Origin of the sequence: Streptomyces termitum, assembly GCF_014650175.1 — a bacterium.
In the GTDB taxonomy this organism is placed as follows: Bacteria; Actinomycetota; Actinomycetes; order Streptomycetales; family Streptomycetaceae; genus Streptomyces; species Streptomyces termitum.
The window spans coordinates 1-57,671 of sequence record NZ_BMUL01000021.1 but is presented as its reverse complement, the minus strand read 5'-3'; the positions used below and the strand labels follow the sequence as shown (position 1 = coordinate 57,671).

The 57,671-nt window shown below is 74.1% G+C and carries 44 protein-coding genes, 1 pseudogene and 1 CRISPR repeat array (1 of these 46 running past the window's edge); of the genes and pseudogenes, 25 read left to right on the top strand and 20 right to left on the bottom strand.

The features are described from left to right. The 10 genes from IE219_RS28590 to IE219_RS28545 all read right to left on the bottom strand — a co-directional run. Nucleotides 1-1,309, bottom strand: the 5' end (the start) of a protein-coding gene (locus IE219_RS28590; protein ID WP_189982721.1) for a WXG100-like domain-containing protein. Its footprint begins 18,908 nt before the window's first position; only the first 1,309 of its 20,217 coding nucleotides appear in the window; its start codon is at nt 1,307-1,309; its stop codon lies off the left edge, out of view. Between the two features lie 129 nt (nt 1,310-1,438). Further along, the gene (locus tag IE219_RS28585; RefSeq protein ID WP_189982719.1) at nt 1,439-1,747 is read right to left on the bottom strand and encodes a hypothetical protein; all 309 of its coding nucleotides are present in this window, start codon (nt 1,745-1,747) and stop codon (nt 1,439-1,441) included. Then, nucleotides 1,740-2,303 carry a YbaB/EbfC family nucleoid-associated protein gene (locus IE219_RS28580; RefSeq protein WP_189982717.1) on the bottom strand — a complete coding sequence of 188 codons (564 nt, stop codon included), beginning with the start codon at nt 2,301-2,303 and terminating at the stop codon, nt 1,740-1,742. Before IE219_RS28580 ends, IE219_RS28585 begins: the two co-directional genes overlap by 8 nt. A gap of 46 nt (nt 2,304-2,349) precedes the next feature. Further along, complete coding sequence (locus tag IE219_RS28575; protein ID WP_189982715.1) at nt 2,350-4,668, bottom strand: hypothetical protein; 2,319 nt, start codon at nt 4,666-4,668, stop codon at nt 2,350-2,352. 31 nt (nt 4,669-4,699) lie between these two features. After that, the gene (locus tag IE219_RS28570) at nt 4,700-5,143 is read right to left on the bottom strand and encodes a hypothetical protein (RefSeq protein ID WP_189982713.1); all 444 of its coding nucleotides are present in this window, start codon (nt 5,141-5,143) and stop codon (nt 4,700-4,702) included. Between the two features lie 152 nt (nt 5,144-5,295). Further along, nucleotides 5,296-5,592, bottom strand: a complete 297-nt coding sequence (locus IE219_RS28565) for a hypothetical protein (protein WP_189982711.1) — start codon at nt 5,590-5,592, stop codon at nt 5,296-5,298. Between the two features lie 73 nt (nt 5,593-5,665). Then, nucleotides 5,666-6,004 (bottom strand): hypothetical protein, encoded by a 339-nt coding sequence (locus IE219_RS28560; RefSeq protein ID WP_189982709.1) that lies wholly within the window; start codon nt 6,002-6,004, stop codon nt 5,666-5,668. 99 nt (nt 6,005-6,103) lie between these two features. Then, nucleotides 6,104-7,654 carry a type VII secretion protein EccB gene (gene eccB, locus IE219_RS28555; RefSeq protein ID WP_189982707.1) on the bottom strand — a complete coding sequence of 517 codons (1,551 nt, stop codon included), beginning with the start codon at nt 7,652-7,654 and terminating at the stop codon, nt 6,104-6,106. 53 nt (nt 7,655-7,707) lie between these two features. Next, a complete protein-coding gene (eccD, locus tag IE219_RS28550; protein WP_189982705.1) occupies nt 7,708-9,087 on the bottom strand; it encodes a type VII secretion integral membrane protein EccD in 1,380 nt (459 codons plus the stop codon). 173 nt (nt 9,088-9,260) lie between these two features. Next, a complete protein-coding gene (locus tag IE219_RS28545) occupies nt 9,261-9,677 on the bottom strand; it encodes a hypothetical protein (protein ID WP_189982703.1) in 417 nt (138 codons plus the stop codon). 320 nt (nt 9,678-9,997) lie between these two features. On the opposite strand from IE219_RS28545, the gene eccCa reads away from it, so the two are divergent. After that, complete coding sequence (gene eccCa / locus IE219_RS28540; RefSeq protein ID WP_373298907.1) at nt 9,998-14,053, top strand: type VII secretion protein EccCa; 4,056 nt, start codon at nt 9,998-10,000, stop codon at nt 14,051-14,053. Continuing rightward, the gene (locus IE219_RS32355) at nt 14,050-16,581 is read left to right on the top strand and encodes a hypothetical protein (protein ID WP_268256867.1); all 2,532 of its coding nucleotides are present in this window, start codon (nt 14,050-14,052) and stop codon (nt 16,579-16,581) included. Before eccCa ends, IE219_RS32355 begins: the two co-directional genes overlap by 4 nt. 64 nt (nt 16,582-16,645) lie before the next feature. Here the strand turns inward: IE219_RS32355 and IE219_RS28530 are convergent, their stop codons facing one another. Further along, a complete protein-coding gene (locus IE219_RS28530) occupies nt 16,646-17,242 on the bottom strand; it encodes a TetR/AcrR family transcriptional regulator (protein ID WP_189982700.1) in 597 nt (198 codons plus the stop codon). A 171-nt stretch (nt 17,243-17,413) separates the two neighbouring features. On the opposite strand from IE219_RS28530, the gene IE219_RS28525 reads away from it, so the two are divergent. The 9 genes from IE219_RS28525 to IE219_RS28485 all read left to right on the top strand — a co-directional run bounded on the left by IE219_RS28525 (nt 17,414) and on the right by IE219_RS28485 (nt 26,355). Then, a complete protein-coding gene (locus tag IE219_RS28525; RefSeq protein ID WP_189982699.1) occupies nt 17,414-18,202 on the top strand; it encodes an AfsA-related hotdog domain-containing protein in 789 nt (262 codons plus the stop codon). Next, complete coding sequence (locus IE219_RS28520; RefSeq protein ID WP_189982696.1) at nt 18,195-18,926, top strand: HAD family hydrolase; 732 nt, start codon at nt 18,195-18,197, stop codon at nt 18,924-18,926. The genes IE219_RS28525 and IE219_RS28520 overlap by 8 nt, the downstream gene beginning before the upstream one ends. A gap of 85 nt (nt 18,927-19,011) precedes the next feature. Beyond that, nucleotides 19,012-19,638, top strand: coding sequence for a hypothetical protein (locus IE219_RS28515; protein ID WP_189982694.1), 627 nt, complete (start codon nt 19,012-19,014; stop codon nt 19,636-19,638). Continuing rightward, nucleotides 19,635-20,465: a hypothetical protein gene (locus tag IE219_RS28510; RefSeq protein ID WP_189982692.1), complete on the top strand. Its 831-nt coding sequence runs from the start codon at nt 19,635-19,637 to the stop codon at nt 20,463-20,465. The genes IE219_RS28515 and IE219_RS28510 overlap by 4 nt, the downstream gene beginning before the upstream one ends. Nucleotides 20,466-20,532: 67 nt before the next feature. Beyond that, on the top strand, nt 20,533-21,264 hold the full coding sequence (locus tag IE219_RS28505; protein ID WP_189982691.1) for an SDR family NAD(P)-dependent oxidoreductase: 732 nt from the start codon (nt 20,533-20,535) through the stop codon (nt 21,262-21,264). Between the two features lie 100 nt (nt 21,265-21,364). Further along, on the top strand, nt 21,365-22,405 hold the full coding sequence (locus tag IE219_RS28500; RefSeq protein ID WP_189982689.1) for a DMT family transporter: 1,041 nt from the start codon (nt 21,365-21,367) through the stop codon (nt 22,403-22,405). 50 nt (nt 22,406-22,455) lie between these two features. Continuing rightward, on the top strand, nt 22,456-23,517 hold the full coding sequence (locus tag IE219_RS28495) for a 3-oxoacyl-ACP synthase III family protein (RefSeq protein ID WP_189982687.1): 1,062 nt from the start codon (nt 22,456-22,458) through the stop codon (nt 23,515-23,517). Nucleotides 23,518-23,815: 298 nt separating this feature from the next. Next, the gene (gene rsgA / locus IE219_RS28490) at nt 23,816-24,943 is read left to right on the top strand and encodes a ribosome small subunit-dependent GTPase A (protein ID WP_229850120.1); all 1,128 of its coding nucleotides are present in this window, start codon (nt 23,816-23,818) and stop codon (nt 24,941-24,943) included. A gap of 68 nt (nt 24,944-25,011) precedes the next feature. Further along, nucleotides 25,012-26,355 carry a bifunctional transcriptional activator/DNA repair enzyme AdaA gene (locus IE219_RS28485; RefSeq protein ID WP_189982683.1) on the top strand — a complete coding sequence of 448 codons (1,344 nt, stop codon included), beginning with the start codon at nt 25,012-25,014 and terminating at the stop codon, nt 26,353-26,355. Here the strand turns inward: IE219_RS28485 and IE219_RS28480 are convergent, their stop codons facing one another. Further along, nucleotides 26,356-26,838 (bottom strand): DUF456 domain-containing protein, encoded by a 483-nt coding sequence (locus tag IE219_RS28480; RefSeq protein WP_189982681.1) that lies wholly within the window; start codon nt 26,836-26,838, stop codon nt 26,356-26,358. It lies immediately after the preceding gene. Between the two features lie 62 nt (nt 26,839-26,900). Then, on the bottom strand, nt 26,901-27,884 hold the full coding sequence (locus IE219_RS28475; protein ID WP_189982679.1) for a helix-turn-helix domain-containing protein: 984 nt from the start codon (nt 27,882-27,884) through the stop codon (nt 26,901-26,903). A 228-nt stretch (nt 27,885-28,112) separates the two neighbouring features. On the opposite strand from IE219_RS28475, the gene IE219_RS28470 reads away from it, so the two are divergent. From IE219_RS28470 to IE219_RS28455, 4 genes are all read left to right on the top strand, one after another. Next, on the top strand, nt 28,113-31,880 hold the full coding sequence (locus IE219_RS28470; RefSeq protein ID WP_189982677.1) for a S8 family peptidase: 3,768 nt from the start codon (nt 28,113-28,115) through the stop codon (nt 31,878-31,880). A 123-nt stretch (nt 31,881-32,003) separates the two neighbouring features. Then, on the top strand, nt 32,004-33,755 hold the full coding sequence (locus IE219_RS28465) for a protein phosphatase 2C domain-containing protein (RefSeq protein WP_189982675.1): 1,752 nt from the start codon (nt 32,004-32,006) through the stop codon (nt 33,753-33,755). A 27-nt stretch (nt 33,756-33,782) separates the two neighbouring features. Beyond that, on the top strand, nt 33,783-35,525 hold the full coding sequence (locus tag IE219_RS28460; protein WP_189982673.1) for a pyruvate dehydrogenase: 1,743 nt from the start codon (nt 33,783-33,785) through the stop codon (nt 35,523-35,525). Nucleotides 35,526-35,771: 246 nt separating this feature from the next. Next, nucleotides 35,772-36,146 carry an ATP-binding protein gene (locus IE219_RS28455; protein WP_229850130.1) on the top strand — a complete coding sequence of 125 codons (375 nt, stop codon included), beginning with the start codon at nt 35,772-35,774 and terminating at the stop codon, nt 36,144-36,146. A gap of 32 nt (nt 36,147-36,178) precedes the next feature. Here the strand turns inward: IE219_RS28455 and IE219_RS28450 are convergent, their stop codons facing one another. Both IE219_RS28450 and IE219_RS28445 read right to left on the bottom strand, forming a co-directional pair. Further along, nucleotides 36,179-37,270, bottom strand: a complete 1,092-nt coding sequence (locus IE219_RS28450; protein WP_189982669.1) for a DUF2637 domain-containing protein — start codon at nt 37,268-37,270, stop codon at nt 36,179-36,181. 203 nt (nt 37,271-37,473) lie between these two features. Further along, nucleotides 37,474-38,376 carry a (2Fe-2S)-binding protein gene (locus IE219_RS28445; RefSeq protein WP_189982667.1) on the bottom strand — a complete coding sequence of 301 codons (903 nt, stop codon included), beginning with the start codon at nt 38,374-38,376 and terminating at the stop codon, nt 37,474-37,476. A gap of 194 nt (nt 38,377-38,570) precedes the next feature. Here IE219_RS28445 and IE219_RS28440 point away from each other — a divergent pair, with 194 nt between their 5' ends. Together IE219_RS28440 and IE219_RS28435 are read left to right on the top strand one after the other, a co-directional pair. Continuing rightward, complete coding sequence (locus IE219_RS28440) at nt 38,571-39,491, top strand: GntR family transcriptional regulator (RefSeq protein WP_373298906.1); 921 nt, start codon at nt 38,571-38,573, stop codon at nt 39,489-39,491. A gap of 118 nt (nt 39,492-39,609) precedes the next feature. Then, nucleotides 39,610-41,235: a WD40 repeat domain-containing protein gene (locus IE219_RS28435; protein ID WP_189982664.1), complete on the top strand. Its 1,626-nt coding sequence runs from the start codon at nt 39,610-39,612 to the stop codon at nt 41,233-41,235. 7 nt (nt 41,236-41,242) lie between these two features. Here IE219_RS28435 and IE219_RS28430 read toward each other — a convergent pair whose 3' ends face one another. Together IE219_RS28430 and IE219_RS28425 are read right to left on the bottom strand one after the other, a co-directional pair. Next, nucleotides 41,243-42,031 (bottom strand): hypothetical protein, encoded by a 789-nt coding sequence (locus tag IE219_RS28430; protein ID WP_189982663.1) that lies wholly within the window; start codon nt 42,029-42,031, stop codon nt 41,243-41,245. A 386-nt stretch (nt 42,032-42,417) separates the two neighbouring features. Then, nucleotides 42,418-44,112, bottom strand: a complete 1,695-nt coding sequence (locus tag IE219_RS28425) for a PucR family transcriptional regulator (RefSeq protein WP_189982661.1) — start codon at nt 44,110-44,112, stop codon at nt 42,418-42,420. A 348-nt stretch (nt 44,113-44,460) separates the two neighbouring features. Here IE219_RS28425 and IE219_RS28420 point away from each other — a divergent pair, with 348 nt between their 5' ends. The 5 genes from IE219_RS28420 to IE219_RS28400 all read left to right on the top strand — a co-directional run bounded on the left by IE219_RS28420 (nt 44,461) and on the right by IE219_RS28400 (nt 51,289). Continuing rightward, nucleotides 44,461-45,351, top strand: coding sequence for an FAD binding domain-containing protein (locus IE219_RS28420; RefSeq protein WP_189982659.1), 891 nt, complete (start codon nt 44,461-44,463; stop codon nt 45,349-45,351). A 2-nt stretch (nt 45,352-45,353) separates the two neighbouring features. Continuing rightward, nucleotides 45,354-45,941 carry a (2Fe-2S)-binding protein gene (locus IE219_RS28415; RefSeq protein ID WP_189982657.1) on the top strand — a complete coding sequence of 196 codons (588 nt, stop codon included), beginning with the start codon at nt 45,354-45,356 and terminating at the stop codon, nt 45,939-45,941. A 2-nt stretch (nt 45,942-45,943) separates the two neighbouring features. After that, a complete protein-coding gene (pucD, locus tag IE219_RS28410; RefSeq protein ID WP_189982656.1) occupies nt 45,944-48,349 on the top strand; it encodes a xanthine dehydrogenase subunit D in 2,406 nt (801 codons plus the stop codon). Nucleotides 48,350-48,639: 290 nt separating this feature from the next. Further along, complete coding sequence (locus IE219_RS28405; protein ID WP_189982654.1) at nt 48,640-50,112, top strand: NCS2 family permease; 1,473 nt, start codon at nt 48,640-48,642, stop codon at nt 50,110-50,112. 37 nt (nt 50,113-50,149) lie between these two features. Then, nucleotides 50,150-51,289, top strand: coding sequence for an XdhC family protein (locus IE219_RS28400; protein WP_189982652.1), 1,140 nt, complete (start codon nt 50,150-50,152; stop codon nt 51,287-51,289). Between the two features lie 152 nt (nt 51,290-51,441). Here the strand turns inward: IE219_RS28400 and IE219_RS28395 are convergent, their stop codons facing one another. Continuing rightward, nucleotides 51,442-52,512 carry an SCO7460 family lipoprotein gene (locus IE219_RS28395; RefSeq protein ID WP_189982651.1) on the bottom strand — a complete coding sequence of 357 codons (1,071 nt, stop codon included), beginning with the start codon at nt 52,510-52,512 and terminating at the stop codon, nt 51,442-51,444. 137 nt (nt 52,513-52,649) lie between these two features. Then, nucleotides 52,650-53,255 carry a TetR/AcrR family transcriptional regulator gene (locus IE219_RS28390; protein ID WP_189982648.1) on the bottom strand — a complete coding sequence of 202 codons (606 nt, stop codon included), beginning with the start codon at nt 53,253-53,255 and terminating at the stop codon, nt 52,650-52,652. A 114-nt stretch (nt 53,256-53,369) separates the two neighbouring features. On the opposite strand from IE219_RS28390, the gene IE219_RS28385 reads away from it, so the two are divergent. Together IE219_RS28385 and IE219_RS28380 are read left to right on the top strand one after the other, a co-directional pair. After that, the gene (locus tag IE219_RS28385) at nt 53,370-54,524 is read left to right on the top strand and encodes an acyl-CoA dehydrogenase family protein (RefSeq protein ID WP_189982646.1); all 1,155 of its coding nucleotides are present in this window, start codon (nt 53,370-53,372) and stop codon (nt 54,522-54,524) included. A 362-nt stretch (nt 54,525-54,886) separates the two neighbouring features. Next, a CRISPR array of direct repeats spans nt 54,887-55,158; the repeat unit is 28 nt; unit sequence CTGCTCCCCGCGCCTGCGGGGATGGACC. A 264-nt stretch (nt 55,159-55,422) separates the two neighbouring features. Further along, nucleotides 55,423-56,085 (top strand): HAD family hydrolase, encoded by a 663-nt coding sequence (locus IE219_RS28380; protein WP_189982644.1) that lies wholly within the window; start codon nt 55,423-55,425, stop codon nt 56,083-56,085. Here the strand turns inward: IE219_RS28380 and IE219_RS28375 are convergent. Continuing rightward, a pseudogene (locus IE219_RS28375) lies at nt 56,066-56,272 on the bottom strand (transcriptional regulator); the annotation flags it as partial. The gene IE219_RS28380 and the pseudogene IE219_RS28375 overlap by 20 nt on opposite strands. A gap of 162 nt (nt 56,273-56,434) precedes the next feature. On the opposite strand from IE219_RS28375, the gene IE219_RS28370 reads away from it, so the two are divergent. Beyond that, complete coding sequence (locus IE219_RS28370) at nt 56,435-57,658, top strand: helix-turn-helix domain-containing protein (protein WP_189982643.1); 1,224 nt, start codon at nt 56,435-56,437, stop codon at nt 57,656-57,658. Nucleotides 57,659-57,671: the final 13 nt, after the last annotated feature.

Below are 57,671 nucleotides of genomic sequence, written 5' to 3'. Positions count from 1 at the left end.
TCGTGGGCACGTCGCCCTTGTTCGCACCCGGGACGTCGCCCTTGTTGCCGGTCGGCACGTCCCCCTTGTTCGCGCCGGGCACCTCGCCCTTGCCGGTCGTGGGCACGTCGCCCTTGTTGGCGCCCGGGACCTCGCCCTTGCCGGTCGTCGGGACGTCCGCCTTCGGCGGGGCGGTCGGGACGTCGCCCTTGCCGGTGGCCGGAGCGCCCGGCTTCCCCGTCGCCGGAGCGCCCGGCTTCTCCTTGGCCCCGGCGCCGACCGGCGCCTCCGGCTTCGGACGGGTGGTGACGGGCGGGGAGGCGAGGCCGTCGCCGACGGTCTTCGGCGGGACCGGCGGGGCCACCTCGGTCTTCGGCGGGACCGGCGGCGGGGTCGCCTCGGTCTTCTTCGGCGGCACCGGCGGCGGGGTCACGTCCTTCGGCGGCGTGTTCGGCGGGGTCGGCGGCAGGTCCTCCTTCGCCTTCGGCCCCTCGGGGCCGCCCGGCTTGCCCGCCCCGCCCGGCGGCAGGTCCGGCTTCGGGTTCGGCGTGACGTTGTCGAGGTTGTCGTCGACCTTGTTGAGGACGTCGTCGACGCGCTTGCTGATGATCGAGCCCGGCGGCTTGCCGCCGAGGAGCCGGCCGAGGATCTTGCCGCCGTAGTGGGACAGGATCTCCAGCGGACCGGCGACGACGCCGCTCAGCGCGCCCTGCTTGACGGAGTCGAGCAGCGACTCCATGTTCCAGCTCGTCGTGTGGCCCGAGGTGAGCTGGTAGAGCTGGATCACGGTGTCCTGGAAGACGCCGCCCATGATGCCGATGAAGGTCTGGCTGAGGATCGTCTGGAGCAGCCAGCGGAAGAGCTGGTGGAGGCCCTCGCGGGTCGCGGCGAAGAGCGCCGACACGGGACCCCAGACCGCGCCGAAGGTGAAGGCGGAGAAGAGGGTGGCGAAGAGGATCTCGGCCAGCAGCTGCACCAGCTGGAGGATGGCCATGATCTTCGAGTACTCGACCTGGTTGGCGACCTTCAGCGCCACTTCGGACAGCTGACGCGACAGCTCCGCCGTCTGCTCCAGCTGGTTCGCGCCCGCCGTCTGGCCCGTCAGGTCCCGCATCGAGACCAGGAACGACTCGGCGGCCTCGCCTTCGAAGTCGTTCTTGACGATCGGGATGAGCTCGATGACGTACCCGGAGAGCGTCTCCAGGTCGTCCGCGATGGTGCTGTAGTGCTCGGCCACCCGCCGCATGAGGTCCTCGTCGGCCTCGGGCCACTCCATGCCCGACACGAAGGCGAGGAAGTCGGCGATCCCCTCGGGCGGGTTGATGGCCATGGGCGGCGGTCCTCTGGTCGGCGGGTGGCTGTGCCCGGGAGAACGGGGACGGCCACCCACGCGGTTCAGCACGGTGAGCGCCCGCCGCCCCGGCCGGGGGAGGCGGGCGCATCTCCATGGAGACCCGTCTCAGAAGCCGTCCACGTGGGAACCGGCCTCTTCGTCCGACTTCGCCATCGTGTCGGTCGTCTGCTTGCCCGCGTCCGTCACCGCGCCCAGCCGCTTGGTGATGTACCCGAGGGTCTCGGTCAGGTTTTCGGTGGGCTTGTCCACCTGCTTGTGGTACGTCTTCCCGATCTCGTCCTGGCCCGCCGACTCCTTGTTGATCCGGTTGATCTCCAGGATCGTCCGGCCCAGGTCGGAGAGGCAGCGCTGGTACTCCTCGTAGTGGGCGAACTTTCCCTTGAGGTCACTCAGGACCTTCAGGTCCTCAGCCACTGAACTCCTCCTGCTTCCCGGTGGGGATGCGGTTCTCGGCCTCGGCCTCGAACTCTTCCTGCTTCGCCTTCTGTTCGGAGGCCCGGCGGGCCGCCTCCTCCTCGGCGGCGAACTCCTCCTGCCGGGAAGCCCTCAGCTCCTCCAGAGCCTCCTCCTGGCTGAAGGTCGGGGCCATGGCCCGCAGCGGCTTGAGGACCTCGTCCATCTCGACCGGCGTGCCGGCGAGCCCCGTCACGCTGCGCAGGTGGCCGCTGAAGTCCTGGAAGCCCTTGATGCGCTCGATGACCTCGCTGCCCATCCTGGCCCGTGCCTCGTTGAGGACGATGACGAGGGCGGCGGCCAGTTCGGCCGGTGCCATCGACTGGTACGCCTTGGTGTGGAAGGTCATCGAGACCACCTGGCCCTGGGGGCCGACCGTCACGGACACCATGCGGTCCTTGGAGGTGACCGACGTGGTCGCCGCGTCCAGTTCGCGCTTGGCCTCCAGCATCTTGTCCCGATGCTCGTGCAGGGCGGACATCGTGTCCTTGAGGATGCTCTCGAAGTCCATGGCCATGGGGCCGCCTTTCATGGGGAAGAGGGGTCGTTCGTCGCGGGCGGGGTCAGCGGCCGATGACCCCGCTGACGGAGCCGGTGTCGGTGCCCCAGGTGTCCTCGTCCTCGGTCAGCCAGGTGGTGCGCTGCCGGTCCTTGCCCTGGTTGGGCTGGCCGCCGCCGGCCGCGCCGGGGTTCATCGGCGGCATCATCGGGGACTGCGCGGTCTGGGGACCGCCCGCTCCGGTGCCGCCCCCGGAGCCCGTGCCCGTACCACCACCGGTTCCGGTGCCGGAACCGCCCCCGGAACCGGTGCCCGTGCCGCCGGCGGTGGCCTGCGTACCGCTCGGTTCGCCGAGCATCCGGGCGAGCCGCTCGCCGGTGCCGCCGACGCCGCCGCCGACGACCGACGAGACGCTTTTTCCGCTGCCGCCACCGAGGCCGGAGCCGCCGGAACCGAGGCCGTTCAGGTCGAACTTGCGGCCGCTGCCGCCGGTGTTGATCCCGTCGAAGACGTTCTTCCCGCCGGTGGTCGGGTTCTTCTGCTCGGGGCGGGAGGAGAGGGCGTGCTCGGCGTTGGTGAGCATCTGGTGACTGCGGCTGATCGGGTTGCCGTTGGCGTCGATGACGATGCCGTCCTTGAGGGTGGCGCCCTTCGGCAGTACGTAGGGGTTGCCGTTGGCGTCGAGGAGCGGCTTGCCCTTGGCGTCGACCACGCTGCCGTCGGGCATGACCTTGGCGCCCTCGGGAAGCCGGATCCGGTCGTAGCCGGCGCCCGGCGTGCCGCCCGTCTGGTTCTCCTCGCGGGTGGGCGGCTGCGGCGTCCCCGTCTTGGCGCCGGGGGGTGCGACGATCTGCTTGCCGTTCGAGCCGAGGACCGGGTTGCCCTTCGAGTCGTAGACCTTGCCGTCCTTGCCGATGCGGGAGCCCGGCGGCAGCATGACGGGCTTGCCGTCCGCGCCGGTGACGGGCTTGCCGTTCTTGTCGAGCAGCGGGACGTTGTTGCCCGTGCCCGGTCCCGAGCCGGGCTTGCCCGTGGTGGTGTCGGGGACGGTGATCGGCGGGGGGATGGTGGGCGGGGCGGGCAGCCCTCCGGGATTCTTGCCGTTCCCGTTCTTGCCGTTTCCGTCGCCCTCTTTGCCGGTGGTCAAGTCGGGCACCTTGATGCCGCCGCCGCCCCCGCCGCCGATGCCGCCTCCGGAGCCGCCCGCGCCGTCGCCGTTCCCGCCCAATCCGTCGGGCAGGCCGGAATCCCCGCCACCGGGCCCCCCGGGGCCTCCAGGTCCACCCGGGCCGCCGGTACCACTGGGGAGGGCGAAGTTCGGTTGGTGGAGCACCGGGGCGAGCGCGGCGGCCAGCTCCCGGTAGGCGTCATCCATGATGTTGGTGTAGGTCGTCGCGGTCGTGTCGAGACTCTCGGTCTCCTTCAGCCACTCGGCCTTCGCGTTCTGCTCGACCATCCGGACCCAGTCGGGGGAACTGACGTCCTTCCCGTCCTTGTCATAGAGGGCGACGAAGTCGGAACTGGTGCTGGTGGAGGTGCCGCCGCCGCCCGCCACGGTGACCGTCGTGGTCGTCGTCCAGGTGGTGTGGAGCGTGGCGCCCTGCATGAGGGCGTAGAAGTTGGCGCGCAGCAGCTCCACCCCGTTGTGGGTCCGGTAGGCCTGCGTCGTTCCGTCGGCCTTGGTCAGGTCCTTCTGCTTCTTCTTCCAGTCCTCGAACCCGTTGTACATGCCCCAGTAGGCGGCGACGAGCCCGATCTGGGAATTCTCCAGCAGGGTCACCAGGTTCTTGGGCGTGGTGATGTCCAGCCAGACCTTGTACATCTCGCCGTAGATGACGTTGACGAACTTCTTGAACGAACCGGCGGCGCTGCCCCGCCACTCGCTTCCCTCGGACTCCAGATCGTCGCCCCATCCCTTGATGATGGGGTTCCACTTCTCCATCCACTTGACGACGCCGTTCAGTTCGTTCTTCGCGTTCTCGAACGTGTAGGGGTTGACGACGTCCGTCCTCGCCGTCGTCGGCCCGCTCACCAAGGGGAGGAGTCCCTTGTTCGGCTCGTTCAGGAACAGGTTGTACGGCGAGCTGCCGTCGTCGAAGTAACCCGCCCAGTTGGCACTGAAACCCACGACGTACCGGGCTTTCCGGCTACCGTAGGTGGAGACGAACTCCCACCAGAAATCGAAGATCGTCGAGTAGTCCTTGCTGAAGGAGACGTTCTTCTCGATCCTGAAGGTCCCGAAGTCGGACCAGTCCTTGGAACCCGGGCCGGCCACCATGTTCCGTGTCGTCAGGGTCCCGGTGCTGTCCAGGAAGATCTTGATGGAGTCTTCCCAGGCCCACTTGCGCGTCGGCGGCGTCGTTCCGGTCGGCTGTTCGCTCACACCCGGCTCCTTTCTCCGGTGGTACAGGGGGTCACGGCGAGGAAGTGGTTCCGGAATTGCCGGTGTTCTGGCCGTCCCGCTGGATGTAGCCGAGGAGCTCCCACATCTCGGCCGTGTCGAGGGAGTCCCCGACCGCCTCGCCCAGGATCTGCTTGACGCTGCCGAGGTTGATGTAGCCGCTGTTGGCGATGGCGTTGAGCTTGCTCAGCGCCGTGTCCAGCTCTCCGGCCACCTTGGCGAACAGCCTCTGCACCTGCTCGGCGCTGGCCAGGGCCTTCGTGTTGCCCGGGACGAGCCGGCCGTAGTCGCCGACGAGGGTCTGGTTCTTCCACTCGGCGAGCCTCGTGAGGTAAGGGTCCGAGGTGAACTCGTTCATCAGGCTCTCGAACGCCTTCTGCTTGGCGAGCAGAACGTCCAGCGAGACCGTGGTGGAGTCGCCGCCGTCCTCGTTGTCGTCGGGTTCGCTGGTCGCCATGGGCCCTCTCCTGTCCTGGTGCCGTCCCCGCGTACGCGGTCCGGCACGGAGAACGGAAGCCCCCCGCCCCGGGGTTCAGCCCGGGCCCGGGAACGGCGGAACCCGGCGCGCCGGCACGAGGGCGGCGGGCCGGGTCCCGGGCGGCGCGGGGCTCAGCGCTGGAACAGGTAGGCGCTCTTGCGGTCGCCGTTGCGGATGATGCCGTGGGCGTCCGCCAGCAGGTCCGCGCCCTTGTCGAACTGGTGCGACAGCGTGGAGTCCAGGTTGTTCACGACCTGCTTGAACTCCTCGAACTCCTTGGCCGCCTCACCGGTGAACTCGGACTGGATGGCGCTGAGGCGCTGCACGATGGTGTTCACGGCCGAGCTCATGGCGGCCGCGACCTGCTTCATCTGGTCGTTGGCGTCCTGGAGGGCGCCGTGCTTGATGTCCATGTCCATGGAGTCCATGCGCGTTCCTTACGGCAGAGGGGAGGAAAGGGAGGGAGAGGGGGAAGCGAAGCGAAGGGAGGCTTCGCCCCGGTCACTTGCTGAGGATGTCGTAGACGTCGCCGTCCCACATGTCCATGTTGGCGTCCGCCTCGCCGGCGGTGTCCGTCATGACCTTGCTGGTCATGCCGACGGCGTCCACGAGGTCCTTGTACTCGGCCATCACCGTGCGGTAGCCGCGCTGCCAGTTCTCGATCTTCGCGATGAACTTGGTTCCGGCGGTGGACTTCATGCTGTCCGCGACCTGGCGCGCGATGTCCTCGGACTGCGTGTAGGACCGCTCCATCGTCTGGAGGTGCTCCTCCAGCTCGTTGAGGGTCTGGGTGAGTACCGCTGACGAGACCTTGAGGTTGGCGTTGGGCGCGTCGGTCACCTGAACTCCTTTGTCGTACGGTCGGGGTGGTCCCCGGCAGGAAGAACGGGGCGCTCACGGCGCGGGGTTCACGCCGCGACCGCGTTACGGCCCCCGGTCCTACGGCGCGACCGCGCCCAGCGCGCGCTCCGCCCCGGACGTCCCGGCCCGCGGGACCTCCAGGGCCTCCCCGGCCTTCACGCCCTTGCCGCCCGCGGGCTCCGCCCCGGGGCAGACCGGTGCCGGCACGCCCGCCGTCACGTCGACGACCCCCGCCGCCGCCAGCGCCGACGGGTCCAGGGCCGGGCCCGACGGCAGCAGCGACAGCAGCGTCGCCGGTACGCCCGTGTCCACCGCGCCCGGATAGCCCAGGGCCTTCGCGGCGTCGTCCGTCGGCAGCGGGTACTTCACGCCGTTGTCCGCCACCAGGTACGTCACCCCGGCCGCGCCCGCCCCGGACAGCGCCCGCACCAGCGCCCCGCCGCCGGGCCGCACCGCGACCAGGTCCGCCGCGCCGCACCCCGCCGTCACGCCCGGCTGGGGCGTCACCGGACGGCCCGCGACCGCCGCCGCGTCGGCCACGGTCACCAGGGTGGAGACCCCGCCGCCCGCCGCCGGCCGCACCGCCGTGCACACGCCCTGCCCGGCCCCCGGCTCCACCAGCTTCGGCGGCGCCTCGGGAAGCCCCCCGGCCGGCAGCGTCCCGGCCGGTGCCGAGTGGGCGGCCAGATCGGCGGCGCCCACCGCCACGGCGACCGCCGGCGCCCCCGCGTACGCCTCCCGCTGCGTGCGCGGATCGCCCCGCAGCAGCTCGAAACGGGTCCGGTCGAGCGCCGCCAGACCCTTCCGGGTCAGCACGTACGGCTCACCGCCCGGGCCCGTGAAGAGCTGCCCGACCCGGGTCGCCCGCCCGGCCAGGGCGGGACCGGCCGCACCCCGGCCCGCGATCTCCGGCAGCGCCAGGTCGGGGCCCGCCGGAAGGGAGTTGAGATAGGCGGCCGCCACCGGGAACGGGGTGGCCGTGCCGTAACCGAGCGCCGTCGCCGCGCCCGCGCCGAGCCGCAGCCGCCGCCCCTGCCACAGCACGTGCCCGGTGCCGTCCGAGGCCGCCACCAGCAGCCCCTGGTCCGGGCCGAGCGCCCGGCCGGAGCCCGCCGCGCCGACCGCCACCGACACCACCGGGCCGGGCCGCCCCGACGGCCCCGCCGCCACCAGGCCGCACACCAGCCAGTCGCCCCGGGCCAGCGCGGACGAGGCGGGCAGCCCGTCCGGCGCGCCCACGATCCCCAGCGGGCCGCCGCGCGGCACCGCCCCCAGCGACGCCTGCCCGACCTGCGTGACGGTCATCCTGGACCCGGCGACCAGCCGGGCGCTGGCCTGGTTGAGGACCGGCCGCAGCTCCCCGCCGACGAACAGGTACCGGGCGCCCGTCTCCTTCACCACCACCAGGGTCCCCGGCTTGGCCCAGCCCGCCGAGCCGCCCGGCTTGATCGCCCCGTACAGGCCCATCACCAGGGCGATGACCACGGCGATGAACAGCCCGGTCCGCACCCCCCGGACGGTCCGCCGGGTCGGGAGGTCCAGCGCGTCGGGCTCGCCCCGCAGCATGCCGGCCCCGAGCCTGCTCATCACGAACAGGTGGGCCTGCACCTGGTCGCGCCTGGACTGCATGTGAACTCCTGGAGGGGGAAGGGGTGTCGGGCGTCAGGGGCGGTGCGGGGCGCTCAGCCGGTGAGCCCGCGCACCCAGGTGAAGACCCCGGCCTCGGCCAGCGCCAGCGGGATCAGGCTCAGCGCCAGCGCGCTGTGCAGCAGGTCGGCGGCCCGGCCCCAGTACGGCAGCAGCCGCCGCCCCGGCACCGTCCACGAGAAGACCGCGAGCGCCGCGGCCACCGCCACCAGACCGGTCAGCAGGCCCAGCCGGCCCGTCGCGCCGAGCGACAGCGCCCACCCGGCCGCGAGCAGTGCCAGCCCGTACACGCCGGGCACGATCAGGGCCAGCCGCTGCCACCGGGAACCGACCTCGCGGACGTGCAGCACCAGCAGCAGCGACAGCACGGCCGCCAGCGCCACCGGCGCCCAGCCCGGCGCGGGCGCCATCAGCGTCAGACAGCCCGCGCACAGGGCGCCGGTCACCACGTGGAAGGCGGTCAGATAGCCGTCGGCCACCGCGCTGCGGTCCACGACCTCCCGCGCCGGATACGGCTCGATGTCCTCCTGGAGCTCCTCCGCCCGGCGCGGCAGCGCGGGCAGCTTCAGCCCCGACAGCCGGAAGGCGAAACCGGGCAGGAACGCCCCGGCGGCCACCACGAGCACCGCCAGCGCCCCCGCCGTCTCCGACGGCGACAGGCCCACCAGCGCGAGCGTCCCGGCCACCGACGCGGCGACCGCGGTGACGAGCAGCCCCAGGAAGAGCGGCGCCGAGCAGGCCACCGACGCCAGCGCCAGGACCGAGGCCCCCGCCGCCGCCGAACCGCCCGCCAGCAGCCGGGCCGCCGTCAGGTCGCTCTCCCCGGCCGGCAGCAGCGCCCCGGCCAGCGCCAGATAGGGCACCGCCGCCGCGCCGAGCGCCGTACCGGCCCCCGCGTCGCCCACCGCCCGCGCGGCACTGCCCGCGCCGAGCAGCAGCAGCGCCCCGGTGCCGGCCGCCGCCACCACCCGCAGCGGGCCGAGCCCGCCGGACAGGGCCAGCAGCACGAAGCCGCCCGCCAGCGCGAGCAGCGCGACGCCGAGCGCCAGATGGTGGGTGAGGGCGGGGCTCCAGCCGTCGCCGCGCCGCTCCAGACCGGCCGCGACCCCGTCGACGACATCGTCGAAGTGGACCTCCGGCAGGGCCTCGCGGCGCATCCGCAGGTAGAGCCGCTCGCCGTCGCGCAGCTCCAGCGCCTCCGCCGTCCGCTCCTCGTCGAGCGGCTCCTCGCCGAGCCGCTGGAGCACCCAGCCGCCCGCCTCGACGGCCTTCTCGTCCAGGTCGTCCCCGGAATAGCCGACGATGGTCGGCAACAGGTCCGCCAGGGGGACGTCGGCCGGTACGGAGAGCTCGACCACCTTGTGCGGCCCGTGGAACCTCAACCGGCACAGCCCCGCCACCGCGCTACCGCTCACTGCCCGCGTGTCCTTCCCGCTGTCCAGCCGAGGCCGGAAAACCCTCGGCGGACAGGGGAACGGAAGCACCCCGCCCCCGGGTTCAGCCGGAAGCCCCCGCACGCCACTCCACCGGCCACCCGCCGCCCGCACGGGACCCGGCCCCCTCCCGCGCCCGCACGGGACCCGGTCCCTCAGTCGTCCCCGCGCCCCGCGCCCCGCAGTTCCCGTACGAGCGCCTCGACGCCCTCCTCGCCGTGCCGGGCCACCAGGGCGGCGGTCAGCCCGGCCACCGAGCGCCGCTCGTCCTCGCTCCAGCGGGCCGCCGACGGATGCTCGTCGACCACGAACACCCGCGCGATCAGCAGCGCCTCCGGATCCGGCAGTCCGGCCGGGGCGGTCGTCCCGAGCAGCCGGACGAGGACGCCCGTCACCTCGGTCGCCGTCGCCTCCGGCACGTCCAGCCCGGTCACGGCCCCGGCCAGCGGGTCCACGTCCTCCGGGCCGACGTCCGGCAGCCACGTACGCGGCGGCACCCCCGCCCCGTACGCCTCCCGGGCCCCGGAGCCCGGCCCGCCGCCGTCCCCGGCGCCCTCGCCCGCCCCGTTCACCGCTCTCCTCCCGACGCCGTCCCGGCGGGCGTACGCACACCGCCCCGGCCGCCCCGGCGACCGCCCGGACCGGCCGGGACGGCGCCCCGGCCGACCCGACGGGCATCCGTACGCACGCACGTTCTCCCCCCGATCCTCCGCTCCCTCCCTGCCGCAGGGATCAACGGACCTCCCCGCCGTCGGGGTTCATCCGGCGTTCACCCGGGGGGAACCGCGCGGCCGGGGTGAACCGTCCCGCACCGTCCGTCCGTTCCCGACTGACGAGGAAACCGCACGAAGTCGGCCGCCCGGCGTGCGCCAGGCGTGAGGAGCGTTGTTCGTTGAGCGTGGTGCAAGTCAACCGCCCGCCGCGGCGGCCGGGCCCCGAGATGCCCGACGGCGAGATCCAGCTCCAGGAGCCGCCCGGCCTGCCGGAGAAGCAGAGCGGCGTGGGAAGCATCATCACGATGGTGCCGATGGCGCTGTCCTCGCTCTCCATGGTCTTCATCTTCCTGCGGCCCAACGGCGGCATGATGACGTACATCGCCATGGGCACCATGGCCGTGTCCGCCATCGGCATGATCGTCACCCAGATCATGCGCGGGAACGCCGACCGCAAACAGGAACTCACCGGCGAGCGCCGCGACTACCTGCGCTACCTCGCGCAGATGCGGCGGCAGGTCCGCAAGGAGATCCTCCAGCAGCAGGAGGCCCTCGCCTGGCGCCACCCCGACCCGGCCGAACTCCCCTTCCTGGTCCGGACCTCCCGCCTGTGGGAGCGCCGCTCCTCGCACCCCGACTTCAGCGACGTGCGGATCGCGCTGGGCTCCCAGCGGCTCGCCGTCCGCCTCGCCCCCCTCGCCACCAAGCCCGTCGAGGACCTCGAACCGCTCAGCGCCCACGCGCTGCGCCGCTTCATCCACGCGTACGGCTCCATCGCCGACCAGCCCGTCGCCATCCACCTGCGAGGCTTCGCCCACGTCCTGGTCCGCGCCGGGGACACCGAACCCGGCACCGGTACGGACCCCGGCGCGGAGAACGGCGCGGAGGGCGGCCCCGAGGACGACCGGGCCCGCGCCCTGCTCCGCGCCGTCCTCGCCCAGATGGCCACCTTCCACGCCCCCGACGAACTGCGCGTCGCCGTCGTCGCCGCCCCCGACCGGCGGGCCCACTGGGAGTGGACCAAGTGGCTCCCGCACGCCCTGCACCCGCACGAGACCGACGGCGCGGGACCGCTGCGGCTCGTCGCCGCCAGCATCGGCGAGCTGGAGCAGCTCCTCGGCGAGGAGTTCGGCGCCCGGCCCCCGTACGAGCCCGACGCCACCCCCAGCCGCGACGAGCCCTACACCGTCGTCGTCCTCGACGGCGCCGTCCTCACCGGCCCCCACCGGGTCGCGCTCGGCGGCTACCGCAACGCCACCGTCGTCGACCTCGGCTCCACCCTGGAGTGGAAGCACGGCCGCCTCACCCTCCGGCTGCGGATCACCGGCGCCCCCGACACCCCCGGCACCCTGGAGATGGTCGGCGCCGACCGCAACCGCAAGGACCAGGTCACCCCGCTCGGCGTCCCCGACGCCCTGACCCCCGCCGCCGCCACCCGGCTGGCCGCCGCCATGGCCCCGTACCGCCTCGGCGACAGCATCGACGCGGGCGAACCCCTGGAGACCGACTTCGACCTGGCGGGCCTGCTCGGCATCCCCGACCTGCACCGCTTCGACGTCAAGGAGCAGTGGGCGCGCCGCAACCAGTCGAACAAGCTCCGGGTCCCGCTCGGCCTCGGCCCCGACGGCACCCCCATCGACCTCGACATCAAGGAATCCGCCCAGGGCGGCATGGGCCCGCACGGCATGCTCATCGGCGCCACCGGCTCCGGCAAGTCCGAGCTGCTGCGCACCCTCGTCCTCGCCCTGGCCCTCACCCACTCCTCGGAGATCCTCAACTTCGTCCTCGTCGACTTCAAGGGCGGCGCCACCTTCCTCGGCCTCGACGGCCTGCCGCACACCTCGGCCGTCATCACCAACCTCGCCGACGAGGCCGACCTCGTCGACCGCATGCGCGACGCCCTGCACGGCGAGATGATCCGCCGCCAGGAACTGCTGCGCGCCGCCGGAAACTACGCCTCCCTCCTGGAGTACGAGACCGCCCGCGCCGCCGGCACCCCGCTCGACCCGCTGCCCACCCTCTTCGTCGTCGTCGACGAGTTCTCCGAACTGCTCGCCGCCCACCGCGACTTCATGGACCTCTTCGTCATGATCGGCCGCCTCGGCCGCTCGCTCGGCGTCCACCTGCTGCTCGCCTCCCAGCGCCTCGACGAGGGCCGCGTGCACCAGCTGGAGTCCCACCTGTCGTACCGGATCGGCCTGCGGACCTTCTCCGCCATGGAGTCCCGGGGCGTCCTCGGCGTCCCCGACGCCTACCAGCTGCCCTCCCAGCCCGGCAACGGCTACCTGCGCAGCGACATCTCCACCCTCAGCCGCTTCAAGGCCGCCTACGTCTCCGGCACCTACCGGCCCAAGCGCCGCCCGAACGCCCGCCGTTCGGTCATCGAGGGCCAGGTCGTCGCCCTCGGCACCGAGTACGTCGCCCCGCACGTGCTGCCCGTCGCCCCCGACCCGGAGGAGGAGGCGGTGCCCGAGGAGACCGGCAGCCTCCTCGACATCGCGGCCGAGCGCCTCACCGACGCCGGACCGCCCGCCTACCAGGTGTGGCTGCCGCCGCTCGGCGTGCCGCCCACCCTGGACGAACTGCTGCCCCCGATCGGCCCCCACCCCGACCACGGCTTCACCGCCGAGGGCGAGGCCCGCGGCACCCTCAGGGTCCCCGTCGGCGTCGTCGACCGGCCCTTCCAGCAGCTCCGCGACCTGCTCGTCGCCGACCTCGGCGGCGCCGACGGCCACATCGGCGTCGCCGGCGCCCCGCAGTCCGGCAAGTCGACCCTCATCCGCACCCTGATGACGGCGCTCGCCCTCACCCACACCCCCGCCGAAGTGCAGTTCTACTGCCTGGACTTCGGCGGCGGCGCCCTGTCGAGCCTGCGCGGCCTGCCGCACGTCGGCGGCGTCACCGGCCGGCACGACCCCGACCGGGTCATCCGCACCATCGCCGAGGTCAACGCGGTCATCACCCGCCGCGAGAAGTACTTCGCCGAGCTCGGCATCGACTCCATCGCCTCCTTCCGCCGCAAGAAGGCCGCCGGGGAACTCCCCGACGACCGGCACGGCGACGTGTTCCTCGTCATCGACGGCTGGAACACCCTCCGCCAGGAGTTCATGGACCTGGTCCAGCCCCTCACCCTGATCTCCCAGCGCGGCCTCAACTACGGCGTCCACCTCGTCGTCGGCACCACCCGCTGGGGCGAGATCACCGGCGCCCTCCGCGACCAGCTCCAGACCCGCTTCGAACTCCGCCTGGGCGACGCCGTCGACTCGGTCGTCAACATGCGGGCGGCGGCCAAGGTCCCCAAGATCCCCGGCCGCGGCATCACCGCCGACCAGATGCACTTCCTGTGCGCGCTGCCCCGCATGGACGGCATCGGCACCGCCCACGACCTCGGCGAGGGCGTCGCCGACCTGGTCGACGTCGTCGCCGACCACTGGACCGGCCCCCGCGCCCCCGAGGTGCGGATGCTCCCGCTCGTCCTCGACGCCGCCGACCTCCCCGCCCCCCACGGCTCCCTGCGCATCCCGCTCGGCCTGGAGGACACCGAGGTCCAGCCGCTGTGGCACGACTTCTCCCAGGACCCGCACCTGATCGTCGTCGGCGACAGCGAGACCGGCAAGACCAACCTGCTCAAGCACATCGCGACCCAGATCATGCGGGCCTACACCCCCGACCAGGGCCGCCTCATGCTGGCCGACTTCCGCCGCGAGATGTACGAGACCGTGCCCGAGGAGTACCGCCTCGGCTACGCCGTCTCCGCCGACCCGCTGCGCCAGATGATCACCGGCGCGGGCAAGGCGATCGCCAACCGGATCCCGTCCGCCGACATCACCCCGGACCGGCTGCGGCGGCGCGACTGGTGGAGCGGGCCCGAACTCTTCGTCCTCGTCGACGACTACGACCTCGTCAACGGCTCGCTGTCGTCCCACCCCTTCGCCGCCGTCCTCGACAACCTCGCCCAGGGCGCCGAGATCGGCCTGCACATCATCGTCGCCCGCTCCGCCAACGGCGCCTCCCGCGGCCTGTCCGACCCGCTCCTGCGCAAGCTCCAGGACGTCAACACCCCGGCCGTCCTGCTCTCCTGCCCGCCCACCGAGGGCTACCTCTTCGGCGGTACGAAGCCGAAGGTGCTGCCCACCGGACGCGCGCAGCACATCACCCGCCGCCGCACGGTCCAGCTCCAGACCCCGCTGCTCGACCCCGACGGCGGGACCCCGCAGAACGGACACGAAGGATGACCGCCCCCGCCCCCGCCACCGGAACGGGGACGCATCCCGTCGGCCCGCACGTGGTGATCGCCTCCGAGGAGACGGCCGCCGCCCTCGCCCCGGTCCTGCACGAGCTGCCGCCGCTGCCCGGCGCGGTCCTGGTCCTCGCCGCGGCCCCGGACGCGGCCCCCGTCCTGCGCGGCGCCCTGCCGGACCTGGTCGGCCTCGCCCGGGAGCGCGGCGCCACCGGCCTGGTCCTCGCCGCCTCGGGCCTCGCCGCGCCCGCGCCCGGCGGCGAGCGCCCGGTGGCGTCGGTCGCCCGGACGGCTCGGTTCACGGTGATCGCCCCGGACGGCACGGTCAGCGTCGAACCCGACGGCACCCTGAGCGTCGACGGACCGGGCGGCTGGTGGCTCGCGGCCCCGGGGGAGGAGCCGTACGACCTGGGCCCCGGCTGGCCGCCGCTGCCGGAGCCCGGGAACCCGGCACTCCCGGAAGCCCCGGGGGAGCCGGAAGCCTCGGAGGAGCCGGAAGCCTCGGGGGAACCGGAAGAGGAACAGGAAGAGGCGCACGAAGAGGACCTGCTTCCGCCCCCGCCCCCGCCGGTCCCCGTCAGGGCGGAGTCCGGGGGCGGCGCCCACGCCTTCGACCCGTCCCCCGTCCAGGATTCCCCCCTCCACGATTCCCCCGTCGGGGAGACCGCCGCCGAGCGGACCGACGATGAGCGGGCCGACGGCGAGCGGACCGGGGAAGAGCCAGGGGAAGAGTCCGGGGGAGAGACCCGTACGGTCCCCGGCGGGGTCTGGCTCGGCGCCCCGCCCCGGGCGATCGAGCCGCTGATCGGCGCCGCCCCGGACACCTACCTCCTGGGCGTCGGCTCCCCGGCCCGCCCCGCGCTGCCCGCCGGCGAGCTCCTGGACCGGGTGCCGGCGGACGCGGCCGGCGCGCGCCACCTTCTACTGGCCGCGCCGTGGGCCGACCCCGCCGACCTCGTCGCCATGGCGACGGCGCTCGCGGACGACCTGGGCCGTACGGTACGGGCGGCGATCGGCCTCCCCGTGCGCACGGCCGACGACCACGCCACCACCTTCCTCGACGGCCGGGGCGCGCCCACCTGGCAGCCCCTCCTGGTCGAACTCGCCGCCTCGCCCGACCGCCACCGCGTGGCACCGTCCGCGTGGCTGCGGCTCTCCGGCCCCGAGGAGGCGGGCCCGGCCCGGTACGCGTGCGCGGACGCGGCGGACTGGACCGCCGAAGCCGTCCCGGCGGGCCTCTGGCTGCGCCCGGCGGGCGGGACGCCGGACCCGGCCCCGCGCACGAGGAGGCCCGACCCGGCCCGCCCGGTCCTGGTCGTGGGCGACGGCGAGCACCCGCTCCCGCCCGGACTGCGCGGGGCCCTGCCCGGCATCCTGGCCGCGCTGCCGGACCTGGGCGCGACGGAGCCGTACGGCCTGGTGCTGCACGGCGCGGCGTCCGACGAGGACACGGTCCGCACCTGGGCGGAGGAACTCTCCCTCCACCACCGGCCCCCGGCGCCCGCGCCCACACCCGTACCCGCGCCCACACCCGTACCCGCGCCCGTCCCCGTACGGGATCCCGCTCCCGAACCCCCGACCGGGGAAGCCCCGCCCCCGGCCCCCGAACCCCAGGCTTCCGAATCCCCGGTCCCCGAAACTCCGGCCCCCGAACCTCCGGTCTCAGAGCCCCCGGCCCCGGAGCCCCGGCCGCAGAAGCCCCCCGCGCCCGCGCCCGTGCCCCCCGCGGCTTCCGTCCCGGCTCCCGCCCCCGGCGGCAGGAGCGGGCCGGACGACCGGGCGGCGCTCCGGGCGCTGCTGGGGGAGAAGTACCACATCCTGGCCAGCAAGACGGAGCTGCTGGCGTCCCGGCTGCCGTCGCTGCGCTCCCTCGCGCAGGACGGCCTCAAGCCGGACCTGGTGGCCATCGCGCTGTACCAGGACGACGCCACCGACCTGGTGACCCGCGAGGGGCTGGCGGCGGCGGCGCGGGCGGCGGCCCCCGGCCCCCTCACCCCGCTGCTGCGCTGCCTGGACTCGGGGCTGCGCCGGCTGCCGGGCCACTACGGGGCGGTCATGCTGGCGGCCCCGGTGGAGCGGGTCCCGCTGGACCGGTACGCGCCGGGCGCGGTCCTGGTCGAGCCCGCGGCGGTGGCGGCGGTGCCGGCGTGCGACGCGGAGCTGGAGGGCGCGGTCGAGTTCGGCGTCTGGTCCACCACGGGCCGCCGCACCTCGGTCTTCCTCGGCACGGACGACGAGCCGGAGGTGGTGTTCCCGCCGGGCACGGCCTTCTCCGTCCTCGACCTGTGCCTGCCGGAGGACGAGGCGGCGCCGATCCGGGTCCTGCTCCGCGAGATCTCCGCGGCGGAGGCCCGTCCCGAGGCGCGGGCCGACGAGCGCTTCCGCAAGCGCGACGACCAGGCCCGCACCCGGCTCACCGAGTGGTTCGAGCGCCGCGACATGCTGGAGACCGCCGACCGCCGCCCGCTCCCGGACGCGGCCCGCTTCCACGTGGCCCCGGGCGCCGTCCCGCACCAGCGGTGACCCGCGCGCGCCGGGCCCGTCCGCTCCCCACCCGGGAACGCACGGGCCCGACGCGCGTCCGGGGTTACGCCTCCTGGTCCCGCGCGGTCGCGGCGTCGACGACCGCCGCCCCCTGCCGCAGCAGCGTCTCCCGCAGGGCGTTCGGGTGCGCGTCCCGGGTCGTCAGCAGGGCGCGTTGCTGCTCGGCGACGAAGGGCCAGGTCGCGACGGCGATCAGGGTGAGGACGAGATGGGCGGTCTCGCTGCGGCCGATCCCGCCGAGCGCCTCGTCCAGCTTGGCGCACTTCGCCTCGTAGTAGGCGGCCCGCGCCTGCTGGTCGGGGAAGCCCTGGCTCCCGTAGTGGAGCCCCTCCCAGGCGATGAGCCGGGCGAGGGTGGGGTCCTTGGAGTGGTAGTCGAAGATGTCACCGACGTACCGGCGGGCCGAGTCGAGCGAGTCGGGGACGGGGACGTGGAGGCCGAGGTCCTCGTACGCGGTGCTGATGACCGCTGAGAACAGGCCCTCCTTGTTGGTGAAGTTCGCGTAGAGCCGCTGCTTGTTCACGCCCGAGGCCGCGGCGATCGCGTCGACGCGCGCGCCGGCGATCCCGTGCTCCGCGAACTCGGCCCGCGCCGCGTCGAGCAGTTTGCGACGCGTGTTGAGGGTCCTCTCCGTTTGCATGTGACCAGTATAGAGATACCAACCATCTAGTTAGTTCCAAGACACCGCAAAGAAACCAACTAGATGGTTGCACCGCTCGCCGAGGATCCGTAGCGTGATCGTCGTCGCAAGGGATTGCGGCGCATCCGTCACTACAACGGTGCATCCGTCACGACAACAGGGGATTCAGTCATGTCCGGAGACACACAGGCACTGGTGGTCGTCGGCGACCGCTTCGTCGGCTTCGCCGCACAGGAAGGCGTCGTCACGGTGTCGCAGTTCCTCACCGAACTGCGGGCCGGCGCCTACGAGGAGGGAACGGCCCGCGCCGTGCGCGCCGGCCAGGGGGTGGGCGACTTCGAGTGGCAGCTCGTCCGCGAGCAGCTCCGCGCCCACGGCCTGGAGCACCGCATGCCGCCGGTCCGGCCGGGGACCGAGCTCGCCTCCCGCTCCGAGTGCCACAAGTGCAGCGAGCCCAACGCGCTCATAGCGGACCTGCGCCGGGTGGACGACCGGCTCTTCCACGCCGCCCTGCGCCTGCACAACGACAACGAGTTACTCCTCGACCACCAGACCGGACAGCACGTCCAGGGCATGGTGGCCGTCGAGGCCGCGCGGCAGATGTTCCTCGCGGTCAGCGAGCGCTTCTTCGCCTCGGCGCATCCCGAGCGCCGCTACTACTACGTCATCGAGTCCATGAACACGGACTTCGAGAACTTCCTCTTCCCGGTCGACGCGCGGATCGAGTACCTGGTGAAGACCGCCGACACGAGCGACCCCGAGAGGATGTCGTTCGAGGTCGAGATCGGCCTGTTCCAGGCCGGCCGCCGGGCGTCCGCCAGCCGCGTCGTCTTCAGCGCCTTCGACGAGCGGACGCTCAAGCCGAAGGAGCACCGCCGGGCGGCGCAGGCCGTCGCCCACACCGTGGCGGACACCGTGACCCGGGCGGCGGCCGACCTGCGGGAGCCCGCCGGTGTCTGACCACGACGCCACCCCGGACAGCGCTCCCGCCACCACCTCGGACGCCGCTCCCGCCGTCGCCTTCTTCGACGTCGACGAGACGCTGATCTCGGTCAAGAGCATGTTCCGCTTCCTCGACTTCTACCTGGCGGCCAAGGGTGAGGGCCCGGCCACCTACCGGCGCCTGGCCGGGGAGCTGAGCCACATGGCCGCCATGGGAGTGGCCCGCGAGGACGTGAACCGCGCGTACTACCGCTTCTACGCGGGCGAGTCGGAGCGCGACCTGACCCGCTGGGGAGCCCGCTGGTTCGCCCAGGAGAGCCGGCGGGAGGACTTCTGGCTCCCGGAGTCCGTCGCCGAACACGCCCGGCTCCGCGAGCGGGGCACCCCGACCGTCCTGGTCTCCGGCTCCTTCTTCGCCTGCCTCGACCCGATCGCCGAGGAGCTGGGCGCGACCGACGCCCTCGGCGCACCGGTCCTGGTCCACGACGGGCGGCTGACCGGCGAGATCGCCGAACCGGTCATCGGCGAGGGCAAGGTGCGCGCCGCCCGCGCCTGGCTGGCCGGCCGGGGCGTCCCGGCCGAACGCTGCGCCGCGTACGGGGACCACACGAGCGACCTCCCGCTGCTGCGGGCCATGGGCGAGCCGGTCGTGGTCGGCGACGAACCGCGCATGGCGCGGCTCGCCGAGGAGCGGGGCTGGCGGCGGCTTCCGGGCCCGGCCCGGACCCCCGCCGCGGTGTGAACACCCCGTACCACCCGCTCACTCGCCCACGCACCCATCCGTTCATCCGTTCATCCACACACACCGATTCCCGGAGGGATCCTTCATGTCCGCTTCCCTGATCGTCACCTCGGAGCTGTCCGTCAAGCCCGACCTGGTCGACGAGGCCGCCGCCGCGTGGCACCGCCTGCAGGGGGAGTCCCCCGTCCCCGACCGCTCCCTCTACCGCGGTCTCGACGGCACCTCCCTGCTGGAGTTCACGCCGCTCTCCGCCCTCACCGACGTCGAGGCGCTCCGCCCCGACTGGCAGCGCCAGTTCGAGGAGCTCGCCCCGTTCGCGGAGGGCGACTTCTCCCGCGAGCTGCTCGGCTTCGTCGAGGCCCCGAAGCCGACGGAGCTGGCGCTGCCCCGGACCCGCTACATCCAGATGCGCCACGTCGAGGTGAAGCCCGCGCAGTACGCCGCGTACCGCGACTGGCGCGAGGCGACCATCTTCGACGTCGTACGGAACCACGACGACGTCCAGGTCTTCCTCGCCTACCACTCGGTCCTGAGCAGCGAGCCGGGCGTCATGTTCGTCTCCGGCTTCGACTGCCCGCCCGAGCGGTACAACACCGCCTTCACCTCGTCCCGTTACCAGGAGATCGTGCGGCAGGCGGGGGACCGGTACATCACCGGCGGCGACCGCGGCCTCTACACGAAGTTCTACGAGCGCGTAGAGCAGCAGCGATGACGGCGAACCGCTCGTACGACCTGAGCGTCACGACGCAGGGACCCGCGTACCCGCCCAGCGAGATCATGAACAAGGACGGCGACTTCGTCGTCATCGGCCGGCTCAACACCCGGTCCGGACCGAGCTGGGGGCGGGCGGTGGTCTCCGCCGCCAGCCCGCTCCCGCCGCTCGGCGAGGACCTGCCGTACACGATCGTGCGCCGGCTGCCGGACGAACTCGACGAGCGGGACCGGGAGATGGAGCTGTACACGCTCCCCCTGCCGCTGCCCTGCAACAACTACCCGATGCTCTTCGCACCGGAACAACGCCCCGACGCCCACCGGATCGAGCGCCCGAGCCACCCGCTGCACCGGGCGCCGATACCGGACCTGCGGGAGGCGGACGGGCCCCGGCTGCGGGACCCGATCACCCTGGGCCAGTGGATCAGGGCGCGGGGCCAGCTCGACGTCACGCTGACCCCGGACCGGCGCGCCGCCCGCTTCGCCTTCTCGTTCACCGGACTCATCCCCGACAGCGTGTACACGGTGATGTCGCTGCGCGAACGCGACCTGGACCCCGCGGGGCCCACCCGCCCGGGACCGCTCGGCGTGCCCAACGCCTTCTACAGCGACGAGCACGGCATGGGCCACTACCGGGCCGAACTGCCCGACCCCTTCCCCGCCCCCGGCACGCCCGGCGGGAACCGGGTGATCAACGTCGTGGTGCTGTGGATGAGCTACCAGCAGAACTACGGCGGCGCCATCGGCCACTTCGGCCTCGGGGGCGACATCCACGCCCAGCTCAAGCTCCGGGGCCCGCACTTCGGCGAGTTCACCACCCGCGACTGACCCGCGGCCCTCGCCCGTCCCGCCCTTTCCCACCCCGCCCTTTCCCTCCCCGCACGAAGGAACACCCATGTCCGAACCCCTGCGCCCCACCGCACTGATCACCGGAGCCGACCGGGGCATCGGCCTCGCCCTGGCCCGCCGCCTCGGCGCGGAAGGCGCCAACCTCGTCCTGCACTCCCACGACGCCGAGAGCCTGCGCGCCACCGTCGAGCGCGAGAAGTGGCCGGAGGAGCGGCTGCACACCAGCGTCCTCGACGTGTCCGACGCGGCGGCCGTCGAACGCGCCGTGGCCGAGGCGATGGACCGCTTCGGCGCCATCGACCACCTGCTCAACGTCGCCGGCATCGTCCACTTCGGCGGCATCGAGAAGTGCACGGTCGACGAATGGGAGCGGACGCTGCGGACGAACCTCACCGGCTACTTCCTCATGGCCCGCACCGTGCTCCCGCACATGCGCGCCGCCGGCTCGGGCGTCATCGTCAACATGTCCTCGATCTGGGGCCGCCGCCCCGCCCCCGGCACCCTCGCCTACTCGGTCTCCAAGTACGGCGTCGAGGGCCTGACCAAGTGCCTCGCCGAAGAGGCCAGGCCCTGGGGCGTCAAGGTCTCCAGCCTCGTCCTCGACAAGGTGGACACCGGCTTCCGCGACGGCATGGCCGAGTACGTCTCGTACGACGAGGAGCAGCGGGACCGGATGCTCTCCGCCGACGACGTGGCCGACGCCACCTGGGCCGTCCTCAGCAGCTCCTCCCGCGCCCACCCGTCGTCCATCGAACTCGACGCGTGGCGCTGGGTCTGACCCCGTCCGTCCCCCCAGCCCCTCACCCCCCACCCCCACCCTCCCCATCCCCCCCACACCCCCCACCCCTCGAACCACCAGAGACGGGACCGCACTCCTCATGTCCTCATCCAAGACCCTGACCGGAGTCACGGGCGGCCTGACCACCGCACTGGCCTGGGGCGGCATGTTCGCCGTCGCCCGGTCCGCCTACGACCACCTGGACCCCTTCCACCTCACCGCCGTCCGCTTCGCCCTCGGCGCCCTCATCTTCCTGGCGCTCCTCGCCGTCAGGGAGGGCGCCTCCGCCTTCCGCTACGAGGGCAACCTCGCCAAGCTCTGGATCCTGGGCACGGTCGGCTTCGCCGGCTTCAACCTGCTCACCTACGTCGGCCTCCAGTCCATCCCCGCCCAGAGCTCCTCGCTCGTCGTCGCCACCATGCCCCTGGTCACGGTGATCGTGCTGTGGATCAGGACCAAGAGGAAGCCGGCGCCCCTCGCGCTCGCCTTCACCGTCCTCGCCCTGGTCGGCCTGACGATCGTGCTCGGCGACGGCAACCCGCTCGCCGCCTTCTCCGGCGGCCTGGGCACCGGCGGACTGCTCACCCTGATCGGCGTGATCTGCTGGGTCGTGTACACCACCAGCGCCGCGCAGTTCGCCGGCTGGTCGCCGCTGCGGTACACCGCGCTGAGCTGCCTGCCCGGCACCCTCAGCATCCTGGTCGTCACCGCCGTCAGCCAGGCGGCCGGCTGGACCGGCAGCTTCGGACCGGGCGCCTACCTGGACGCCTGGTGGCAGATCCTGTACGTCGCCGTCCCCGCCACGGCCGTCGCCATCCTGACCTGGAACATCGCCAACCGGAACCTCGGCCCCACCAACGGGGTGCTGTTCATCAACCTGGTCCCCGTCACCGCGTTCGTCGTCTCCGCCTTCCAGGGCCACACCCCGACCGGCGCCGAACTCACCGGCATCAGCCTGGTCATCGTCTCCCTGCTCGGAGCCAACCTCGCCGGCCGCCGCCACGCCGCCCGCGCCGCGGCCGCGGCCCCGAGCGCCCCCGGTACGCCCCCGGGCCCCGGCACCGCCCCGGAAGCCGGTACGGCCCCGGGCACCGACACGGGCCCCGCGGCCGGGAAGGCCCCGGCGACCACCCGCCACTGACACGGCCGGCGACCCCGGCCGACCGCCGCCACAGGAAAGGCACACCACCCATGTCCCGCACCACATCGCCCTGCGTCACCGGTGTCTGGTACACCCAGGGCGGCGAACTCGAACCGTCCGCCCCCGCCTCCGCCACCACCCTCGGCGTCCTCGGCACCGGCTCCTACCTGCCGTCCCGCACGGTCGCCAACGACGAGATCGCCTCCCGCACCGGCGTCACCGAGGAATGGATCCTGCGCAAGACCGGCATCCGCTCCCGCCACTACGCCGCCGCGCACGAGGCCACCTCCGACCTCGCCGCGCACGCGGCCCGCGCCGCCCTCGCGGACGCCGGCATCCGCCCCGGGCAGCTCTCCTACGTCATGGTCGCCACCTCGACCCCCGACCACCCCCAGCCCGCCACCGCCGCGATCGTGCAGCACCTCATCGGCGCCGAGAACGCCGCCGCGTTCGACGTCAACGCCGTCTGCACGGGCTTCCTCTTCGCCCTCAACACGGCCCACCGCATCGTCCCCGAGGACGGCTACGGCCTCGTCATAGGCGCCGACATCTACTCGCGGATCGTCAACCCCACCGACCGCAGGACCGCCGTCCTCTTCGGCGACGGGGCCGGAGCCGTGGTCATCGGCCCCGTCGACCGCCCCGCCGGACTGATCGCCACGAACCTGCGCACCTTCGGCGACCTCCACCGCACCATCGAGGTCCCCGCCGGCGGCAGCCGGCTGCCCGCCCGCCACCACGGGCCGGACGACCCGGCGCACTACTTCGCCATGCACGGCCGCGCCGTCCGCGACTTCGTCACCGAGCGGCTCCCGTCGGCCGTCAAGGAGATCCTCCGCGACACCGACACCACCCCGGACTCCGTCCAGCACTTCATCCCGCACCAGGCCAACGGCCAGATGCTCCAGGAGATCGCCCCCACCCTCGGCCTCGACCACGCCGTCCACCACCTCGTCGTCGAGTCCACCGCCAACACCGGCGCCGCCTCCGTCCCCCTCACCCTCGACCTGGTCAACGGCCGGGGCGCCCTGAAGGACGGGGACACCGTCCTCCTGTCGGCCTTCGGCGGCGGCATGTCCATCGGCACGACCCTGCTCCGCTGGGCGGCGTAATCACGGCACAGGACCCCGGTTCCCCACGGAACCGGGGTCCCGCCGTTTAATCGGTGGTGCCGTGCCCCGGGCCGGGGCTATCGTGCGTGTCATCCGTTCCGGAGAGGGGCGGTGCCGGTTCGGCGCAGAAGAAGCACAGAAGAAGCAGGAGGTGAGGACATTGATGACTGTCACGGTGACGGGCTCTGCCCGCATTCAGGAGTTCATCGTTCCCACCCCTGTGGTCTCCGGCTGACATCCGTCCGACCTGCCGCGCGCTCGGAGCGCGGTGCCGGGGCCACCCTGTGAAGGGTTCCCCTTGTCTTTCCCGCTTTCCTTCCGTTCCACCACCCCTTCCTTCTCCTCCCCGGTGCTCGACGCCCACGGCTGGGACTCCGGCTGGGCCGAGGACTTCGCCCCGTACGCCGCCCAGGGGCTCGTGCCCGGGCGGGTCGTCCGGGTCGACCGGGGGCAGTGCGACGTCGCCACCGCCGACGGGACCGTCCGGGCCGACACGGCGTTCGTGACGCCGCACGATCCGCTGCGCGTCGTGTGCACCGGGGACTGGGCCGCCGTCGACCCCGAGGGCGCCGGCGACCCCCGGTACGTACGGGCCTGCCTGCCGCGCCGGACGGCGTTCGCGCGGTCCACCTCCTCCAAGCGGTCCGAGGGCCAGATCCTCGCGGCCAACGTCGACCACGCCGTCATCACCGTCTCGCTCGCCGTCGAGCTTGACCTCGGCCGGATCGAACGCTTCCTCGCCCTGGCGTGGGAGTCCGGCGCCCAGCCGACCGTCGTCCTGTCCAAGGCCGACCTGGTGCCCGACCCGGTCGTCCTCTCCCACCTGGTCGAGGACGTCGGCGCGGCCGCCCCCGGCGTGGAGGTGCTGCCGCTCAGCTCCGCCACCGGCGAGGGGATCGAGATCCTCAAGGCCGTCGTCTCCGGCGGCACCACCGTCCTCCTCGGCGTCTCCGGCGCCGGGAAGTCCACCCTCGCCAACGCCCTCGTCGGCGACGACGTCATGACCGTCCAGGCGGCCCGTGACGTGGACGGCAAGGGCCGGCACACCACGACCACCCGCAACCTCTTCGTGCTGCCCGCCGGCGGGGTCCTCATCGACACCCCCGGACTGCGCGGGGTCGGACTGTGGGACGCGGAGGCCGGCGTCGGCCAGACCTTCGCCGAGATCGAGGAGCTGGCGGCCGAGTGCCGCTTCCACGACTGCGCCCACGAGTCCGAACCGGGCTGCGCCGTCGTGGCCGCGCTGGAGGACGGTTCGCTGTCCGTACGCCGCCTGGAGAGCTACCGCAAACTGATCCGCGAGAACCAGCGGCTGGTCGCCAAGACCGACGCCCGCCTGCGCCACGAGATCCGCAAGGACTGGAAGCGCAAGGGCGCCGAGGGCCGCGCCGCCATGGAGTTCAAGCGCGAGGGCCGCCTCCGGTAACCCGGGCGCCCGAGCCCCCCGTCCGAATCCCGCCGGTGTGCGGCGGTCCGCCGCCGCACACTGGAGGCATGACGGACGACGACACCCGCTACGAGGCGGTCAGCAGCAGGGACGCGCGGTTCGACGGCGCGTTCTTCTTCGCCGTCCGCACCACCGGCATCTACTGCCGGCCCAGCTGCCCCGCCGTCACCCCCAAGCGGCGCAACGTCGCCTTCTTCCCGACGGCCGCCGCCGCCCAGGGGCACGGCTTCCGGGCCTGCCGCCGCTGCCGTCCCGACGCGGTCCCCGGCTCCGCCGAGTGGAACGTCCGGGCCGACGTCGTCGGCCGGGCCGTCCGCCTGATCGGCGACGGCGTCGTGGACCGCGAGGGCGTGCCCGGCCTCGCCGTCCGCCTCGGCTACAGCACCCGCCAGGTCCAGCGCCAGCTCACCGCCGAGCTGGGCGCCGGACCGGTGGCGCTGGCCCGCGCCCAGCGGGCGCACACCGCCCGGGTGCTGCTCCAGACCACCGCCCTGCCCGTCACCGAGATCGCCTTCGCGGCCGGCTTCGCGAGCGTCCGCCAGTTCAACGACACCATCCGGACCGTGTACGCCCGCACCCCCACCGAGCTGCGCGCCGAGAAGCCCGCGGCCGCGGCCGCCGCCACCGGCGTCCCGCTGCGCCTCGCCCACCGGGGCCCCTACGCCGCCGCCGAGGTCTTCGACCTGCTGGCCGCCGAGGCACTGCCGGGCGTCGAGGAGGTCACCGGACCGCCCGGCGCCCGCACCTACCGGCGCGCCCTGCGGCTGCCGTACGGCCCCGGCGTCGTCGCCGTCGACGAGCACGCGCCCGGCCGCTGGCTGGAGGCCCGGCTGCGGCTGGCCGACCTGCGCGACCTGACGACCGCCGTGCACCGGCTGCGCCGCCTCCTCGACCTCGACGCCGACCCCTACGCCGTCGCCGAACGGCTCGGCGCCGACCCCGGCCTGGCCGCCGAGGTCGCCGCCCGCCCCGGCGTCCGCTCGCCCGGCGCCGCCGACCCCGAGGAGTACGCCCTGCGGGCCGTCCTCGGCCCCGGGGAGTCGGCCCGGGTGCTGGCCGCCCACGGCACCCCCCTCGACGCCCCCGACGGCACGCTCCGCGCGCTCTTCCCCACCCCCGCCGCCCTGACCGGCCACCCGGTGGCCGGCCCGCTCGCCCGCGCCCTCGCCGACGGGACCCTGCGCCTCGACCCCGGGGCCGACCGCGACGAGGCCGCCCTCGGCCTCGGAGCCGTACCGGGGATGGATCCGGGGACCGCCGCGCTGATCAGGGTCCGGTCGCTGGGGGACCCGGACGTCCCCGACCCCGACGCGCCCGGGGCGGACGACGCGGGGACGCGGCCGTGGCGGTCGTACGCCCGCCGGTACCGGGCGGCGGCCCGCCGGGGCTGATCAGCCCCAGAGCACCGCCCCGGCCCACGCCCCCACGATCAGCAGGCAGGCGAAGAGCTCCACCAGGACGCTCGTCCCGGCCGCCCGCATGATCGCGCGGGTGGCCGCCCTGGCCTGGCCGTGGCCGCCGAGCCGCAGCCGCTCCGACAGGTAGATCCCGCCGACGAAACCGGGGACCGCGCCCACCACCGGCACCAGGACGAAGCCGAGGAGGGCGCCCGCGCCCGCGCACCCGATGGTCCGGCGGGTGAGCCCCACCCCCCGGAAGCGGCGCGGCGGCAGCTGCCACACCACGACCTGGGTGAGCAGCAGCAGCGCCGTCGAGGAGACCAGCAGGATCCAGGCGAGCCCGGTCTGCTCGTGCAGCGACCACCACAGCACGGCGGCCCACACCAGCCAGGTCCCCGGCACGCCCGGCGCGAGGACCCCGAACAGGCCGAGCAGCATGACCGTCGCCACCAGCAGGAGCTGCCACACGCCCATGCCTCCCAGCCTCCCGCACGGCCCCCGCCGCCGCAGGCCGCGAGGGCCGTCCGGGTGGCCGGTCAGCCCCGGGCCACCCAGCCCTTCTCGTACGCGTGCCAGCCGAGCTGGAGCCGGGTCGTCACCGCCGCCAGCTCCATCAGCCCCTTCACCCGCCGCTGCACCGTCCGCAGCCCCAGGTCGAGCTGTTTGGCGACGCTCGCGTCGGTCATCCCGGCCAGCAGCAGGGACAGGATCTCCAGGTCGGTGGGGTCGGGCCCCGGCGCCCGCTCCTCGGTGACCTGCGCGCCCGCGCCGAGCCGCAGCGGCAGCGCCTCCCGCCACACCGCCTCGAAGAGGCCCATCAGCGACTCCAGGAGACCGCTGGCGTGCACCACCAGCGCGGCGGGCTCCGCGCCCCGGCCGGTCAGCGGCACCAGCGCCAGCGACCGGTCGGCGACGATCAGCTTGGTCGGCACCCGGTCGACGACCCGGATCTGCTCCTCCCGGCCGAGCGCCGCCGACAGCTCCAGCAGCCCGGAGGGCAGGCCCAGCACCTCGCGCTCGACGACCACCCGGTAGCGCACGCCCCGGCCCGCGGCCAGCTCCTCCGCGTCGTTCTCCAGCCCGGAGACCGCGATCGGCTTGCCGGTGACCAGGGCGCACACCTCCTCGGCGGCGCCGAGCTGGAGCTGGAGGAAGCGGTGGGTGACCGCGCTCGCCCCGGTGACCACCTCGACCAGGTCGTGCACGGCCGGCTCGGCGGTCTCGGCCCGGTACTCCTCGGTGAGCAGCGCCGCCGCCAGCTCCGCCTGCTCCAGCTCGTGCCGCTGCTGGGTGAGGAGCGCGCCGAGCGCCACCGCGGGCGGCGCGGCCACCCAGCGGCCGGTGCGCGCCGAGGACTGGGCGGCGAGCCCCTGCGCCTCCAGCCGGCGCAGCGTCCGCTCGGTCTCGCCCTCGGGCAGCGACAGCCGGTGCGCCAGGTCGGTCACCTCCGCCGCGCCGAGCGCGATCAGCGCCCGGTACGCCGACTCCTGCCGCTCGTCCAGTCCTATCGCACCGAGCATCGGTTCCCGCCCCTCACCGGCCCCCGGCGGACGCGCGGCGTTCCGCGCGCGTTCTTCCGGAGACGTCCGTTCCGTTGGTTGCCTGGCGGGAATCGGCCACGGCGTATTCCCGCCTCGCCATCATCCCCGCCCCACCCCCACCTCTGCCAATGTGGCGCCACCGCAGCACCAACCACCTTCACACGCAGGTGAGTTGCACCTTTCGTTCGGATTCTGATGGGGAGAGCGATGCGCCCGATTCCGCGTACGGCCCTGGCAGCGGCGACCGCCGCCGTGCTGGCCGTCACCGCGGTCGGCCCGTCCCTCGCGGCACAGCCGCAGGACGGAACGACCGCAGACCGCCCACTGGTCGGCAGCGAGGCCCAGGCCCGGACCGGGCAGCGGCCCGCCACGGTGACCCTGGTCACCGGCGACCGCGTCCTGGTCACCCGCGACGACCGGGGCGCCCCGGCCGCCACCGTGCTGCCCCGCGAGGACGGCACCGTCCCGCTGGTCCAGACCCGCCGCTCCGGCCAGGACCTCTACGTCTACCCCGAGAACGCCACCGGCGCGCTCGCCGCCGGCCGCGTCGACGAGGAACTCTTCAACGTCACCGGCCTGGTCCGGCAGGGCTACGACGACGCCTCCACGACCACGCTCCCCCTCATCGCGGTCTACGGCTCCGACCTCGCCCGCGCCCCCCTCGCCGCCCCGCGCGGCACCCGCCGGGGCCAGGTCCTCAAGACCATCGGCGGCGTCGCCCTCACCACCGAGAAGAAGCAGGCCGCCACCTTCTGGGCGGACCTCTCCGCCCCCACCGCCCGCACCTTCTCCGCCGGGCTCGACAAGCTCTGGCTGGACCGCAAGGTCGAGGCCACCCTGGAGCGTTCGACCGCCCAGGTCCACGCCCCCGAGGCGTGGGCCGCCGGCTACGACGGCACCGGCACCACGGTCGCCGTCCTCGACACCGGCGCCGACGCCGACCACCCCGACCTCAAGGGCCGGATCGCCGCCGCCGAGAACTTCACCGACTCCGCCGGCACCGGCGACGTCCAGGGCCACGGCACCCACACCATCTCCACCGTCGGCGGCTCCGGCGCGGCCTCCGGCGGCAAGAAGAAGGGCGTCGCCCCCGGCGCCCGGCTCCTCAACGGCAAGGTCCTCGACGACTCCGGCTCCGGCGCCACCTCGTGGATCATCGCCGGCATGGAGTGGGCCGTCGCCCAGGGCGCCGACGTCGTCTCCATGAGCCTCGGCAACCCCTCCGAGACCAGCTGCGACGACCCGATGGGCGTCGCGGCCGAACGGCTCGCCCAGAACGAGAAGACCCTGTTCGTGATCGCCGCGGGCAACACGGGCCCGAGCCTCAACTCGGTCTCCTCGCCCGGCTGCGCCCCCGGCGTCCTCACCGTCGGCGCCACCGACCGCGACGACTCCACCGCCTGGTTCTCCAGCCGCGGCCCGGTCGCCAACGAGGCCCACACCCTCAAGCCGGAGATCGCCGCCCCCGGCGTCGGCATCTCCGCCGCCTCGGCCGGTGGCCGCGGCCTGTACGCCTACCGGGAGATGTCCGGCACCTCGATGGCCACCCCGCACGTCGCGGGCGCCGCCGCCGTCCTGAAGCAGCGTCACCCCGACTGGACCGCGCAGCAGGTGAAGGCCGCCCTCGTCGCCTCCGCCGAGACGGACATTCCCGGCGACGTCCGGGAGACCGGCGGCGGACGGCTCGACGTGAAGGCCGCCGTCGACCAGACCGTCCTCTCCGCCCCCGCCGTCCAGGGCGGCACCTTCCACTGGCCGCAGGACCGGAGCGACCGCACCACGGTCCAGGTGCCGTACACCAACACCTCCGACCGCCCGGTCACCCTCGACCTCGCCGTCGAACGGCTCACCGGCAACGACGGCTCCCCGGTCAGGTCCTCCGTCGCCCGCCTCGGCGAGCGCCGCGTCACCGTCCCGGCCGGCGCCACCGTGAAGGTCCCGCTCGCCCTCGACCCCACCGCCCGCCTGGAGCGCGCGCAGTACGGCGACGTCACGGGCAGGGTCGTCGCCACCAGCCGCACCGGCGTCCACGTCTCCACCCCCTTCTCCCTCTACGTCGAACCCGAGACGGTCACCCTCCGCGTCAAGCTGATCGACCGCCTCGGCAGGCCCGCCGCCGGATCGTCCTCGCTGGACGTCATCGGCACCGACACCGCCACCGGCGAACGCCGCTTCAACGACGGCGCCGCCGACCAGGTCTTCCGCCTGCGCCCCGGCAGCTACTTCCTCACCTCCTTCGTCACCACCCCCGACGCGGGCGAGGGCGCCACGCTGACCGACTCGCTCACCCAGCTGTCCCGGCCGCAGGTCGAGATCAAGAAGGACACCACCCTCGTCCTCGACGCCCGCAAGGCGGCCGAACTGTCGGTCCGCACCGACCGGCCCTCCGAGGTCCGCGGCGCCACCCTCGCCTTCGCCCGCGCCTGGGACGACCTCTGGACCCACGCCGGCACCGCCATCGGACCGCGCACCGTCCGCGCCTACTACGCCTCCGTCGAGGGCGAGGCCCGCGACGGCTCCTTCGAGTCCGGCAGCTACTGGCGCGCCGCCGCCCCGCAGATCACCTCCCTGCGCACCGGCGACGGCCTGGCCCTCCACCCGGTCACCGGCTCCACCGGCTCCGACAACCTCGACGGCACCGGCAGCGCCGGACTCGTCGACGCGGGCACCGGCACCCCGGACGAACTGAAGGCCGCCGGAGTCCGGGGCCGCCTCGCCCTGGTCTCCCTCCCCGACGACACCAACGCCGTCGGCGCCCTCGCCCGCGACGCCAAGAGCGCCGGCGCGACCGGCCTCCTCGTCCACCACGCCTCGGCCGCCCGCTGGTACCCCACCGGCGGCTTCACCGGCAACGACCTCCCCGTCCTCGCGGTCCCGGCCGCCGAGGCCGCCGCCCTGCGCGAGCGGCTCGCCGCGGGCGCGGTCACCCTGGACTGGCGGGCCACGGCGAAGACCCCGTACGTCTACACCCTCGGCTTCCCCGAGACCGGCGAGATCGGCCGCGACCGCGCCTACCGGGTCCGCGACGCGCGCCTCGGCCGCTCGGACGTCACCGTCCACTCGGCCGGTGTCGCCGCCGACTTCATGAACTTCCCCACCGCCCACCGCCCCGGCGGCCTCTCCGTCGGCTTCGCCGGCCTGGAGACGGTCCCCGCCCCGGGCACCCGCACCGAGTACTACACCCCCGGCGACACCGCTTGGCAGCAGATGACCGGCAGCAGCTTCCCGTACGGCGAGCTGATGATCGGCGACCAGCACGCCTACACCCCCGGCGAGCGCCGCACCGAGACCTGGTACGACGGAGTCACCGCGCCGACCGCCCCGCGCGACGCGACCGGCGCGCCGGTCCTCGTCGCCGAACGCCAGGGCAACCTCATCGGCTTCGCCGCGGCGATGTGGGGCGACGGCACCCACCACGCCGAGCCCGGTTCCTTCGGCGACCTCGGCAACCTGCGGCTGCGCCGCGACGGCGAGCTCATCGGCGAGAACGCCTGGCCCTTCGGCGCCTTCGAGGTGCCCGCCGAGCCCGGCACGTACGAGCTCGAACAGAACACCATGAAGATGGGCAACCGGAACTGGGCCCGCTCCACCTCCGTCCAGTCGGTCTGGAAGTTCACCTCCCGCCTCGACGAGACCGTCTATTCTCAGGGCGTCCCGATCCTCTTCCCCCGGTACGACCTGCCGGCGGACGGGCTCAAGACCCTCGCCGCCACCGACGGCCAGAAGATCGGCCTCACCGTGACGGGACACGCGGGCTACCGCCCCGCCGCCCTCACCTCGGCCGCGCTGTCGTACTCCTACGACGGCGGCACCACCTGGACCGAGGCACCGGTCACCCGACAGGGCGACGGCTGGTCCGCGACCGTGAACCACGCGGGCGCGACGGGGAAGCAGGTCACCCTGAAGACCGAACTGACGGACGCCAACGGCAACTCCGTCACCCAGACCGTGGTCCGCGCCTACGACGTGCGCTGACCACGCCGGTCCGCCGGGCGTCCTTCCCGTGGGGGGTGGGGCCGTCCGGCGGACCACCCGTTCGCCGCAACGCTTTTCGCCGTGTCCCGTTTTCCGGCGCTCCCCGCGGTGGACAATAAGGGCATGACGCAGCAGGGGGACAACTGGTGGGACGCGCTCTACGACGACGCGGCGGAGGACACCGCCCCGGCGGCCTCGGGCGACAGCCTCGACGCCCGCTTCGCCTCCGCCACCCGAGCCACGGCACCCACCCCCGCCACCCCACCACCACCCTCCGCCCACCCGGCCGTCCCGGCCCCACCGGCGCCGCCGGTCGCACAGACACCCCCGGCACCACCGCCCCCGGCTCCTCCGGTACCCCGGACCCCGCCGACCCCGGCCCCTGAGCCACCGCTTCCGGCGTCCGCCCCGCCGGCCCCGGCTCCGCCCCAGGCCCCGGCGGTCGCGCCCGCGCCGTCCGGTACGGCGCCGGTCCCGCCGGTCCCGGCGCCCGAACCGCCCCGTCCGGAGCGGGCCCCCCGGGCGCCGGGGGCCGGGCCGACCCGGTCCGTGCTCTCCCCGCCCGCCCGGCCCGCCGAGCCCCCGGCCGAGCCCCCGGTCCGGCGGGTGCCGGACCCGGCGGGTGCCGGACACGATGAGTCCCCGTCGGACCCGTCCACCCCGCCCGCGCCCTCCCTGTTCGAGCCGCCGGTCAAGCCGTCGGCGCCCGTGCGGGCCGTGCTGGCGCCCGCGCCGTGGGAGCCGCCGGAGGGCGGGGACGGCGGGCCCCGGACCTTCCCGTCGCCGCCGCCGGTCGCGCCGGAGCCGGTGGGGGAGGACGTCACCGTTCAGGTGCGGACGGGGGCGGGGCACGAGCCGACGGTCCAGGTGCCGCTGCCCCGGCCCCGTACCGGCTTCGTCGGCAGCAGACCGCCCACGTACGAGGCCGAGCCCACCGCGCTGCCCGTCGCCCGGCCCGGCGACCTCGACGGCCTGGCCGCCGACACCGTCCTGGACGGCGCCCGCTACGGCGCCGCCACCCTCCGCGCCGCCTCCGTCCGCGGCGACTCGGCCCGCTACCGGGGCGAGCCCCGCCGCGACGCCCTCCTCACCGCCCGCTTCGGCCACGACGAGGCCGCCCTCGTACTGGTCGCCGTCGCCGCCGGGTCCCGCGCCGCCGAGGAGGCCCACCGGGCCGCCGCCGACGTCTGCCGCTGGATCGGCGAGGCCGTCGGCCGCAGCCACGCCCGGCTCTCCGAGGACATCCGCACCGGCCGCCGGGGCGAGCTCAAGTCCGGGCTGCACCGGCTCACCGACCGGGCCTACGGACGGCTGCGGGCCGGCGCCGCCGAGCGCGGCCTCGCCCCCGACGCGTACACCGCCACCCTCCGCTGCCTGCTGATCCCGGCCGACCCGGAATGCCGCACCCGGGTCTTCTTCGGGGTCGGCGGCGGCGGGCTGTTCCGGCTCAGGGACGGCGCCTGGCAGGACATCGAGCCGCTGCTGCCCGACCCCGCCGCCGTCACCGGCGAGCCGGTCGTCGGCTTCGGCTCGACGCCGCCGGGCGGGGTCCCGGAGGCGACGGAGGAGGGCGACCGCCTCACCCTGGACCTCGGCATCGCCACCGCCCCCGGCCCGCTCGTCGAGGAGCCGGTCCCGCCGCCCGCCGAACCCTTCCGGTTCCGCGCCTCGGTGGCCCGCCCCGGCGACACCCTGCTGCTCGCCTCGCCCGGCCTCGCCGAGCCGATGCGCGGCGAGCCCGCCCTCGCCCGCGAACTGGCCGCCCGCTGGGCCGGCGCGGAACCGCCGGGCCTGGCCGACTTCCTCGCCGACACCCAGCTGAGGGTGACGGGGTACGCCGATGACCGTACGGGGGCGGCCGTCTGGGAGGCGTGACGGGCCGGGCCGTGTGTTGATGGACCCATGGCCAAACAGAACGTAGCCGAACAGTTCGTCGACACCCTCGTGCGCGCCGGTGTGAAGCGCCTGTACGGGGTGGTCGGCGACAGCCTGAACCCGGTCGTCGACGCCATCCGCCGCACCCCCGCCATCGACTGGATCCAGGTGCGGCACGAGGAGACGGCCGCCTTCGCCGCGGGCGCCGAGGCCCAGATCACCGGGAGCCTCGCCGCCTGCGCGGGCTCCTGCGGCCCCGGCAACCTCCACCTCATCAACGGCCTGTACGACGCCCACCGCTCGATGGCCCCGGTGCTCGCCCTCGCCTCGCACATCCCGTCCGGCGAGATCGGCCTCGGCTACTTCCAGGAGACCCACCCCGACCAGCTGTTCCGCGAGTGCAGCCACTACAGCGAGCTGATCTCCAGCCCGAAGCAGATGCCCCGGCTGCTGCACACCGCGATCCAGCACGCCGTCGGCCGCGGCGGCGTCTCGGTGGTCTCGCTCCCCGGCGACGTCGCCGACCAGCCCGCCCCCGAGAAGGCCACCGGCAGCGCCCTCGTCACCAGCCGCCCCGCCGTCCGCCCCGGCGACGCCGAGATCGACGAACTGGTCCGCATGATCGACGCGGCCCAGCGGGTCACCCTCTTCTGCGGCAGCGGCACCGCAGGCGCCCACGACGAGGTGATGCGGTTCGCCGAGACGCTCAAGGCACCCGTCGGCCACGCCCTGCGCGGCAAGGAATGGATCCAGTACGACAATCCTTTCGACGTCGGCATGAGTGGGCTGCTCGGCTACGGCGCCGCCTACGAGGCCACCCACGAGTGCGACCTGCTGATCCTGCTCGGCACCGACTTCCCGTACAACGCCTTCCTCCCCGACGACGTGCGGATCGTGCAGATCGACGTCCGCCCCGAACACCTCGGCCGCCGCTCCCGGCTCGACCTCGCCGTCTGGGGCGACGTCCGCGAGACGCTGCGCTGCGTCACCCCCCGGGTCCGCGCCCGCACCGACCGCCGCTTCCTCGACAAGATGCTGAAGAAGCACGCCGAGGCCCTGGAGGGCGTGGTCAAGGCGTACACCCGCAAGGTCGAGAAGCACGTCCCGATCCACCCCGAGTACGTCGCCTCCGTCCTGGACGAACTCGCCGACGACGACGCCGTCTTCACTGTCGACACCGGTATGTGCAATGTGTGGGCGGCCCGCTACCTGACCCCCAACGGCCGCCGCAGGATCATCGGTTCGTTCAGCCACGGCTCCATGGCCAACGCGCTGCCGCAGGCGATCGGCGCCCAGTTCACCGATCGGGGACGGCAGGTCGTCTCGCTCTCCGGCGACGGCGGCTTCTCCATGCTCATGGGCGACTTCCTCACCCTCGTCCAGTACGAACTCCCGGTGAAGATCGTGCTGTTCAACAACTCCTCGCTCGGCATGGTCGAACTGGAGATGCTGGTCGCCGGGCTCCCCTCGTACGGGACGACCAACCACAATCCGGACTTCGCCGCCGTCGCGCGGGCCGCCGGGGCGTACGGCGTCCGGGTGGAGAAGCCCAAGCAGCTCGCGGGCGCCCTCAAGGACGCCTTCAAGCACAAGGGCCCGGCCCTGGTCGACGTCGTCACCGACCCCAACGCCCTCTCCATCCCCCCGAAGATCAGCAAGGAGATGGTCACCGGCTTCGCGCTCTCCACCGGGAAGATCGTCCTCGACGGGGGAGTGGGCCGGATGCTCCAGATGGCCCGCTCCAACCTGCGCAACGTCCCCAGGCCCTGACGCCCCGCCGGGCCGGGCACGGGCCGGGCCGCGAGGGCGGGGCATGGGGGCGGGCTCGCGGGGCAGGCTTCTGCGTGAACCTGTTCGAAGCGATCGTGGGTGGGGGCCATGAATCGAAAGGCACGACAGCCGACCCGACAGCCGATCCGACAACCGACCCGTCCGCCGGCCCACGAGCCGACCCGTCCACCGGCCCACGAGTCGGCCCGGTCGCCGGACCGTCCGCAGGCCCGCCGGCCGGGCCGGCTGCTGAGAAGGGTCGGCGGGGCCGATCTGACCGCGGTTCCGGAGGTCCGGCACGCCTTACGGGAGCTCCTCGGGTCCTGGGGCGAGCCGGGCGCCGGGGACGTGGCGGAGCTGCTCACCAGCGAGCTGGTCACCAACGCCCTGGTCCACACCGGCCAGGGGGCCGTCGTCACCGCCACCGTCGTCCCCGAGCAGCTGAGGGTCGAGGTCCGCGACTTCGAGCCGGGGCTCGACCGGCCGCCCGTACCGCCCGCCGACGACGGTACGAGCGGCCGGGGCCTCTTCCTCGTTCGCGAACTCGCCGACTCCTGGGGAGTGGAGGAGCAGGGCACGGGGAAGGTCGTGTGGTTCGAACTGAACGGCGGGGCCGCCTGAGGGGCGGCCCCGCCGGGGGTGGGAAGCCGGGGTCAGCCGAGCTTCCGCTCCATCTCTGAGATCTTGGCCTCCAGGTCGTCCAGGAGCGGCAGCCCCTGGGTGTCGTCCTCGGCGGTCAGATCCACCGTGCGGGACCTACCGGCCCCGACGGCTTGCAGGGAGGGCCGGGGTCTGAGCGGCAGCTGTCCCGGATCCGCTATGGCGGGTTCCGCGACGGCCGCCGGTACGGCCGCCGTCGCGGAACCCGGGCCGGAGCCGGGGCCCTGGCCCCCGCCGGTCGCGCCGGCGGAGCCGAGCGCCGCCACCTCCACCTGCCGCCCGCCGCCCCGGCCGAAGGCGCGGTGCTGGCGGTTGAGCGCCTTGATCTGCGCCCGGTCGAGCTTGGCCTGCTCGCGCCGGCGGAGCCGGTTCTGCTCCTTCTCGCGCCGGTCCTCGCGGACCTCGTCGACCGCCTCGTCCAGGGTCCGTACGCCCTCCAGGAGCATCAGCGACCAGGCCGCGAAGGTCTCCCGGGGGGCCCGCAGCCACCGCACGATGCGGATCTGCGGCAGCGGGCGGGGCACCAGGCCCTGCTCGCGCAGCGCCGCCCGGCGGGTCTGCTTCAGCGCCCGGTCGAAGAGGACCGCCGCCGACAGGGACATCCCCGCGAAGAAGTGCGGGGCCCCGTCGTGGCCCAGACCGCGCGGCGCGTGCACCCAGTTGAACCAGGCGGCCGCACCGGCGAAGAGCCAGACCAGGAGGCGCGAGCCGAGGGCCGCGTCGCCGTGGCTGGCCTCGCGGACGGCGAGCACCGAGCAGAACATGGCGGCGCCGTCGAGGCCGAACGGCACCAGGTACTCCCAGCCGCCGGTCAGGCTGAGGTTCTGCCGGCCGAAGCCGACCAGTCCGTGGAAGGAGAGCGCCGCCGCGACGGCGGCGCAGCAGAACAGCAGCCCGTACGAGGCGAATCCGTAGACCGCCTCCTTGCGTCTGCGACGCTCCTCGCTGCGCTCCCAGGAGTCCTCGGCCGCTGCCTGGTCACCGGCGCGCTTACCGCGCGCGAGCACCGCGACCGCCGTCAGGACCCCCGCCACCATCACGCCGCCCGGAAGCAGCCAGTCCAGCGATATGTCGGTCAGTCTCATGCGGTGTCCCTCGCATCGCAGTGGGGCTTGTGGCGGCCCATACTGTCCGACCGACCGGCGGACCCACGGGGTTTCGGGGCAAGAGCACGCCAACGGGGTGCCAGGGCATACGAATAGGTACGTTCTGGTCGAACGCCAGCCCGGATGGGGAGAGTTGGGTTCGATTTACGCCACTCGTTCGAGTGGCGTAAGTGTCGGAAGGGTCAGGCGGTCGCCGCGAGCCGCCGGACCCGCTCCTCGTCACAGGTGCGCGGACAGGTCAGACAGGTGTCCTCGGGCCGCAGCGTGTAGAAGAGGCAGCAGGCGGCCCGGTCCCGGGTGGGACGCGCCGTGCCGTCGGGCGCCCCGGCCCCCGGCAGCGGACGGAACCCGGCGCCGCCCGCGTACGGCTTCTCCGGGCGCCGCTCGGGCAGTCCCGCAGGCCGCCCGGCCCGCCCGGCCGACCCCGGCATCAGCAGCTCCAGCTCCGCCACCGCCCGCTCCTCCTCGCCGAGCAGCGCGCCGACGTACCAGAGGCTCTCGACGATCTCGTCGGTCACCATCCCCCACAGCGCCCGGCGGCCGCGCCGCATCCGGGGGCCGAAGCCCTCCAGGAGGGCCTCGAAGTGCTCGGCGAGCGAGGCCCGCACCTCGGCCCGCAGGGCCTCCTCGCCGTCGACCACCCGGGCGCCGGGCAGCGCGGCGGCGGGGTCGCCGGGCAGGCAGGCGAACTCCTCGATCCGGACCGCCAGCCGGCCCTGGACGCGCTGGAAGGCGACGGCGCCGGCCGGCAGCCGGGGCACCCGCCGGTGCAGGAACCACGGCACGGTCACCAGCAGGCAGGCGGGCCAGCCGTAGCGGTGCAGACCGAAGGTGGCGACCACGTCGGGGCGGCCCCGCTGTCCGTAGTCGCGGAGCACCTGCGCGTCGTCCCAGGCGAGGAAGGCGTCCAGCCGCTCGCCGCCGGCCGCGAGCTCGGCGGCGCCGAACCAGCCGGCCCCCTCCGGCAGCCGTTCGCCCGGGGCCGTCTCCTCTATCCGCAGGCCGGAGAAGACCTCGGCGAGCCGGGCGTACGAGGCCGCGACGGGCGAGGCGAGGGGGGCGGACAACAGGGCGGGGACGGTCATGCGGACCACCGAATCGCGAGCGTTGACAGGTTAGCCTTACCTTACCCGATTCGGTCTCGCGTCTCACCACCGGAGAACCCGCTCCCACCTGCGCCGCAAGGGCACGGCCCCGGGGAACGGCCCGTTCGCCTATGGTGCACAGAGGGCCCCCGCCACGCGAGCCGGGCCCGGCACGAGGCCGCAGGAGGACCCGGGTGGAGCAGGGCGCAGCGCGCGAGCGGGCGACGGAGGGACCGTCCGTGCGATTCGGCGACCCCGCCCCCGGAGCCGTACGGGCCCACGAGGCACCCCGCGATCCCGGAGCCGTACGGGCCCACGGGGCGATCCGGGGGCCCGGGTCCGGGGCCGTCCACGGCGGCGAGGCGGCCGGAGCCGTACGCGGCGCCGAGGCGGCCGGAGCCGTACGGACGAGTGAGGTGCCCCGGGTGCCCGAGCAGGCGCGGGGGGAGCATCCGCCCGCCGAGGCGCCGCTGCCCGGGGAGGGGCCGCGCCCCGTCCGGCGGCATTCCGTCCGGAGCCAGATCCTCGACGCCCTGCGCACCGCCCTCGTCTCCGGCGAGCTGCGTCCCGGCGAGGTGTACTCCGCCCCCGCGCTCGGCGAGCGCTTCGGCGTCTCCGCCACCCCCGTCCGGGAGGCCATGCAGCGGCTCGCCGTCGAGGGCGCCGTCGAGGTCGTCCCCAACCGGGGCTTCCGGGTCGTCGTCCGGGGCCCCCGCGAACTCGCCGAACTGGCCGAGGTGCGGGCCCTCATCGAGGTCCCGGTGATGCTGCGGCTGGCCCGCACCGTCCCCGCCGCGCGGTGGGCCGCGCTGCGCCCGCTCGCCGAGGCCACCGGTGCCGCCGCCGCCCGGGGCGACCGCGCCCACTACGCGGAGACCGACCGCGCCTTCCACCGCGCGGTCCTCGCCCTCGCGGGCAACGAGCAGCTCCTCGTCGTCGCCGACGACCTGCACCGCCGCTCCCAGTGGCCGCTGCTCAGCGCCCCCGTCCCGCGCCACGCGGACCTGGTCGCCGACGCCGCCGAGCACACCGCCCTCCTCGACGCCCTCACCGCCCACGACCTCCCGGTCGTCGAGGCCCTGGTGCGGGAGCACTTCGCCGGCGCCGACCGCTGAGACCGCCCCCCGTCCCGGCCCTCGGTGCGGCGTCGCTTTCCGGACACTCCCGGCGGGCGCCCGCGCCGACTAAGGTCGGGGGCGTCAGCCCGTACCGCGTCGCCCGTGAGGTTGCCCCATGCCGTCCGCGACCCCGTCCCCGGCGGACGGACGCCGGCCCGCCACCGGCACGGAACCCGGCGCCACCGCCCTCCTCGGCTGGCTCACCGACCCCGACGCGCCCCGGCTCTGCCTGGTCAGCGGCGCCCCCGGCCGGGGCAAGACCGCGCTCCTCGGCTGGCTCGCCGCGCACGGCACCCGGGCCCGCCGGGGCCGCCCCCGCACCGAGCGGGCCCTCGTCCCGCTCGCCGGGCAGAGCGCCCTCGGCGCCGCCTGGACGCTGGCGAACCGGCTCGGCGTCGTCGCCCGCACCCCGGCCGACCTCGTCCACGCCCTCGCCACCAGCGAGGCCCGCCGCCCCGGCCGCCCCGTCCTCCTCCTCACCGACCTGCACGCCGCCGCCGAACCCGCCGCCCTCGCCGACCTGCTCACCGCCCTCGCCGAGGTCGGCCGGATCCGGCTCGTCGTCGAACTCCGCCCCGGCACCCCCGCCCCCGAGGCCGCCCGCACCACCGTGGTCGACCTCGACGAGGACGGGGACGACGAGGGCGACGAGGGAGGCACCGGCGGCTGGAACGGCCTGCCGGGCGGCCCGGCCCGGCCGCTCCCCGACCTCTCCGACCCGGTCGCCGTCTGCGCCGCCGACCCGCTCCTGGTCACCACCGGCTACGCGACGGCCGCCGACGGCGACGACCACGGGGGACTGCGCGACGCCTGGCTGCGCGCCGGGCAGGCGCTGTGCGCGGCGGACGGACCGGCCGGCCGGGCGCTGACCCTGCTCACCGCGCTCGGTGACGGCGCCGACCCCCGGCTGCGGCCCGCCCTCGCCGACCGGGCCGGTCCCGCCCCGTGGCGGCTGCGCTGGGCGCGGCACCGGGGCGACGTCGCCCCGCCGTGGCCGGGCCCGGTCGCCGTGCTCGGCGCCACCGCCGAGGGGCCCTCCGCCGGACTGCTCCTGGCGGGCGACCGGACGGGCACGGTCCGGCTGCTCCGGGAGGCCGACGCCGGCGGCGAGGGGCGGCTCGCCCACCGGGTCCCGGGCCGGGTCACCGCGCTCGCGCCGACCGCCGACGGCACGGTGCTGCTGCTCGACGAGCACGGCCGGCTGCACACGGTGCGGGGCACCGCGCCCCGCCCGCCCTATCTGGAGCGGCTGACCGACGCCGTCTCCACCACCCTGTCCCGGCACCCCGGCACCGCCCTCGCGGCCATCGCGGGCTCGGTGGTGGTGGGGGACCGGCTCGGCTCCGTCCACGCCTTCGGGGTGACCGGGCTGCACCAGGCCGCCCTCCACAGCGGCCGGGTCACCGCCGTGACCGCCGTCGGCGCCGAGGCCCCCTTCGTCTGCTCGGGCGGCGCCGACGGCACCGTACGGCTCTGGACGCCGGGGCGGCCGCCGGTGCCCGAACCGCTCGCGGAGCGCCGGGCGCCGGTCGTCGCCCTGCACGCGGCCCCCGCCCCCGGCGGCCCGCTCGTCGCCGCCGCCTGGGCGGACGGCCGGGTCGAGCTGATCCCCGCCGAGGGCGGTCGGCGCCGCTCCTTCCGGCCGGGCCCGGCGGTCCGCGCCGTCGCGGTCACGGCCACCGGAGCCCTGCTGGTCGGCACCGACGAGAGCCTCGTCTGCCTGGAACCGCAAGGGAACTGACGGACGATCACATGGCGGTACGGGGGGTCAGCTGGCCCGCCAGCCAGGTCGGCACCCCGCCGAGGAGCCGGAAGAGGCGGCGGGCCTCGGCGCGCAGCCGGCCCGCCTCCGGCTCCGTCTCGGTGTCGGCCAGGGCGGTGAGCGCCGGAGCCGTACCGACCAGATAGCCCAACTCCTCGCGGATCCGCAGCGATTCGGCGAATCCGTTCCGGGCCTCGGCCAACTCGCCCTCGCGCAGGGCGAGTCCGGCGAGGTGGCGCCAGGTGGAGGAGAGCAGGAGCCGGTCGTCCTGGGCGGTGGCGCCGGCGTGGGCGCGGCGGTACGCGGCGCGGGCCGCCTGCGGGGAGTCGCCGAGGTTCTGGGCGACGAGGCCGCGCCGGTAGTCGAGCAGCGGACGGCCCGCCGCCGAGGGGGAGATGAGGGCGGCGGCGCGGCCCAGCGCCATCCGGGCCTCGTCGGCGCGGTCGCGGACCCGCAGCAGGGTGGAGGCGTAGGCCAGGTAGCCGCGTTCGCAGGCCGCCGCGCCGCGCTCCTCGTCACCGGTGGCGACGGCCTCGGCGGCGCGCAGCGCCTCCTCGGCGTCGGCCCAGCCCTGTTCGGTGTAGAGACAGCGCTCGATCAGCAGCGAGGCCCGTTCGAGCGCCGCGGCGGGCTCGTGGGCGCGGGGGGCGAGCAGGGCCGCCGCGTCGGCCCAGCAGGCACGGGAGCGGAGGCGCCATATGGCGGTCTCCACCGGAGTCTCCTTGCCGTGGGCGAGGGACGGATCGCCGCCGTCCTCCGATTCGGAACCAGACATGGCGGTGTCCGCCACATTGCCCTCCCCGAGCGCGCCGTCGAGCTGTTGAGTAGGACGGCATCTCAGCACGAAGGGGAGACCCCGGCCAAGGGGTCGGGTGAAATTTTTCACAAAGCCGGGCGGGGAGTGGGGCGCCCGGTGCGGAGCGGTTCCGACGGGGCGTCAGGGGCTCCCGGGGCCCGTGATCACGGCGGTGATCAGCGGTGCGAGGGGGACGCCGGGCCGCTCCGGCGGGACCCCCGAAGGGCCCCGCCGCCACTCCGACGGAGTCAACCGAAGGAGTGAATTCCGTATGCCCCTCCCCGGGGGAGGGCCCGGCCGCGCGCCGGCCCGACGGCGCGCCGGGCCGCGCGCCGGGCCGTCCGCGCATCCGCCCGTGCCGCGCGTCAGCTCATCCGCAGCGCCAGGAAGAAGTCGAGCTTGTCCTCCAGGCGGGACAGGTCGCGGCCGGTCAGCTGCTCGATCCGGCCCACCCGGTAGCGCAGCGTGTTCACGTGCAGGTGCAGCCGGGTCGCGCAGCGGGTCCAGGAGCCGTCGCAGTCCAGGAACGCCTCCAGGGTCGGGATCAGCTCGGCCCGGTGGCGCCGGTCGTAGTCCCGCAGCGGGTCGAGCAGCCGGGCGGTGAAGGCGCGCCGCACGTCGTCCGGGACGAAGGGCAGCAGCAGCACGTGCGAGGCCAGCTCGTGGTGGCCGGCCGCGCAGACCCGGCCGGGCCGGGCGGCGGCCACCCGGCGGGCGTGCCGGGCCTCCTCCAGGGCGCCGCGCAGCCCCTCCGCCGAGTGCACGGCGGCGCTGACGCCCAGGGTGAGCCGCCCGTCGTCGCCGAGGCCCGCCGAGAGCGGGGCCCGTACCGCAGCGAGCAGCGCGTCCGCGTGCAGGCCCAGGGCGGTCTTCGGGGCGTCGTCCTCGCTGTCCGGCAGCGGCCCGGCGGCCAGCGGGACCAGTGCGACGGCCTCCTCGCCGGTGTGGGCGACCGCGATCCGGTCGGACGAGTCGGCGCCGGCGGTCGCCGGGTCCACCAGGACCTCCTCCAGGAGCGCCTGGGTGACCGGGCCCGCCTCCACCGGGGGCTGCCCGCCGTCCTGGTCCCACTCGACCCGGGCCACCACGACCTGCCAGTGCGGGGCGGCGCCCAGGCCGGGCAGCAGCACCGGGGCGGCGACCCGCAGCCGGGCGGCGATCTCGGCGGGCGCCGCGCCGGTCTGCACCAGCTCCAGCACCTCCTGGGCCAGCCGGCGGCGCACGGTGCGGGCCGCGTCGCGCCGGTCGCGCTCCACGGCGATCAGCTGGGTGACGCCCTGGAGCAGGTCGAGCCGGGCGGCCGGCCAGTCCCCGGCGTCGGCCTCGACGGCCAGCAGCCAGTCCGACAGGACGGTCTCGCGGACGTCCCGGGGGACCGGCCCGGCGGCCCGTGCGGTGTTCCGGATCGGGAACAGCGAGTACGCGGTGCCCTGGACGGCCAGCCGGTGCGGGCCGCGCCGGCCGGTCCGGGTGGCGGCCAGGTGCTCGCCCGCCAGCGCCGCCGCCAGCGCCGGTTCCAGGGGCTGTCCGGCGCCCGCGACCTGCCGCCCGGTGGGGGAGAGGACCCAGGCCCGCAGGTCCAGGTCGGAGCCGAGCAGGTCCAGGACCGCCTCGGGGCCGCCGCCGGCCGGACCGGAGGTCATCAGCCGCCGGTGCCGGTCCACGACGGCGGCCAGGTCGCCGGCCCGCTCGCCGGAGACCTGTCGAACAACGTGCTCGGTGATCGTCGCGAACGCAACGGATTCGTTGACCGCGAACAGCGGCAGCCGGTGGCGCGAACACGCCTGTACGAGATCGTCGGGGATGTCGCCCAGCTCCGCCTCGCCGGCCGCCAGCGCGGCCACCCCGGCGGCGGTGAGGATCCGGACGAAGGGCTCGGCGTCGGCCGGCTCCCGCAGCCAGGCCAGGCCGGTGAGGACCAGCTCGCCGCCGGACAGGTACCGACTGGGATCCTTGAGGTCCGTGGTCATCACGCCGCGGACGGAGCGGTCCAGCTCGTCCTCGCCGCCCAGCAGGCGCAGCCCGAGCGCGTCGTTCTCCAGCAGTGCGCGCAGCCGCATCGTCTCGCCGCCGTTCCTTCGAGTGGTGGTGGGGTCGGGTGCCGACGGGTGCCGGGCGCCGACGGGTGTCGTGTATTCGACGGGTGGGAGGCGGCGCGATGGTGTCACTGTTTCCAGGGGAAAACAGCGAGGTACGCGTGCCCCGCCTTTCGTTCGAATCTACAAGACGTGCCGGGGCACCGGCCAACTCCTTCATGGTTTCGGTCACTGCACACCGGGCCCGGCGGGCTTGTGTACTGGGCCACACACCGCGTGAACAGGACATGAACACGAAAGTCGAGGGCCGAACGTCCCTGAGGGCCCGGCCGTCCGACCCCGATCGCCAGAATCACTTAGAAGAGAGCCACCATGGACTTCCTTCGCCCCGCCAGCTGGGAGGAGGCGCTCGCCGCCAAGGCAGAGCACCCCACGGCCGTGCCCATCGCCGGCGGTACCGACGTCATGGTCGAGATCAACTTCGACCACCGGCGCCCCGCGTACCTGCTGGACCTGAACCGCATCGAGCTGCTGCGCGAGTGGGAGGTCGGCGAGGAGAACGTCCGGCTCGGCGCCTCCGTCCCGTACACCCAGATCATGGAGAACCTGCGGACCGAGCTGCCCGGCCTGGCGCTCGCCTCCCACACGGTCGCCTCCCCGCAGATCCGCAACCGCGGCGGTGTCGGCGGCAACCTCGGCACCGCCTCGCCCGCCGGCGACGCCCACCCCGCCCTCCTCGCCGCCGGCGCGGAGGTCGAGGTCGAATCGGTCCGGGGCAGCCGCCTCATCCCGATCGACGCGTTCTACACCGGTGTGAAGCGCAACGCGCTCCAGCCCGACGAACTGATCAAGACCGTCCACATCAAGAAGGCGGACGGCCCCCAGCAGTACTCCAAGGTCGGCACCCGCAACGCGATGGTCATCGCCGTCTGCGCCTTCGGTCTCGCGCTCCACCCGGAGACCCGGACCGTCCGCACCGGCATCGGCTCCGCCGCGCCCACCCCGATCCGCGCCAAGGAGGCCGAGTCCTTCCTGAACGCGGCCCTGGAGGAGGGCGGCTTCTGGGACAACGGGAAGATCATCACCCCGTCGGTCGCCAAGCAGTTCGCCGACCTCGTCTCGGCCGCCGCCAACCCCATCGACGACGTCCGCGGCACCGCGAAGTACCGCCGCCACGCCGTCGGCATCATGGCCCGCCGCCAGCTCGGCTGGACCTGGGAGCAGTACCGCGGCACCGGCCGCACGCTTGAGGGAGCTGCATAACCATGCGCGTCAATTTCACGGTCAACGGTCGTCCGCAGGAAGCCGACGACGTCTGGGAGGGCGAATCCCTCCTCTACGTGCTCCGCGAGCGCCTGGGCCTGCCCGGCTCCAAGAACGCCTGCGAGCAGGGCGAGTGCGGCTCCTGCACGGTCCGCCTCGACGGCGTGCCGGTCTGCTCCTGCCTGGTCGCGGCCGGCCAGGTCGAGGGCCGCGAGGTCGTCACCGTCGAAGGGCTCGCCGAGTTCGCCAAGGAGCGCGCCGAGCACGGCGGTTGCGCCTCCGGCGCCTGCGGCACCCCGCTCGACGCCGCCAAGAAGTGGGAGGCGAAGCCCGGTCAGGACTCGCAGACCGGCGAGGGCGTCGAACTCAGCCCGATCCAGCAGGCGTTCATCGACGCCGGCGCCGTCCAGTGCGGCTTCTGCACCCCCGGCCTGCTCATCGCCGCCGACGAGCTCCTGGAGCGCAACGCCTCCCCGTCCGACCAGGACATCCGCGAAGCCCTCTCCGGCAACCTCTGCCGCTGCACGGGCTACGAGAAGATCCTCGACGCGGTCCGCCTCGCGGCCGCCCGTCAGGGAGAGGCGGTCTGACCATGGCCCAGCACACCCGCACCGTCCCGGCCGGCACCCCGACCGACGTCACCCAGAACCACGTCAAGGGCGGCATCGGCGAGTCCACCCTCCGCCCGGACGGCACCCTCAAGGTCACCGGCGAGTTCGCCTACTCCTCGGACATGTGGCACGAGGACATGCTGTGGGGCCAGACCCTGCGCTCCACCGTCGCCCACGCCGAGATCGTCTCCATCGACACCTCCGAGGCCCTCGCCACGTCGGGCGTCTACGCCGTCCTGACCTACGACGACCTCCCGGCCGCGATGAAGAACTACGGCCTGGAGATCCAGGACACCCCCGTCCTGGCCCACGGCAAGGTCCGCCACCACGGCGAGCCGGTGGCGCTGGTCGCCGCCGACCACCCGGAGACCGCCCGCCGCGCCGCCGCCAAGATCAGGATCGAGTACCGGGAGCTCCCCGTCGTCACCGACGAGGCGTCCGCGCTCGCCCCCGACGCGCCCCTCGTCCACGAGGGCCGCGACGACCACCACTCCGGCCACGTGCCGCACCCCAACATCGTGCACCGCCAGCCCATCGTGCGCGGGAACGTGGCGGAGGCCCGGAAGCGGGCCGACGTCATCGTCGAGGGCGAGTACGTCTTCGGCATGCAGGACCAGGCGTTCCTCGGCCCCGAGTCCGGCCTCGCCGTGCCCGCCGAGGACGGCGGCGTCGACCTCTATGTCGCCACCCAGTGGCTGCACTCGGACCTCAAGCAGATCGCCCCCGTCCTCGGCCTGCCCGAGGACAAGGTCCGCATGACGCTCTCCGGCGTCGGCGGCGCCTTCGGCGGCCGCGAGGACATCTCGATGCAGATCCACGCCTGCCTGCTCGCCCTGCGCACCGGCAAGCCCGTCAAGATCGTCTACAACCGCTTCGAGTCCTTCTTCGGCCACGTGCACCGCCACCCGGCGAAGCTGCACTACGAGCACGGCGCCACCAAGGACGGCAAGCTCACCCACCTCAAGGCCCGGATCGTCCTCGACGGCGGCGCCTACGCCTCGGCCTCCCCGGCCGTCGTCGGCAACGCCTCCTCGCTCGGCGCCGGCCCGTACGTGGTCGACGACGTCGAGATCGAGGCCGTCGCCCTCTACACCAACAACCCGCCCTGCGGCGCCATGCGCGGCTTCGGCGCGGTCCAGGCGTGCTTCGCCTACGAGGCGCAGATGGACAAGCTGGCCGCCAAGCTCGGCATGGACCCGGTGGAGTTCCGCCGGCTCAACGCCATGGAGCAGGGCACGCTGATGCCCACCGGCCAGGTCGTGGACTCCCCGGCCCCGGTCGCCGAGCTGCTGCGCCGGGTCAAGGCCCGCCCGCTGCCGCCGGAGCGCCAGTGGGAGACCGCGGGCGAGGGCGCGGACGTCCGCGCGCTGCCCGGCGGCCTCTCCAACACCACCCACGGCGAGGGCGTCGTCCGCGGCGTCGGCTACGCGGTCGGCATCAAGAACGTCGGCTTCTCCGAGGGCTTCGACGACTACTCGACCGCCCGCGTGGTCCTCCAGGTCATCAACGGCGAGCCGGTCGCCATGGTCCACACGGCCATGGCCGAGGTCGGCCAGGGCGGCGTCACCGTCCACGCCCAGATCGCCCGCACCGAGCTGGGCGTCACGCAGGTCACCATCCACCCGGCCGACACCCAGGTCGGCTCCGCCGGCTCCACGTCCGCCTCCCGGCAGACGTACATGACCGGCGGCGCGGTGAAGAACACCTGCGAGGCCGTCCGCGAGAAGGTCCTGGAGATCGGCCGCCGCAAGAACGGCTCCTACCACCCCGCCTGGGCCACCGCCGAACTCCTCCTGGAGGGCGGCAAGGTCGTCACCGACGGCGGCGAGGTCCTCGCGACCCTCGCGGACGTCCTGGAGGGCGAGGAGCCGGTCGACGTCGAGCTGGAGTTCCGCCACCGCCCGACGGTCCCCTTCGACCTGCGCACCGGCCAGGGCGACGGCCACGTCCAGTACACCTTCGCCGCGCACCGCGCGGTGGTCGAGGTCGACACCGAGCTCGGCCTGGTCAAGGTGATCGAGCTGGCCACCGCCCAGGACGTCGGCAAGGCGCTCAACCCGCTCTCCGTCGTCGGCCAGATCCAGGGCGGTACGACCCAGGGCCTGGGCGTCGCGGTGATGGAGGAGATCATCGTCGACCCGAAGACCGCGAAGGTGCGCAACCCCTCCTTCACGGACTACCTCATCCCCACCATCCTCGACACCCCGACCATCCCGGTCGACGTGCTCGAACTCGCCGACGACAACGCCCCGTACGGGCTGCGCGGCATCGGCGAGGCTCCCACCCTGTCGTCCACCCCGGCCGTCCTCGCGGCGATCCGGAACGCGACGGGCCTGGAGCTGAACAAGACGCCGGTCCGCCCCGAGGCGCTCACCGGCACCCTGTAGGCCCTCCGGGCGGTGCGTGCCTCCCAGGAGCGTCACACCTTCCCCGCCCGCACCGCCCGGAGCAGCGGTACCCGCACCATCGGAGCCGTACCGGAGCACCACCCGCACCACCAGAGCACCACCCGTACCACCAGAGCAGTACAAGCATCACGGAGCAGCACAGAGCGACACCGCACCACCCCGTTCGTCTCGGGCCGTCCCCCGGGTCGTGCAGCCACAGCGTTTCCCAAATCCCGTCGCTACGAGTCCCCCTCGGACGGGTGCCCCTTTGAACCTTGGGAGTAGGCCCCATGACCCAGTCGTCCGTGGAGCCGAAGACCACCGCCGAGGACGCGGGCTCCGGCTCGCGCAACCCCGCCGGACGGTCTTGGCTCGACCGGTACTTTCACATCTCGGAGAGAGGATCCTCCGTCGGCACGGAGATCCGAGGCGGCATCACCACCTTCATGGCGATGGCGTACATCCTCCTGCTCAACCCGATCCTGCTCGGGGGGCCGGACGTCGACAAGAACGTCCTCGCCTCCTCCGCCGTCATCACGGCGACCGCCTTCGCCGCGGCGGTGACCACCCTGCTGATGGGCTTCGTCGGCAAGGTGCCGCTCGTGCTCGCGGCCGGCCTCAGCGTCTCCGGCGTCCTCGCCACCCAGGTCGTGCCCCAGATGACCTGGCCGCAGGCCATGGGCATGTGCGTGGTCTACGGCGTGGTGATCTGCCTCCTGGTGGTCACCGGGCTCCGCGAGATGATCATGAACGCCATCCCGCTGCCGCTGAAGCACGGCATCACCATCGGCATCGGCCTCTTCATCGCCCTGATCGGCTTCAACAAGGCCGGCTTCGTGGGCGCGGGACCGCAGTTCGGCCCGCCCGTCACCATGGGCTCCGGCGGCACCTTGATGGGCTGGCCCGTCCTGATCTTCGCGGTCACCCTCCTCGCGATCTTCGCCCTCCAGGCCCGCAAGGTCCCCGGCGCCATCCTGATCGGCATCGTCGGCGGCACCGTCCTCTCGCTCATCGTCAACGCCGTCGCCGACATCCCGGCCAAGGGCCCCGGCTCCTGGGCCAACGGCGCCCCCGAGCTCAAGGGCGGCGCGGTCTCCAGCCCGGACTTCTCCCTCTTCGGAGACGTCTCCTTCGGCGGCTGGGGCGACGTCGGCTACATCACCGTCGGCGTGATCGTCTTCACCCTGGTCCTCGCCGGCTTCTTCGACGCCATGGCCACCATCATCGGCGTCGGCACCGAGGCCAACCTCGCCGACGACAAGGGCCGCATGCCCGGCCTCTCCAAGGCCCTCTTCATCGACGGCGCGGGCGGCGCGATCGGCGGCGTCTCCGGCGCCTCCGGGCAGACCGTCTTCGTGGAGTCCGCCACCGGCGTCGGTGAGGGAGCCCGCACCGGCTTCTCCTCGGTGATCACCGGCCTGTTCTTCGCGGCCTGCCTCTTCTTCACCCCGATCACCCAGATCGTGCCCCGCGAGGTCGGCTCCGCCGCCCTGGTCGTCATCGGCGCGATGATGATGATGAACGCCAAGCACGTGAACTGGGGCGACAGCTCCGTCGCGATCCCGGTCTTCCTGACCGTCGTCCTGATGCCGTTCACGTACAGCATCACCCCGGGCGTCGCCGCCGGCGTCATCGCGTACACCGTCATCAAGGTGGCGCAGGGCAAGGCGCGCGAGGTCGGCGCGTTCATGTGGTGCCTGACCGCGATCTTCATCGTGTTCTTCGCCCTTCACCCGATCGAGGGCTGGCTCGGCGTCAGCTGACGCCCGCCCGCCCCTTCACACAGCCGAGGAGACCGACATGCTGGACATCGCCGAGGAGCTGCACCGGTGGGTCGAGCAGGGACGCGACTTCGCCGTGGCCACCGTGGTGGCCGTCGGCGGCAGCGCGCCCCGGCAGCCGGGCGCCGCGCTCGCCGTCGACGGCGAGGGCACGGCGATCGGATCGGTCTCCGGAGGCTGTGTGGAGGGCGCGGTGTACGAGCTGTGCCAGACGGCGCTCGCCGACGGCCGGACCGTCGTCGAACGCTTCGGCTACAGCGACGAGGACGCCTTCGCGGTCGGCCTGACCTGCGGCGGCATCATCGACATCCTCGTCACCCCGGTCCGCGGCGGGGTCTTCCCCGCCGCGCTGGCCGCCGCCGTCTCGGGAGAGCCGGCGGCCCTGGCCCGGATCGTCTCCGGCCCCGGCGACCTGCTCGGCCGGGCCCTCCTGGTCCGCCCCGACGGCTCGTACGAGGGCGCCCTCGGCGGCCATCCCGAGCTGGACCGCACCGCCGCCGCCGAGGCCCGCGCCCTCCTCGACGCCGGCCGCACCGCCACCGTGGAGATCGGGGAGGACGGCAGCCGCTGCGGACAGCCGCTGACCCTGCTCGTCGAGTCCTCCGTCCCCGCCCCCCGCATGATCGTCTTCGGTGCCATCGACTTCGCCTCCGCCCTCGTCCGGGTCGGCAGGTTCCTCGGCTACCACGTCACCGTCTGCGACGCCCGGCCCGTCTTCGCGACGAAGGCCCGCTTCCCCGAGGCCGACGAGATCGTCGTCGCCTGGCCCCACCGCTACCTCGCCTCGACCGAGGTGGACGCCCGCACCGTGCTGTGCGTCCTCACCCACGACGCCAAGTTCGACGTCCCGCTCCTCCAGGCCGCCCTGCGGCTCCCCGTCGCCTACGTCGGCGCGATGGGCTCCCGCCGCACCCACGAGGACCGCAACGCCCGGCTGCGCGAGGTCGGCGTCACCGAACTCGAACTCGCCCGGCTGCGCTCCCCGATCGGCCTCGACCTCGGCGCCCGCACCCCGGAGGAGACGGCCCTCTCCATCGCCGCCGAGATCGTCGCCGACCGGCGCGGCGGCAGCGGCGCCTCCCTCACCGGCGCCCACACCCCCATCCACCACGACGGCCCCGACGGCCCCCTCGCGGGCCGCATAGGCTCCGTCGCCTGACGGCCCCCTCCCGCGCGCCCCGCGGAGGTGCCGCACGGCCCGGCCGCCCCGAGCGCCCGCGCCCGCCGCGGGTGCGACACCCTCGGCGTCCCGCTCACGGCGACCCCCGCCCCGCACCCCGGGAGCGCCTGAACCCGCCGCCCCCGGCGCCCTCAGGAACGGCCCCACGCGTACGACGGAGCCCCGTCCGCCCCGGTCGGCAGGACCAGCGGGCCGTTGCCCTCGCGGATGTCCCGGAAGACCCGGGGCTCACCGGCCAGCCGGCCGTCGGGCCCCGCGGTGACCGCCAGGGCGTGCCGGCCGAGGCAGACCGGGCGCTCGCCCTCGGGCCGCTCGCAGAACAGCAGCCAGCCGCCGAAGCGGTCCACCCGGCCCGGCAGCAGGCTCCCCACCGTCGAGAAGTCGGCGGTCACCGCCTCCGGCAGCCCGCCCCGGCCCCGCAGCCACTCCTCCGCCGAGGCCCGCACCGCCTTCTCGTACCGCTGCCGCTCCTCGAAGGGCCGGACCACCCCCACCTCGGCCGACTCCCGGTCGATCCCGCCGGGCCCGAAGCGGTACGACACCCGGTGGTACGCCCCCCGGCCCAGCGCGGCCAGCCGGTCGGCCGAGGTGAACTCCAGCAGCGCCGGCTGCCCCGCGCCCTCCCCGGCCGGTCCGGCCGCCCGCTCCGGTGGTACCACCTTCACGGAGAGCGCGGCAGGCGGCGCCCCGCCGTCCCGCGTCCGGGCCCGCGCCCAGCGCTCCAGGCAGTCGCCGAGGGACGCCACCAGGGGCCGTACGGTCTCCGCTCCGACGGGCGCGGCGACCCACGGCCCGGTGCCGTCCGCGGACAGCCCGCGCACCGGATGGCCGCACGCCTCGAACTCGCGCCGCAGCGTCCGGAAGTCCTCCGCCTCCCGGACGGCCCGCGCGAGCCCGTCCCGCAGCCGGTCCTCGCACGGCCGCCCCTCGCAGTCCGCCTTCTCCGCGTCCACCCGCAGCCGGACGAAGGCGTCGGCGTCGTCCGCGATCCGGAAGGTCACCTCGGAGCCGCCCGCCTCCGGGAAGAGGGTCCGGGCGCCGATCACCGCCAGCCGCCCCGGCGCGACCCGCTCGGCGACCTCGACGGCGCGCTTCTCGTCGTCGCCGGTGTCGAAGGTCCCGCAGCCCGCGGCGCCGACCGCCGCGAGGACCAGGGCGAGCGCCCCCGCGAGGCGCCGCGCGCCGTGCCGTGACCGTGCCATGAGGTCCACCCCCGGGTGCCGTACCGCCGTGTCCTGGGGCGACGGTAGGCGGGACGCCGCGCCCGCGCGTGAGTAGCGGTACTCACCCGGCGGACGCTGTCCTACCCGGTCGTATGGCCTGATGCGAAAGGAGCGCCCTACGCCCGCCGCAGCCCGCCGAGCAGCAGCTCGGCCAGCTGGTCGTACGCCTCCGCGTCCCCGAGGCCGGTGGCCGAGGCCACCTGCCGCCGCTGGATGCGGACCATGACGGAGGCGATGACGTCGGCGGCGAAGGCCACGTGGACCTCGCGGAAGACCCCCGCCCGGACGCCCTCCTCGATGAGCTGCTGGACCCGCCCGGCGGCGGCCCGGGTGTTCCGCTCGTACACCTCGGCGGCCGGTTCGAAGGCGGCCACGTCGTCGAAGAAGCGCGGGGAGACCGGAGCCAGCTCGGCGGAGACCGCCCGCAGATAGGCGGAGAGCCGCTCGGCCGGTCCGCTCGCGGCGGCGAGGACCGCCTCCACACGGGCGGTGGCGCGCCGGAAGAAGTGCACGACGGCCGCCCTGACCAGCTGTTCCTTGCTGTCGGCCAGGCCGTACAGGGTGCGCTTGGAGCAGTGCAGCCGGGCGGCGAGGTCGTCGAGGGTCAGCTGGGCGAAGCCCTCGCCGACGAGCAGGGCGACGAGGTCCTCGAAGAGGGCGGAACGGCGTGCCGCTCCGCGGCCCGTGAGCTTCGGGGTGACGGCGGCGGAGGTCTCGATCACCCGCACAGTATGCCGCTCCGACCGGCCGGGGGTTCCTCCCGGCGACTTCTGCGCTATTTTTAGCGGTACTGGAGTACCCGTCCTAGTACCACTTTGCGCGCCGATGGAGTCGCCATGGATGTCGACCGCCTGCTTCCCACCCCCGAGGCGGCGGACCTCATCGCCCTCACCCGGGAGATCGCCGACAGGGAACTCTCCCCCCGGGTGAACGAGCACGAGGCCGCCGAGACCTATCCCGAGGGCCTCTTCGCCACCCTCGGAGCGGCCGGCCTGCTCGGCCTCGCCTACCCCGAGGAGTACGGCGGCGGAGGCCAGCCGTACGAGGTCTACCTCCAGGTCCTGGAGGAGCTGGCCGCCCGCTGGGCCGCCGTCGCCGTCGCCACCAGCGTCCACACGCTGGCCTGCCACCCCCTCTACGCCTTCGGCACCGAGGCGCAGAAGGAGCGCTGGCTCCCCGGGATGCTGGAGGGCCGCGCCATCGGCGGCTACAGCCTCTCCGAGCCGCAGGCCGGCTCCGACGCCGCCGCCCTCTCCTGCAAGGCCGAACGGCAGGAGGACGGCAGCGGCTACCGGATCACCGGCACCAAGGCGTGGATCACCCACGGCGGCCGGGCCGGCTTCTACTCCCTCTTCGCCCGCACCGCCCCCGGAAGCCACGGCATCTCCTGCTTCCTCGCCCCCGGCAGCACCGAGGGCCTCTCCTTCGGCGCCCCCGAACGCAAGATGGGCCTCCAGGCGGTCCCCACCACCTCCGCCTACTGGGACGGCGCCCTCATCGGCGAGGACCGCCTCATCGGCACCGAGGGCCAGGGCCTCCAGATCGCCTTCAGCGCCCTCGACAACGGCCGCCTCGGCATCGCCGCCTGCGCCACCGGCCTCGCCCAGGCCGCCCTGGACGCCGCCGTCGACTACGCCAACGAGCGCACCACCTTCGGCCGCCGCATCGTCGACCACCAGGGCCTCGGCTTCCTCCTCGCCGACATGGCCGCCGCCGTCGACGCGGCCCGCGCCACCTACCTGGACGCGGCCCGCCGCCGCGACCTCGGCCGCCCCTTCAGCCGCCAGGCCAGCGCCGCCAAGCTCATCGCCACCGACACGGCGATGAAGGTGACGACGGACGCGGTCCAGGTCCTCGGCGGCTACGGCTACACCCGCGACTTCCCGGTCGAGCGCTACATGCGCGAAGCCAAGATCATGCAGATCTTCGAGGGAACGAACCAGATCCAGCGCCTCGTCATCAGCCGAGGGCTGGCGAAGCCGGAGAAGTAGCAGGTCGAACCATGTGTGACGAGGGCTGGGCTCGCCCCGGGAGCTGCGGGGCCACCCTGTGCGGAGCGCCCCTTGGACGCCGCTCGGGAGAAATCCGGGGCGAGGGGGGAGGCGTGTGGGGAGGAAGGCGGGGCGCACGGCCTTTACGAGGGCACGGAGCAGCCCTCACCACCGACCGCGCGGTCTTCCCCCTGCTGCGCCCTGGTCGGCCTGCGACCGCCCCGCCCGGACATCCCAGGCGGGGCGGCGGCCGTCCAGGCCGGACCGGCCCACCTCGGCGATGCGAGGTGGGTGTTTTGCCGGTTTCAGCGAAAGTTGCTCGAAGGGTGCCCGATGTGGGGTAGAAGTGCAGGTCAGGAAGACTGCTCCCCGCGCCTGCGGGGATGGACCCAAGCCCCGCCCGACCCTGGGCGACGGCCCGTTCTGCTCCCCGAGCCTGCGGGGATGGACCCTGGGCGGTGCCGGAGAACCGCGCCAAGCCGAACTGCTCCCCGCGCCTGCGGGGATGGACCTCGTGAAGTACGAACAGGTACTTGCGCAAGTTCCTGCTCCCCGCGCCTGCGGGGATGGACCCGAGGAAAAGGCCGCCGCCGCGGCCGGGGTCACCTGCTCCCCGCGCCTGCGGGGATGGACCCCGGGCCCGCACGGCGGAGATCCACGCCAGGGCCTGCCCCCCCGCGCCCGCGGGGATGGACTCGAACACGCTTGCCGAGACCCTGAGTGCGTCCACGCGGAGGGTACGAACGGTGCTGAGGTCGAAGCGTTCTTGAGCCACTGGAGAGGGTCTGCTCATAGCCTGCGTGATCCCGACGGGCGGCCTGGTGGCGGTCTGCCATGGCGCGGATCGGCCGGGCCGGCTCTCCTGACACCCATGGTCAGGGTCCGTAGGATCGCGCCCATGATTCGTGCGGTGGTGTTCGACGTCGGTGAGTGCCTGGTGGACGAGACCAGGGAGTACGGCACGTGGGCGGACTGGCTCGGTGTACCCCGGCACACCTTCGCGGCCATGTTCGGCGCGGTGATCGCCCAGGGCCGGGACTACCGCGAGACCTTCCAGGCGTTCCGGCCGGGCTTCGACCTCTACGAGCAGCGGGAGGCCCGCGCCGCCGCCGGCCGGCCCGAGCAATTCGGCGAGGAGGACCTCTACCCCGACGTCCGCCCCGCGCTCGCCCGGCTTCGCGCCGATGGCCTGTGGCTCGGGATCGCGGGCAACCAGACCATCCGCGCCGGGAAGATCCTGCGCGAGCTGTTCAGCGAGGACGTCGACCTCATAGGCACCTCCGACGACTGGGGCGCATCCAAGCCCGATCCCGAGTTCTTCCACCGGGTGGCCGAGGTCGTCCCCTTCGAGAACCCCGAGATCCTCTACGTCGGCGACCGCGTCGACAACGATCTCCGTCCCGCTGTCGCCGCCGGAATGGAGACCGCGCTCGTCCGCCGGGGGCCCTGGGCGACGATCCAGTGGAACGACGAGGAAGCCGTCAGCCTCCCGACCTTCCGGGTCGAGAGCCTGACGGAACTGTCCGGGAACATCGCCCAGTTCAACGGCCGAGGGCACTGACGGTCGTCTCCCAGCCGTACAGCCGGTCATCGAGGTCCTGGACGCAGCGCTCGTGCTGCCACGGCGCGAGCGCGCGCCGGACCTCCCGGACGCGCTCCATGCCCGTGGCGTACCAGGTGTTGCACAGCTGGTCGAGTGCGGCGACGGCGTACTCGCACGCCTTCTCCGGGTTCCGGTCGGCGGCCTCAGGGCGGAGCTGCCTCCTTGACCTCCGGATCGAGGGAAGCGGCTTCTTCATGTTCGGCAGCAGGGATGCCGGACATGGCGGCGCCCCGACGGCCAACTGGGGCTGTACGGGGGCGCGATCGGGAGTACCGTCCTGAGTGTTCAGGTCAGAACGGAGTTCAGCATGCCCCTTTCCAGCGACGAGCACATCGGTACGCGTGTACAGATCGCCCGCAACGCCGCCGGGCTGACGCAGGTGGAGCTCGCGGGCTTCATCGGCCGTACGGAGTCATGGGTCGCCAACGTCGAGCGCGGGCGGCAGCCGCTCGACCGGTACAGCGTCATCACCGCCATCGCGGAGCGCTGCGACGTCGATGTGGTCTGGCTCCTCGGACAGCCCTACCGGCTCCAGCGCGGCGGCGGCAACCTCGCCCACGCTCACATCCCCGCCCTGCGCACCGGCCTGCGCCGCGCCGGACTCATCCTCTCCGGCCACCCCGGTCTCGCCCCGTCGGGCGTCCGGTCCGCGCTGGGCGACATGACCGCCCGCGCCCGGAAGGCCAACACCGCGCGCCAGGCGGCGAACCTGCCGGCCGTCGCCTCTCTCCTCCCGTCCCTGATCGAGGACCTGAACACCGCCGTCCTCGTCTCCGAGGGCCGCGCCCGGGAGGACGCGCTCCGCCTCCTGGCGGACGCCGCCCGGACCGCCCGGATGTGCCTCAACCAGCTCGGCTACCCCGACCTGGCGTGGTCGGCCGCCGAGGTCGCGGCCGGTGCCGCGACGAAGCTCGGCGACCCGGTCGTCCGGGCCGCCGTCGCCTGGGACCGCTGCGGCGCGCTGCTGCACCAGGCGTCCCTCGGGGAGGCGATCGCGGTCGCGGAAGCCGCCCTGCGCGACCTGGAGCCGCTCGCCTCCGACTCGGCTGCCGACAGGCCGGCCGTTTCCCTGCGCGGTGCCCTCCACCTTCGGTGCTCCATCGCCCATGCCCGGGGCGGCCGGAGCGACGATGCGTGGGCGCGGATCACCGCGGCCCTGGAGGACTCGGAACGGCTCGGCCCGGAGTGGTACGACCTCGACCGCCACACCGTCTTCGGGCGGGGCACGGTGGCCGTGCACGCGGCCGAGGTCGGCGTCGAGGTCGACCAGCCCGACACGGGCCTGGGCCGGGTGACGGAGGCGAACATCGCCGAGATCCCGAGCCGGGAGCGCCGTACCCACTACGCGATCGACGAGGCTCGTGCGCTGCACCGCATGGGCAAGAGCCCGTCCGCCGTGACGAAGCTGAAGGCGGCCGCGCAGGGGGCCCCGTACTACCTGTACTCCGACCCCATGGCCCGCGCCCTAGGTTCTGTCGTCAAATGTCACGCCCACATCAGGAGTGATGCGAGAGTGACGGCTGCTTCGTAGGACTGGGCGGTCT

Coding starts and splice junctions, on each gene's coding strand:
- IE219_RS28580 (WP_189982717.1), bottom strand. CDS start 2,303: ATGGCCATGGACTTCGAGAGCATCCTCAAGGACACGATGTCCGCCCTG.
- IE219_RS28570 (WP_189982713.1), bottom strand. CDS start 5,143: ATGGCGACCAGCGAACCCGACGACAACGAGGACGGCGGCGACTCCACC.
- IE219_RS28565 (WP_189982711.1), bottom strand. CDS start 5,592: ATGGACTCCATGGACATGGACATCAAGCACGGCGCCCTCCAGGACGCC.
- eccB (WP_189982707.1), bottom strand. CDS start 7,654: ATGCAGTCCAGGCGCGACCAGGTGCAGGCCCACCTGTTCGTGATGAGC.
- IE219_RS32355 (WP_268256867.1), top strand. CDS start 14,050: ATGACCGCCCCCGCCCCCGCCACCGGAACGGGGACGCATCCCGTCGGC.
- IE219_RS28530 (WP_189982700.1), bottom strand. CDS start 17,242: ATGCAAACGGAGAGGACCCTCAACACGCGTCGCAAACTGCTCGACGCG.
- IE219_RS28525 (WP_189982699.1), top strand. CDS start 17,414: ATGTCCGGAGACACACAGGCACTGGTGGTCGTCGGCGACCGCTTCGTC.
- IE219_RS28515 (WP_189982694.1), top strand. CDS start 19,012: ATGTCCGCTTCCCTGATCGTCACCTCGGAGCTGTCCGTCAAGCCCGAC.
- IE219_RS28510 (WP_189982692.1), top strand. CDS start 19,635: ATGACGGCGAACCGCTCGTACGACCTGAGCGTCACGACGCAGGGACCC.
- IE219_RS28505 (WP_189982691.1), top strand. CDS start 20,533: ATGTCCGAACCCCTGCGCCCCACCGCACTGATCACCGGAGCCGACCGG.
- IE219_RS28500 (WP_189982689.1), top strand. CDS start 21,365: ATGTCCTCATCCAAGACCCTGACCGGAGTCACGGGCGGCCTGACCACC.
- IE219_RS28495 (WP_189982687.1), top strand. CDS start 22,456: ATGTCCCGCACCACATCGCCCTGCGTCACCGGTGTCTGGTACACCCAG.
- IE219_RS28485 (WP_189982683.1), top strand. CDS start 25,012: ATGACGGACGACGACACCCGCTACGAGGCGGTCAGCAGCAGGGACGCG.
- IE219_RS28480 (WP_189982681.1), bottom strand. CDS start 26,838: ATGGGCGTGTGGCAGCTCCTGCTGGTGGCGACGGTCATGCTGCTCGGC.
- IE219_RS28475 (WP_189982679.1), bottom strand. CDS start 27,884: ATGCTCGGTGCGATAGGACTGGACGAGCGGCAGGAGTCGGCGTACCGG.
- IE219_RS28470 (WP_189982677.1), top strand. CDS start 28,113: ATGCGCCCGATTCCGCGTACGGCCCTGGCAGCGGCGACCGCCGCCGTG.
- IE219_RS28465 (WP_189982675.1), top strand. CDS start 32,004: ATGACGCAGCAGGGGGACAACTGGTGGGACGCGCTCTACGACGACGCG.
- IE219_RS28460 (WP_189982673.1), top strand. CDS start 33,783: ATGGCCAAACAGAACGTAGCCGAACAGTTCGTCGACACCCTCGTGCGC.
- IE219_RS28450 (WP_189982669.1), bottom strand. CDS start 37,270: ATGAGACTGACCGACATATCGCTGGACTGGCTGCTTCCGGGCGGCGTG.
- IE219_RS28445 (WP_189982667.1), bottom strand. CDS start 38,376: ATGACCGTCCCCGCCCTGTTGTCCGCCCCCCTCGCCTCGCCCGTCGCG.
- IE219_RS28435 (WP_189982664.1), top strand. CDS start 39,610: ATGCCGTCCGCGACCCCGTCCCCGGCGGACGGACGCCGGCCCGCCACC.
- IE219_RS28430 (WP_189982663.1), bottom strand. CDS start 42,031: ATGTCTGGTTCCGAATCGGAGGACGGCGGCGATCCGTCCCTCGCCCAC.
- IE219_RS28425 (WP_189982661.1), bottom strand. CDS start 44,112: ATGCGGCTGCGCGCACTGCTGGAGAACGACGCGCTCGGGCTGCGCCTG.
- IE219_RS28420 (WP_189982659.1), top strand. CDS start 44,461: ATGGACTTCCTTCGCCCCGCCAGCTGGGAGGAGGCGCTCGCCGCCAAG.
- IE219_RS28415 (WP_189982657.1), top strand. CDS start 45,354: ATGCGCGTCAATTTCACGGTCAACGGTCGTCCGCAGGAAGCCGACGAC.
- pucD (WP_189982656.1), top strand. CDS start 45,944: ATGGCCCAGCACACCCGCACCGTCCCGGCCGGCACCCCGACCGACGTC.
- IE219_RS28405 (WP_189982654.1), top strand. CDS start 48,640: ATGACCCAGTCGTCCGTGGAGCCGAAGACCACCGCCGAGGACGCGGGC.
- IE219_RS28400 (WP_189982652.1), top strand. CDS start 50,150: ATGCTGGACATCGCCGAGGAGCTGCACCGGTGGGTCGAGCAGGGACGC.
- IE219_RS28395 (WP_189982651.1), bottom strand. CDS start 52,512: ATGGCACGGTCACGGCACGGCGCGCGGCGCCTCGCGGGGGCGCTCGCC.
- IE219_RS28385 (WP_189982646.1), top strand. CDS start 53,370: ATGGATGTCGACCGCCTGCTTCCCACCCCCGAGGCGGCGGACCTCATC.
- IE219_RS28380 (WP_189982644.1), top strand. CDS start 55,423: ATGATTCGTGCGGTGGTGTTCGACGTCGGTGAGTGCCTGGTGGACGAG.
- IE219_RS28370 (WP_189982643.1), top strand. CDS start 56,435: ATGCCCCTTTCCAGCGACGAGCACATCGGTACGCGTGTACAGATCGCC.